Source organism: Armatimonadota bacterium (assembly GCA_031081675.1).
Lineage (GTDB): Bacteria > Sysuimicrobiota > Sysuimicrobiia > Sysuimicrobiales > Kaftiobacteriaceae > Calidihabitans > Calidihabitans tengchongensis.
The window spans coordinates 5001-47006 of record JAVHLZ010000008.1; the positions used below are offsets into that span (position 1 = coordinate 5001).

35 protein-coding genes and 2 rRNA genes are annotated in these 42006 nt (G+C 72.4%); 34 read left to right on the plus strand and 3 right to left on the minus strand.

The genetic code is table 11. The features are described 5' to 3' along the window. Nucleotides 1–48 precede the first annotated feature (48 nt). Together RB150_04390 and rrf are read left to right on the plus strand one after the other, a co-directional pair. A 23S ribosomal RNA gene (locus tag RB150_04390) occupies nucleotides 49–3803 on the plus strand. A gap of 127 nt (nucleotides 3804–3930) precedes the next feature. Continuing rightward, nucleotides 3931–4047: ribosomal RNA gene (rrf, locus tag RB150_04395) — 5S ribosomal RNA — on the plus strand. Nucleotides 4048–4108: 61 nt separating this feature from the next. Here rrf and RB150_04400 read toward each other — a convergent pair. From RB150_04400 to RB150_04410, 3 genes are all read right to left on the minus strand, one after another. Further along, complete coding sequence (locus tag RB150_04400) at nucleotides 4109–4951, minus strand: methyltransferase domain-containing protein (GenBank protein ID MDQ7819775.1); 843 nt, start codon at nucleotides 4949–4951, stop codon at nucleotides 4109–4111. 81 nt (nucleotides 4952–5032) lie between these two features. Beyond that, nucleotides 5033–5437 (minus strand): single-stranded DNA-binding protein, encoded by a 405-nt coding sequence (gene ssb, locus RB150_04405; GenBank protein MDQ7819776.1) that lies wholly within the window; start codon nucleotides 5435–5437, stop codon nucleotides 5033–5035. Nucleotides 5438–5994: 557 nt separating this feature from the next. Beyond that, on the minus strand, nucleotides 5995–6363 hold the full coding sequence (locus tag RB150_04410) for a histidine kinase (GenBank protein ID MDQ7819777.1): 369 nt from the start codon (nucleotides 6361–6363) through the stop codon (nucleotides 5995–5997). A gap of 236 nt (nucleotides 6364–6599) precedes the next feature. Here RB150_04410 and RB150_04415 point away from each other — a divergent pair, with 236 nt between their 5' ends. From RB150_04415 to RB150_04570, 32 genes are all read left to right on the plus strand, one after another. Further along, nucleotides 6600–7580 (plus strand): ornithine cyclodeaminase family protein, encoded by a 981-nt coding sequence (locus RB150_04415; protein ID MDQ7819778.1) that lies wholly within the window; start codon nucleotides 6600–6602, stop codon nucleotides 7578–7580. A gap of 99 nt (nucleotides 7581–7679) precedes the next feature. Further along, nucleotides 7680–8828: an FAD/NAD(P)-binding oxidoreductase gene (locus RB150_04420; GenBank protein ID MDQ7819779.1), complete on the plus strand. Its 1149-nt coding sequence runs from the start codon at nucleotides 7680–7682 to the stop codon at nucleotides 8826–8828. Between the two features lie 217 nt (nucleotides 8829–9045). After that, nucleotides 9046–9468, plus strand: coding sequence for a division/cell wall cluster transcriptional repressor MraZ (mraZ, locus tag RB150_04425; GenBank protein MDQ7819780.1), 423 nt, complete (start codon nucleotides 9046–9048; stop codon nucleotides 9466–9468). A gap of 31 nt (nucleotides 9469–9499) precedes the next feature. Then, on the plus strand, nucleotides 9500–10471 hold the full coding sequence (gene rsmH, locus RB150_04430) for a 16S rRNA (cytosine(1402)-N(4))-methyltransferase RsmH (GenBank protein ID MDQ7819781.1): 972 nt from the start codon (nucleotides 9500–9502) through the stop codon (nucleotides 10469–10471). A gap of 289 nt (nucleotides 10472–10760) precedes the next feature. Further along, a complete protein-coding gene (locus RB150_04435) occupies nucleotides 10761–11222 on the plus strand; it encodes a cell division protein FtsL (protein MDQ7819782.1) in 462 nt (153 codons plus the stop codon). Nucleotides 11223–11297: 75 nt separating this feature from the next. Further along, nucleotides 11298–13025 carry a penicillin-binding protein 2 gene (locus tag RB150_04440; GenBank protein MDQ7819783.1) on the plus strand — a complete coding sequence of 576 codons (1728 nt, stop codon included), beginning with the start codon at nucleotides 11298–11300 and terminating at the stop codon, nucleotides 13023–13025. Nucleotides 13026–13070: 45 nt separating this feature from the next. Then, nucleotides 13071–14558, plus strand: coding sequence for a UDP-N-acetylmuramoyl-L-alanyl-D-glutamate--2,6-diaminopimelate ligase (locus tag RB150_04445; GenBank protein ID MDQ7819784.1), 1488 nt, complete (start codon nucleotides 13071–13073; stop codon nucleotides 14556–14558). Beyond that, nucleotides 14542–15966, plus strand: a complete 1425-nt coding sequence (gene murF, locus RB150_04450) for a UDP-N-acetylmuramoyl-tripeptide--D-alanyl-D-alanine ligase (GenBank protein MDQ7819785.1) — start codon at nucleotides 14542–14544, stop codon at nucleotides 15964–15966. Before RB150_04445 ends, murF begins: the two co-directional genes overlap by 17 nt. A 3-nt stretch (nucleotides 15967–15969) precedes the next feature. Continuing rightward, entirely contained in the window at nucleotides 15970–16923 is a 954-nt protein-coding gene (gene mraY, locus RB150_04455; protein MDQ7819786.1) for a phospho-N-acetylmuramoyl-pentapeptide-transferase, read from the plus strand. A gap of 24 nt (nucleotides 16924–16947) precedes the next feature. Beyond that, entirely contained in the window at nucleotides 16948–18417 is a 1470-nt protein-coding gene (murD, locus tag RB150_04460) for a UDP-N-acetylmuramoyl-L-alanine--D-glutamate ligase (protein MDQ7819787.1), read from the plus strand. Continuing rightward, nucleotides 18414–19568, plus strand: coding sequence for a putative lipid II flippase FtsW (gene ftsW / locus RB150_04465; GenBank protein ID MDQ7819788.1), 1155 nt, complete (start codon nucleotides 18414–18416; stop codon nucleotides 19566–19568). Before murD ends, ftsW begins: the two co-directional genes overlap by 4 nt. Next, nucleotides 19565–20650: an undecaprenyldiphospho-muramoylpentapeptide beta-N-acetylglucosaminyltransferase gene (murG, locus tag RB150_04470; GenBank protein ID MDQ7819789.1), complete on the plus strand. Its 1086-nt coding sequence runs from the start codon at nucleotides 19565–19567 to the stop codon at nucleotides 20648–20650. Before ftsW ends, murG begins: the two co-directional genes overlap by 4 nt. Then, nucleotides 20647–22083, plus strand: coding sequence for a UDP-N-acetylmuramate--L-alanine ligase (murC, locus tag RB150_04475; GenBank protein MDQ7819790.1), 1437 nt, complete (start codon nucleotides 20647–20649; stop codon nucleotides 22081–22083). Before murG ends, murC begins: the two co-directional genes overlap by 4 nt. Beyond that, nucleotides 22080–23015 (plus strand): UDP-N-acetylmuramate dehydrogenase, encoded by a 936-nt coding sequence (murB, locus tag RB150_04480; GenBank protein ID MDQ7819791.1) that lies wholly within the window; start codon nucleotides 22080–22082, stop codon nucleotides 23013–23015. The genes murC and murB overlap by 4 nt, the downstream gene beginning before the upstream one ends. Before the next feature lie 125 nt (nucleotides 23016–23140). Then, complete coding sequence (locus RB150_04485; GenBank protein MDQ7819792.1) at nucleotides 23141–23842, plus strand: FtsQ-type POTRA domain-containing protein; 702 nt, start codon at nucleotides 23141–23143, stop codon at nucleotides 23840–23842. A gap of 119 nt (nucleotides 23843–23961) precedes the next feature. Beyond that, nucleotides 23962–25197, plus strand: a complete 1236-nt coding sequence (gene ftsA / locus RB150_04490) for a cell division protein FtsA (GenBank protein ID MDQ7819793.1) — start codon at nucleotides 23962–23964, stop codon at nucleotides 25195–25197. Nucleotides 25198–25237: 40 nt separating this feature from the next. Next, entirely contained in the window at nucleotides 25238–26296 is a 1059-nt protein-coding gene (ftsZ, locus tag RB150_04495) for a cell division protein FtsZ (GenBank protein ID MDQ7819794.1), read from the plus strand. A gap of 90 nt (nucleotides 26297–26386) precedes the next feature. Then, a complete protein-coding gene (locus RB150_04500) occupies nucleotides 26387–27457 on the plus strand; it encodes a site-2 protease family protein (GenBank protein MDQ7819795.1) in 1071 nt (356 codons plus the stop codon). Continuing rightward, complete coding sequence (locus RB150_04505; GenBank protein MDQ7819796.1) at nucleotides 27454–28614, plus strand: ABC transporter permease subunit; 1161 nt, start codon at nucleotides 27454–27456, stop codon at nucleotides 28612–28614. The genes RB150_04500 and RB150_04505 overlap by 4 nt, the downstream gene beginning before the upstream one ends. A gap of 165 nt (nucleotides 28615–28779) precedes the next feature. After that, complete coding sequence (gene nrdR, locus RB150_04510) at nucleotides 28780–29307, plus strand: transcriptional regulator NrdR (protein MDQ7819797.1); 528 nt, start codon at nucleotides 28780–28782, stop codon at nucleotides 29305–29307. Between the two features lie 82 nt (nucleotides 29308–29389). Continuing rightward, the gene (locus tag RB150_04515) at nucleotides 29390–31777 is read left to right on the plus strand and encodes an adenosylcobalamin-dependent ribonucleoside-diphosphate reductase (protein MDQ7819798.1); all 2388 of its coding nucleotides are present in this window, start codon (nucleotides 29390–29392) and stop codon (nucleotides 31775–31777) included. A gap of 70 nt (nucleotides 31778–31847) precedes the next feature. Continuing rightward, a complete protein-coding gene (locus RB150_04520) occupies nucleotides 31848–32774 on the plus strand; it encodes a VOC family protein (GenBank protein ID MDQ7819799.1) in 927 nt (308 codons plus the stop codon). Nucleotides 32775–32835: 61 nt separating this feature from the next. Continuing rightward, nucleotides 32836–33996, plus strand: a complete 1161-nt coding sequence (locus RB150_04525) for a citrate/2-methylcitrate synthase (GenBank protein MDQ7819800.1) — start codon at nucleotides 32836–32838, stop codon at nucleotides 33994–33996. A 12-nt stretch (nucleotides 33997–34008) separates the two neighbouring features. Continuing rightward, nucleotides 34009–34323, plus strand: a complete 315-nt coding sequence (locus RB150_04530) for a hypothetical protein (protein ID MDQ7819801.1) — start codon at nucleotides 34009–34011, stop codon at nucleotides 34321–34323. Between the two features lie 2 nt (nucleotides 34324–34325). Further along, complete coding sequence (locus RB150_04535; GenBank protein MDQ7819802.1) at nucleotides 34326–35315, plus strand: phosphate/phosphite/phosphonate ABC transporter substrate-binding protein; 990 nt, start codon at nucleotides 34326–34328, stop codon at nucleotides 35313–35315. A gap of 123 nt (nucleotides 35316–35438) precedes the next feature. Continuing rightward, nucleotides 35439–36209 (plus strand): phosphonate ABC transporter ATP-binding protein, encoded by a 771-nt coding sequence (phnC, locus tag RB150_04540; protein ID MDQ7819803.1) that lies wholly within the window; start codon nucleotides 35439–35441, stop codon nucleotides 36207–36209. Beyond that, on the plus strand, nucleotides 36206–37396 hold the full coding sequence (gene phnE, locus RB150_04545) for a phosphonate ABC transporter, permease protein PhnE (protein MDQ7819804.1): 1191 nt from the start codon (nucleotides 36206–36208) through the stop codon (nucleotides 37394–37396). Before phnC ends, phnE begins: the two co-directional genes overlap by 4 nt. Nucleotides 37397–37421: 25 nt before the next feature. Beyond that, nucleotides 37422–38186, plus strand: coding sequence for a peptidoglycan editing factor PgeF (gene pgeF / locus RB150_04550; GenBank protein MDQ7819805.1), 765 nt, complete (start codon nucleotides 37422–37424; stop codon nucleotides 38184–38186). Nucleotides 38187–38298: 112 nt separating this feature from the next. Continuing rightward, the gene (locus tag RB150_04555; GenBank protein MDQ7819806.1) at nucleotides 38299–38985 is read left to right on the plus strand and encodes a YggS family pyridoxal phosphate-dependent enzyme; all 687 of its coding nucleotides are present in this window, start codon (nucleotides 38299–38301) and stop codon (nucleotides 38983–38985) included. 67 nt (nucleotides 38986–39052) lie between these two features. Beyond that, nucleotides 39053–39439 (plus strand): cell division protein SepF, encoded by a 387-nt coding sequence (locus RB150_04560; GenBank protein ID MDQ7819807.1) that lies wholly within the window; start codon nucleotides 39053–39055, stop codon nucleotides 39437–39439. A 19-nt stretch (nucleotides 39440–39458) separates the two neighbouring features. After that, complete coding sequence (gene mtnA, locus RB150_04565; protein MDQ7819808.1) at nucleotides 39459–40508, plus strand: S-methyl-5-thioribose-1-phosphate isomerase; 1050 nt, start codon at nucleotides 39459–39461, stop codon at nucleotides 40506–40508. A 10-nt stretch (nucleotides 40509–40518) separates the two neighbouring features. Further along, a complete protein-coding gene (locus RB150_04570; protein ID MDQ7819809.1) occupies nucleotides 40519–41856 on the plus strand; it encodes a glycosyltransferase family 2 protein in 1338 nt (445 codons plus the stop codon). The last annotated feature ends 150 nt before the right edge of the window (nucleotides 41857–42006 follow it).

The window sequence follows — 42006 nt, forward strand, 5'->3', positions numbered from 1 at the left end:
CAGGCACGAGGGGGCAGTGCAGGCTCTAGACAGCTACTCCTAAAGCGGGTTCCAAGCTAGTACGGGCGCACGGTGGATGCCTTGGCGCCAAGGGCCGATGAAGGACGCTGTCGGCGGCGAAAGGGCCGGGGAGGTGCCGAGCAACCGTCGATCCGGCCGTCTCCGAATGGGGAAACCCCCCGCGGGTCATACCGCGGGACCCACCGCTGAATCCATAGGCGGTGTGGAGGGCACCCCGGGAACTGAAACATCTTAGTACCGGGAGGAAGAGAAATCAACCGAGATTCCCCTAGTAGTGGCGAGCGAACGGGGAACAGCCCAAACCGCGCGGGCGCGGAAGCCCGCAGGCGTTGTCCGCGCGGGGTTGCAGGGCGCCATCGGGCCGGGCTGCGGACCGGCCGGGAAGTGAGCAATCCTCGCCGTAGCCGAACTGTCCTGGAACGGCAGGCGATACAGGGTGACAGCCCCGTAGGCGACACGGCGAGGACTTCCTGGGTGGCGTTCCTGAGTACCACGGGACACGAGGAATCCCGTGGGAAGCCGGGAGGACCACCTTCCAAGGCTAAACACCCTTGGCGACCGATAGTGCACGAGTACCGTGAGGGAAAGGTGAAAAGAACCCCGGGAGGGGAGTGAAATAGAACCTGAAACCGTGTGCCCACAATCAGTCGGAGGGCTATGCCGATCCTTCGGGATCGGAATGCCTGACGGCGTGCCTATTGAAGAATGAGCCGGTGAGTTGTCGCGTGTGGCGAGCCTAAGGCCGGCGACGGCCGGAGGCGGAGGGAAACCGAGTCTGAACAGGGCGCACCCCTGTTGGGGCCCCCGGTCCGCCGCGAGGCGGGCCGGGGTGGAGTCGCACGCGGCAGACCCGAAACCGGGTGAGCTACCCCTGGCCAGGGTGAAGCGGAGTTAACCCTCCGCGGAGGCCCGCACCCGTTGGTGTTGAAAAACCATGGGATGAGCTGGGGGTAGGGGTGATATGCCAACCGAACCCGGAGATAGCTGGTTCTCCCCGAAAGGCATTGAGGTGCCGCCTCGGCGCCGAGCCGCGCGGTGGTAGAGCTCTGGATGGGCTAGGGCGGGAGGACCCGTACCGAACCCAACCAAACTTCGAATGCCGCGCGGTGCTCGCCGGGAGTGAGTCCGTGAGGGATAAGCTTCATGGACGAGAGGGGAACAACCCAGACCGCCAGCTAAGGTCCCCAAATGGTGGCTAAGTGGGAAAGGAAGTGGCACCGCCCAGACAGCCAGGAGGTTGGCTTAGAAGCAGCCATCCTTTAAAGAGTGCGTAACAGCTCACTGGTCGAGTGGTGCTGCGCCGAAAATTCAACGGGGCTCAAGCCGCCTACCGAAGCTGCGGATCCGGTGCGGGTGTCGTCCCGCGCCGGGTGGTAGGGGAGCGTTCCGCGCCAGGGTGAAGGCAGACCGGAAGGACTGCTGGACGAGGCGGAAGTGCGACTGCCGGCATGAGTAGCGAAAAGACAGGTGAGAATCCTGTCCGCCGTAAGGCCAAGGATTCTTACGGAAGGTTCGTCCGCGTAAGGTTAGGCGGGACCTAAGGCGAGGCCGACAGGCGTAGCCGATGGACAGCCGGTCGACATTCCGGCCCCGCTCCGTACCCGTTATCGAGCCACGGGGGGACGCAGGAGGGTAGGCCTACCGGGTGCTGGTCGTCCCGGGTTAAGCGGGTAGGCGGGGGATCTAGGCAAATCCGGATCCCCGTTAACGCCGAGACGCGAACACGAGCCCGAGCGCATGCGAGGGCGAAGTGGCTGAGCCCACACTGACGAGAAAAGCCTCGTGGTGAGGGTGCGGGGCGCCCGTACCGGAAACCGACACAGGTGGCCAGGCACGCAACGTGCCAAGGCGCGCGAGAGAACTCTCGTCAAGGAACTCGGCAAAATGACCCCGTAACCTCGGGAGAAGGGGTGCCCTGGTAGGGTGACCGCGCGCAGCGGGAGCCCGAAGGGGTCGCAGAGAATAGGCTCAGCCGACTGTTTAACAAAAACACAGGTCTCTGCTAAGCCGCAAGGCGACGTATAGGGGCTGACGCCTGCCCAGTGCCGGAAGGTTAAAGGGAGGGGTTAGTCCGGGGGCGACCCCGGGCGACGCCCCAAACTGAAGCCCCGGTGAACGGCGGCCGTAACTATAACGGTAATCCCACGCTACCGGGATGGCCGTTGGAAAATCCGGCTATATGCTGGGACGGCTGTGGATGTCATGGTACCGAGGAGGTGACAACCCATGACTGCAGCCTATCAGCAGGAAAGGCTGTCTGCTACCGAAGCGCAGCGATGGTTCCTCGCCGGTTTCATCGAAGGCGAGGGCTCCGTCACGGTGTCCATCAAGGAGGATCCGACGGCGCAGTTCGGGTATTACGTGGATCCCGAGTTCCTTCTCTACCAGCATCGGGAGTACCCGCAGATGCTCGAGCTGGCGCGGCGGATCTTCGGCACGGGTCGCATCCGTCCCAAGCCCGGCAACGAGCGGGTATGGGAGTTTGCGATCACGAGCCGGCGGAGCCTGGCGGAAAAGGTGGTGCCCTTCCTGCGCAAGTACATGGTGTACTCTCCCCGGCGCGAGATCTACGAGCGATTCTGCGCTATCGTGGAGGCCATGGAACGCAAGGAGCACCGCACGCCGGACGGGTTGGCGCGTATCGTCGAGCAGGCGTACGCGTTGAACCCCGCTGCCAAGGGCACGGCCCGGAAGCGGGCCGTGTCGGCGGTAGTAGGCAGAATCCTCAGAGACTATACGCCGGACCCGCGATCAGGCGGGAAGAGATAGTCCGTCCTGCATGGCGACATGCAGATTAACACCGAGCCTAAGGTAGCGAAATTCCTTGTCGGGTAAGTTCCGACCTGCACGAATGGCGTAACGAGCTGAGCGCTGTCTCGACGAGAGACTCGGCGAAGTTGTGCGGCCTGTGAAGACACAGGCTACCCGCAGCTGGACGGAAAGACCCCGTGAAGCTTTACTGCAGCTTGTCATTGGATTTGGTCTTACCATGCAGAGGATAGGTGGGAGGCTGAGAAGCCGGGGCTCCGGCCTCGGTGGAGCCGCCCTTGGAATACCACCCTTGGCAAGGCTAAGTCCTAACCGGGGACCTCACCGGTTTCCGGGACAGTGGCAGGTGGGCAGTTTGACTGGGGCGGTCGCCTCCTAAACGGTAACGGAGGCGCCCAAAGGTCCCCTCAGCACGGTTGGAAACCGTGCGGCGAGTGTAAGGGCATAAGGGGGCTTGACTGTGAGGCCGACAAGCCGAGCAGGGACGAAAGTCGGGCCTAGTGATCCTACGGCGGCAAGTGGAAGCGCCGTGGCTTAACGGATAAAAGCTACTCCGGGGATAACAGGCTGATCTCCCCCAATAGTCCACATAGACGGGGAGGTTTGGCACCTCGATGTCGGCTCATCGCATCCTGGGGCTGCAGTAGGTCCCAAGGGTTGGGCTGTTCGCCCATTAAAGCGGTACGTGAGCTGGGTTCAGAACGTCGTGAGACAGTTCGGTCCCTATCCACTGCGGGCGCAGGTGGCTTGAGGGGAGCTGCTCCTAGTACGAGAGGACCGGAGTGGACGGACCTCTGGCGTACCGGTTGTCCTGCCAAGGGCACGCGCCGGGTACCTATGTCCGGACGGGATAAGCGCTGAAAGCATCTAAGCGCGAAGCCCACCCCAAGATGAGGCCACCCACCGGGTCAACCGGGTAAGCCCCCAGGAAGACGACCTGGTTGATAGGCCGGAGGTGTAAGCGCCGCAAGGCGTTGAGCTGACCGGTACTAATCGGGCGAGGGCTTGATCACCGCTTTAGGAGTAGCTGTGTGGAGCCTGCACGAGGCGATGTCGAAGGACCACGGTCACGGTCGATGGCCCAGACCCCGGTCGGGGTCGTGCCGGAGCCGTCCCTGACCTTCGACACCGAGACGTCTTCCCGGTGGCCATGCCGGAGGGGCCACACCCGTTCCCATTCCGAACACGGTCGTTAAGCCCTCCAGGGCCGATGGTACTGCACTGGCAACGGTGTGGGAGAGTAGGTCGCTGCCGGGAGTCATCGCGCGGGGACGCGGCGTCATGCCGCGTCCCCGCGTGTTTTTATGCGCGCGGGAGATCAGGGCCGCGGCGCGATCACCTGCAGCCAGTTGCGGGGGACCGCCGACAGGCCCAGCTCGTCAAACGCCTCGTCCACCCCCCGGCGCAGCGCTTCGGCGCCCGCTTCCAGGGGGACGCCCGGGAGGGCGCCCTGGATGAACAGGGAAAACGATCCGATGTCCTTCAGGCTCTGGCGGCTGAGGGGCTGCTGGTGGAGGGTGACCACCGGGTCGCCGAACCCCACGGCCCGCAGCAGGTCCCGGTACTGATCCACGGTAAGCCACTGCATGGCGGTGGCCTTGACGCCGCGGGTGACGGAATACCCCTGCTCGGCCAGCCAGCGCATCGCCCGCAGCACCCACAGGCGGTAAAAGCGCTGGGTGCCGTCGGGATAGGCGCCGTGGAAGAAGGTCGTGTTGAAGCTGAGCAGACCCCCCGATCGCAGGCAGCGGAAGATCTGGTCGAGCACCGCCGCCTTGTCGCCGATCAGGTGGATGGCGTTGGCGAACACCACCCGGTCCACCGGGGGCACCAGGGCCGCCAGGCGCTCCGCGGTGCCCTGGATGAAGCGGACGATCCGGGAGCGAATGCGCTCACGGGCCCGGGCCAGGGCAGACGGTGACGGGTCCACGGCGTAGACGCAGGCGCCGGGCGCGGACTCGTCCATCTCGCGCAGGATCAGTTCGGTGACCGCCCCCGGCCCGCAGGCCAGGTCCACCACCGCGCCGTCCCGGGGGATGCGGCTGTGGGCGACCAGCCAGGCGTTGACCTGTCGGAAAAAGGGGTGCCGGGCGAATCGCTCAAACGAAAAACGCTCGTCGTCCACCGCCGCCGGCCCGGCGGCCGACACGGGTTCCTCCACAGGTCCCCCCTCCCGGGCGCTGCTGCCCCCCATCGCGTGTAGCAGAGGCTTCGGCCGGCGCCGCCGGATTCCTGCCGGGCCTCACTCCTCCGCCGGAGAGGGCCGCGGCGGGGCGTCCAGGAACACCACCTGTTCGGCCACCACCTCCACGGCGGTGCGCCGGCCGCCCTCGGCGTCCATCTGCTCGACCCGCAGGTGTCCGGCGACCCCCACCAGGCGCCCCGCCCGCAGGTGGTCGGCCACCACCGAGGCCAGCCGCCGCCAGGCGATCACCGGGATGAAGTCGGCATCGCGGCGCCCGTCGCGCCCCACGGCCGTCCGGGGAACCGCCAGCACGAACCACGCCCGCTGGACCCCGGTCTCCGTCGTCCGGACATCGGGATCGCGGGCGAGCCGGCCCACCAGAGAGACCACGTTCAGTCCCCGCCCGCCCGCTCTCCGGGCCGGGCCGGAGGGGCTGCCTTCGCGCGCGCCGCCGTCTGCCATCGCTACGCTCCTTTCTGTCCCTCGGCTCCACCCTACCGGGTGGCGGCGCGGGGGGCCATGCCCCGGGCGGGCCATCCACCCCCGGCCCGGGCCGGCCGCCAGGGATGAGGGCGCGCGCGGCGAACACACCGGGGCGTCGGGGAGGCGCACGGGTGGGCGATCCGGCGGGCGGGTGTCTGCTCCTGCACGGGTTTTCGGGGTCTCCCCTGGAGATGACCCCGCTGGCCGAGGCGCTGGCCGGCGCCGGATGGGAGGTGTCGGTCGTCCGGCTGGCCGGCCATGGGACCTCGCCCGACGACCTGGCGCGGGTGAGCTGGGAGGACTGGGTCGCATCCGCCCGGCACGGCTACCGCCTCCTGCGGGCCTGCTGTCCCCGGGTGGGGCTGCCCGCAGGCGCTCCCGCAGGCCGGCCAGCCCCTCGGCACCCTCGGTGGCCACCTCGAATCCCACGCCGTCGTCTTCCATGATGCAGCGGAGACGGCCGTCCGCCGGCTCGACGGTGACCTGCACGTGCCGGACCCGGGCGTGGCGCGCGGCGGTGGTCAGACCCTCCTGGATCATCCGCAGCAGCGCGTGATCGGCAGCCGGCGAGATGCGGGGCAGCGACGGAGGGGGCGGACCACCAGCTCGAGCGGCCACCGGTCGGCGGTGCCGGCCACCAGGGTGCGCAGGGCGGCGGCCAGATCCACCGGCGCCGCCCGCAGCCGGCGGACCAGGTAGCGCATCTCGTCGGCCGCCCGGCGGGCGGTGTCGGTTTCGGCGGCGGCGATGCGCCCCGCCCGCTCGGGCGCCTCCCGGATCAGGCGGGACGCCGGGTCCAGGCGCTGGGCCAGGGTGACCAGCAGGTGCTGGACCTCGTCGTGGATCTCCCGCGCCAGCTCCCTCTGGAAACGGTCCCTCTCCGCGGCCCGTTCAGCGGCGACCACCGTCCGGACGGTCGACGCGACCAGAGGACGGTGCGGACCAGGAGGTCGGCCGTGGCGGGCACGGCGAACCAGGCCACCGCCAAGGGAGCCAGCGCCCACATGTGGGCCAGGATGACCAGGTTCAGCCGGCGCCGCATCGTCCGGAGAATCCCCCGGCGGCGGGGCGGTCTCCTGCCGGACGGTGACGGAGGCTCCCGCGCGCGGATGGCGAACACACCTTCCCGGGGATGGCGGCGATGCTATTGCTGCGGGAAAGCGACGTGCGCGCCCTGCTGCCCATGGCGGACGCCATCGACCTGATGGACCGGGCCCTGCGGGCGTTCTCCACCGGGCAGGTGGTGCAGCCGGTGCGTCTGGCGATGCTGATCGGACCCCACGGGGGCTACCTGGGGCTGATGCCGGCGCACCTGCGCGCGCCCGAGGAGGCCCTGGGCGCCAAGGCGGTCACCTTCTATCCGGGCAACGCGGCCCGGGGGCTGCCCACCCACCTGGCGGTGATTCTGCTGTGGGAGGGCGCCACCGGCCAGCCGCTGGCCCTCCTGGACGGCCGGCTGATCACGGAGGTGCGGACGGCCGCCACCTCCGCCGCGGCGGCCCGGGTTCTGGCGCGGCCGCAGGCCGCGGTCCTGGCGATCCTGGGGGCCGGGGTGCAGGCCCGCAGCCATCTGGAGGCGCTGCGCCTGGTCCGTCCCATCCGGGAGGTGCGGGTGTGGTCGCGCACCTCCGCGCGGGCGGCGGCCCTGGCGGAGGAGGCCCGGGAGAAGCTGGGCGTGGCCGCGCGGGCCTGCGCCACGGCCGAAGAGGCCGTGCGCGGGGCCGATCTGATCGTCACCGCCACCTCCTCGCCCACGCCCGTCCTGGCCGGCGCGTGGGTGGCTCCCGGGGCCCACATCACGTCCGTGGGCGCGGCGCGTCCCGACTGGCGGGAACTGGACACCGAGGCCGTCCGGCGGGCCCGGGTGTTCGTGGACTCGCGCGCAGGAGCCCTGGCGGAGTCGGGGGACCTGCTGATCCCGATGCGCGAAGGCGCGCTGTCGGCCGACCACATCGCGGGCGAGGTCGGGGAGGTCCTGGCGGGCCGCGTGCCCGGGCGGACCGCCGATGAGGAGATCACGCTGTTCAAGTCGCTGGGCATGGCGGTGGAGGATGTGGCCGCCGCGCACCTGGTGTACACCCGCGCCCGCCAGCGGGGCGTGGGAGAGGAGATCTCGCTGTAGGCGCCGCGAGCGGGCAACGTTGAAGGTTGAAGGTGACAGGTTGAAGGTCAAAAGGTGGGAGGCTGGCGAGGACCGCCAGAAGGCGAGGGGAGGGCGACGATGGGCAGGCGCATCGTGATTCTGGGCGGGGGATTTGGCGGCGTCACGGCCGCCCTCAGCCTCCGGGGGGCCCTGGGATCCGAGCACACCATCACCCTGGTGGACCGCCGTGGCGAGTTCATGATGGGCCTGCGCACGCTGTGGGTCCTGGTGGGCCGGGCCACCCGGCAGGAGGGGACACGACCGCTGACGGCCCTGTCGGCCCGCGGCGTGGACGTCCGCCGGACCACGGTGCGGGGCATCGACCTCCGCACCCGCACCGTCGCGACCGACGAGGCCCCGCTGCCCTTCGACTACCTGGTGGTGGCTCTGGGGGCGGACCCCCGGCCTGACCTGATCGCCGGCTGGAGCCCGGCCGCCTGCAACCTGTACGACGCCGAAGACGTGGAGCGGATCGTCCCGCGGATCCGGGGCCTGCGGGAGGGGCGCGTCCACGTGGCCGTGCTGGGCGTGCCCTACAAGTGCCCGCCGGCGCCCTACGAGGCCGCGCTGCTGCTGGACGACCTCTTCCGGCGGCGCGGGCTGCGGGACGGCGTGGAGATCCAGACGTCCACCGTGCAGCCCATGTCGCTGCCCGCGGCCGGGCCGGCGGCCTGCGCCCAGGTGGAGGGCCAGCTGTCGCGGCAGGGAATCGGATTTGCGCCCAACCGCCGCCCCGTGCGGCTGGAGGGAACGACCGTGGTGTACGACTCCGGGCGGGCGGAGGCGGATGTGCTTCTGGCGGTCCCACCGCACCGCCCTCCCGCGGTCGTCGCCGACAGCGGGCTGGCCCTGCGGGGGGAGTGGGTTCAGGTGGACCCGGGGACGCTGCGCACATCCGCGGACGGCGTCTTCGCCGTGGGGGACGTGGTGGACATTCCCCTGCCCACCGGTCTGTCTCTGCCCAAGGCGGGAGTCTTTGCCGAGGCGCAGGCCCGGGTGGTCGCCGGGCAGATCGTCGCCGAGATCACCGGCGCCCGGCCCCCGGCGCCCTTTGACGGGTATGGCTACTGTTTCATCGAGATGGGCGGAGAGCGGGCGGCGATGGTGCGGGGTACCTTCTATGCCTCGCCCGCCCCCCGGCTCGAGGTCGCCCCCCCTTCCGCGGAGGCCTACCGGCAGAAGGTGGAATTCGAACGCGAGCGCCTGGCGCGCTGGTTCGGCTCCTGACCTCCGCGCCCCGCGATCCGGGAAATCCTCACACCGTCTGGAGATTCCGCCCCGGCGGGTTTCCCTCCTACCCGTGGGGGTCTGTGCCTCTCTGCCTCACTGGATCTGGGGTCGTCCGCCCGCCCGGGGGAAATTTTCCCGCCCCGGAGGTCTGACAGAAGGAGATTGGGGGAACTAGTGGAATAGAGGGTCAGAAAGTGGTGAACGGTGGGAACCATTGTTCAGGGGGGAGCACCACTACTCGCTGGACGAGAAGGGGCGGATCGTCCTGCCCCCCAAGTTCCGTGCGGCCCTGGGCAACCGGGTGGTGGTGACCCGCGGGCTGGACGAATGCGTGGCCGTGTACTCCCCCCCGGAGTGGGCGCGCAACGAGCGAAAGCTGCGCGCCCTGTCGGTCAGCCGGCGTGACTTCGTGCGGTTCCTGCTGGCGAGCGCCGAGGACGTGGAGATCGACCGCCAGGGCCGCATGACGATCCCGCCGCACCTGCGGGCGTACGCCAAGATCGAGCGGGACGCGGTGGTGGTCGGGGTCGGCAGCCGGCTGGAGATCTGGAGCCTGCAGAACTGGGAGCGCTACATCGCCCGGGTGCAGGCGGAGGCGACGGCCATCGCCTCCGAACTGAAGGACCTGAGCCTGTAGGATCGGAGAACGGCCCCGCGCGGGGCAGGGCATGGACGAGCCCGCGCACGTTCCGGTCCTGCTGGAGGAGACGATCCGGTGGCTGCAGCCCCGCCCCGGGGGCGTCTACGTGGACGCCACGGTGGGCACCGGCGGCCACGCCGAGGCCATCCTGGAACGCATCGGCCCCGGCGGGCTGCTGGTGGGGATTGACCGGGACGGGGACGCCCTGGAGCTGGCCGCCCGCCGGCTGGCCCGGTTCGGGAGCGCGGTGGTGCTGGTGCAAGAGACCTATGCGGCCATCAAAGAGGTTCTGCGCGCCCAGGGGCTGGAGCGGGTGGATGGGGTGGTGTTCGACCTGGGCGTTTCCTGGCTGCAGCTGAGCCGGGCCGAGCGCGGGTTTTCGTTCGCGCTGCCGGGCCCCCTGGACATGCGCATGGACCGGCGGCAGCGCACTACGGCGGCGGATCTGGTCAACAGCCTGCCCGAACAGGCGCTGGCGGATCTGCTGTGGCGTTACGGCGAGGAGCGGTGGGCGCGGCGGATCGCCCGGGCCGTTGTGCGGGCGCGGCCCCTGCGGACCACCGACGAGCTGGCCCGGGTGGTCCGGCAGGCCATCCCGCGGAAGGCGTGGCCGCGGGCCATCGACCCGGCGACGCGGACGTTTCAGGCGCTGCGCATTGCGGTGAACGACGAGTTGACGCACCTGCAGAAAGCCATTCCCGATGCGGCGGAGGTACTCCGGGAGGCAGGGCGACTCTGCGCCATTACCTTCCACTCCCTGGAGGACCGAACCATCAAACACACCTTCCTGCGCCTCTCCCGTGGGTGCACCTGTCCTCCCGGGGCCTCCGCCTGCACCTGTGGGGGAAAGCGGTGGCTGCGCATTCTCACGCGCCGGCCGGTCACCCCCACCGCCGAGGAGATCGCCCGCAACCCCCGCGCCCGGAGCGCCAAGCTGCGGGTGGCGGAGAGGATCGCCGATGCAAACGCGATGACCGCTGGACGCGAGCGGGAGGGCTGAGAACAGGACGCGCATGCCGATCGGGAACTGACGACAGACGTGGGGCCGGGACGTCGGGGTCGGTCTTCGCACCTCCACACACACCCCGAAGATCCCCTCCGCAGCATCGAGAGCACCTCCGGCAACCGATGCCCGGCGCCCGGCCCCGCTGATGACGGTGAAGGTTGAAGGGGGGGGTGCCCCTTCGACCTTCACCCGTCACCGTTTCACTGTGTTGACGTTTCACCGGTCCGACGTGTTAACGGTGTTCAACGGCTCAACGCAGTCACGGGTGGCCTGTCGAGGACACATGCTGGCGTTGATCCCGCACTCCCGCCTGTACCCGGTGCTGCTGCCCCCGCGGCCGGCGGGCGAGGCCGTCGGGCCGGCCCGCCGGCGGCGGCGCTCCCTGGGGGCTGTGGTCGCCGCCGTGGCGCTGGTCATCGTGCCGGCGGTCGCCCTGGTCGCTCAGCGCACCCACGCGGCCCGCACCGGATACGCCATCCTCGCCCTGCGGGGCGAGGTCGAGGCGTTGCAGGCGGAGCACGCCCGCCTGCTCGCGGATGTGGCCGCGCTGCGCGCGCCGGACCGCATCGAGCGCATCGCCATCGTGCAGCTGGGCATGGTCCCCCCGCGCCCCCACCAGGTGGCGTCCCTGCCCGTGGTCCCGCCCGCCCGGTCGGTGGCCCGGTCCCCCGCGCCGTCCCCCCTGCAGCGGATCGCCGCGTGGCTGATCCGCCCCGAAGCGGCGGCCGCCGAACCGGCGCGCTGACCGGCGGTGCGATCCCGTCGGGTCCGATCCGCCCGCCGGCGCCGGCCCCCGGGGCGGCCTTCGGCGGCGTCGGCGATGCCCCAGCTGGTGGCCGACCACCGCCGCCTGGTCCGGCGGCGGCTGGCGGCCACGCTGTCCGGCCTGCTCCTGTTCCTGGCCGTGCTGGCGGGGCGGCTGGTTCAGTTGCAGGTCGTCCAGGGGAGCCGCCTGCAGGACCTGGCGGCCCGGCAGCAACTGGAGACGATCGTCCTCGGACCCCGCCGGGGCCGCATTCTGGACCGCCGCGGTCGTCCGCTCGCCGTGACCGTGGACGCGCCCTCCCTGTACGCCGTGCCCAGCGCCATCCCCGACCGGGCCGCCTTTGCCCGCCGCGTCGCGCCCCTGGTGGGCCAGCCGCCGGCGGAGATCGAGCGACGGCTGCGGGCCGGCCGGCATTTCGCCTGGCTGGCCCGCAAGGTGGATCCCGAGGTGGTGAGCCGGGTGCGGTCGGCCGTGGGCGCGGAGCAGGTCGGAATCCTCACCGAGCAGCGCCGGTCTTACCCCAACGGGCGGCTGGGGGCGCACGTGCTGGGGTTTGCGGGGATCGACAACCAGGGACTGGCCGGGGTGGAACTGTCGTACGACGCGATCCTGCGCGGGACGGCCGGCCGCGCGGTGGCGGCCCGGGACGGGCTGGGGCGCATCCTGGTGGAAACCCAGAGGGTTCAGGTCGCGCCCCGGGAGGGGCAGGAGGTGCTGCTCACCATCGATCAGGTCCTCCAGCACATCGCCGAGCGCGAGCTGGCCGCCGCCGTCCGGCGGTACGAGTCCCACGGCGGGTGGGTGGTGGTCCTGGACCCGCGCACCGGCGAGGTGCTGGCCCTCGCGTCATCGCCCGGATTCGACCCCAACGCCGGCGCCGACGCCGACCCGGATCGGTGGAGGAACCGGGCGATCTCCGATGCCCACGAGCCGGGGTCCACCTTCAAGATCTTCGTCATCGCCGCCGCCCTGGACGCCGGAGCGGTGACCCCCGGGCAGTCCTTCCTGTGCACCGGCCAGCTGGCGGCCCCGGGAGGGGTGATCCTGCGGGACGCCGGCGGGCAGCGGCACGGGTGGGTCAGCCCTGCCGACATCATCCGGTATTCGTGCAACATCGGCGCCGCCCAGGTGGGCACCCTCCTGGGCAGGGAGCGCCTGTACCACTATATACGCGCGTTCGGGTTCGGCCGACCCGTGGGCATCGACCTGCCGGGCGAGTCGGGTGGCATCGTCCCTCCACCCGAGCGGTGGCTGGGCCCGGGGCTGCAGACCATCTCCTTCGGCCAGGGCCTCTCGGTGACCGCGATGCAGCTGGCCGCCGCCGCGACGGCGCTGGCCAACGAGGGGGTCATGCTCAGGCCGTTCGTGGCGCGGGCCATCCGGGAGGTGGACGGTCGGCTGGTGCGGGTGGTCGGCCGGCACCCCGTGCGGCGCGTCGTCCGGCCGGAGGTGGCCGCCCAGGTGCTGCGGATGATGGTGGGCACCACCGAGTCCGGCACCGGCACCGAGGCCCGGATCCCCGGCTACCAGGTGGCCGGCAAGACGGCGACAGCCCAGAAGGCGGCCGCGGGGGGCGGGTACGATCCCGCGCGGGTCGTCGCCTCCTTCCTGGGCCTGGTGCCGGCATCCCGGCCGCGCCTGCTGATCCTGGTGGGCCTCGACGAACCGCGCCGGGCGTCGTCGGGGGGCGAGGCGGCGGCGCCGGTGTTCCGGGAGATCGCCTCCCAGGCGCTGTGGTACCTGCGGATCCCCCCCACCGAGCCGCCGCCTGACGGTCCCTGAGCGGCGGGGCGGGGGGACCGCTATAATGGCCTGGGGCTGCCGTCTGTGACCACCGCGCTGCGCCTCCTGCTCCAGCAGATCTCGCCGGTGACCGTCCGGGGCGCCGTGGACCGGCCGGTGGAGGCGGTGGTGTCCCACTCCGACGACGCCGTCCCCGGATCCCTCTTCGTGGCCGTGCGGGGCCGGATGCACGACGGTCATACGTTTGTCGGTCAGGCGGTGGCCCGCGGCGCGACGGTGGTGGTGGTGGAGCGCCCCGTGCCGGTTCCCGACCATGTCACCCAGGTGGTGGTCGAGGACAGCCGCCGGGCCCTGGCCGAGCTGAGCGCGGCCTGGTACGGCCACCCCTCGCGGGACCTGACCGTGGTGGGCATCACCGGGACCAACGGCAAAGGGACCACCGCCCACCTGCTGGAGGCCGCCCTGACCCGCGCCGGCTACCGGACAGCCGTCATCGGCACGCTGGGAGTCACGGTCGGGGCGGTGACCACGCCGCTGCAGCGCACCACCCCTGAGGCCCCGGAGCTGCAGGGCCTGCTGCGCCGGCTGGCCGACGGGGGCGTGCAGGTGGTCGCCATGGAGGTGGCCTCCCATGGTCTGGTCCTGCACCGGGTGACGGCCACGCGCTTTCGGGGAGCGGTGTTCACCAACCTCACTCAGGACCACCTGGACTTTCACGGCACCCTGGACGCCTACCGGGAGGCGAAGGCGCGCCTGTTCCGGATGGTCGAGCCCTCCGGGTTCGCCGTGGTCAACGCCGACGACCCCTCGGCCGAGGCGATGGCCCGCGCCAGCCGCGCGCCCGTGACCACCTACGGGGTGCGGGCGCCGGCTGATGTCCGGGCCACCGACGTGCAGGTGGGGCTGGACGGCGTGCGCTTTGTCGCCGTGACCGGCGACGGGCGCTGCCCGGTGCGGCTGCGGTTGCGGGGCCGGTTCAACGTCAGCAACGCCCTGGCCGCCCTGGCGGCGGCGCGGGCCCTGGGCGTGGCCCTGGAGGCGGCGGCCGCCGGCCTGGAAGACGTGGCGGGCGTGCCGGGGCGGTTTGAGGCGGTGGACGCCGGCCAGCCCTTTGCGGTGATCGTGGACTACGCCCACACCCCCGACGGGCTGCGGCGGGCGCTGGAGGCGGCGCGGGACCTGGCCTCCGGGCGGGTGGTGGTCGTCTTCGGGTGCGGGGGCGACCGGGATCGCACCAAGCGGCCGGTGATGGGCCGCATCGCGTGCGAGCTGGCCGACCGCGTGATCGTCACGTCCGACAATCCCCGCAGCGAGGACCCGATGGCCATCATCGAGGAGATTCTCGCCGGCACCCGGGGCGCGGCGGATCGGGTGGACGTGGAGCCCGACCGGCGGGCGGCCATCTACCGCGCGGTGGCCCTGGCCCGGCCGGGAGACGTGGTCCTGATCGCCGGCAAGGGGCATGAGCCCTATCAGGAGATCGCCGGCGTCCGGCATCCCTTCGACGACCGCCGGGTGGCCGCCGAGGCCCTGCGCGCCGCCGGCGCTGCTGTCCATGACGATGACCGGTGAGGAGATCCTGCGGGCCACCGGGGGCGTGGTCCTCTCGGGGACGCCGGCGGGATGCGTGGTCACCGGGGTGAGCACCGACAGCCGCACCCTGCGTCCGGGAGAGCTCTTTGTCCCGTTGCGGGGCCCGCGGGCCGACGGCCACGACTTCATCGCCGACGCCGTCCGGCGGGGTGCGGCCGCGGCGCTGTGCGCGCGCCCGGTGCCCGACATCCCTCCGGGAGTCCTGCTGGTGCGGGTGGACGACCCGCTGCAGGCGCTGGGACACCTGGCCCGCGCCTGGCGGCGGCGCCTGTCCGTGCAGGTGGTGGGCGTGACCGGCAGCGTGGGCAAGACCTCCACCACCCAGATGTGCGCGGCGGTGCTGGCGCGCCGCTACCGGGTGGCGGCCACGCGGGAGGAGTGGAACGCCGAGATCGGCGTGCCCCTCCTGCTCCTGGGCCTGCGGGCGCACCACCAGGTCGCCGTGGTGGAGATGGCGATGCGCGGACCGGGCCAGATTTCCGCCCTGGTGGAGATGGCCGCTCCCTCGGTGGGCGTGGTGACCGCCGTCGGGGAAGCGCACCTGGAGTTTCTGGGCAGCGTGGAGGCCATCGCCCGGGCCAAGGGTGAACTCGTTGCGGGCCTGCCGCCCGAGGGCGTGGCGGTGCTCAACCGCGACGACCCCCTGGCCTGGGGACTGCGCACTCTGTGCCGCGGGCGGGTGGTGGGGTACGGCCTGTCGGCCGGAGCGGAGGTCACCGCCTCCGACATCCGCCTGGATGACGGGGGCACCACCTTCCGCCTGCATGCCGCCGGGTGGACCCGACAGGTGCGTCTGTCAGCCTGGGGCCGCCACACCGTCAGCAACGCCCTGGCCGCCGCGGCCGTGGGCCTGGTGTGGGGGGTGAGTCCGGACGACATCGTCGCGGGCCTGGACGCCTGGCGGCCACCGCCCATGCGCCTGCAGCCGGTGCGGGCGGGCGATGTCCTGGTGATCAACGACGCGTACAACAGCAGTCCCCGGTCGGCGCGGGCAGCGCTGGAGGTGCTGGCGGAGGTGGGCCGCGGGAGGCGGCGGGTGGCGGTTCTGGGCGAGATGCGCGAACTGGGCCCGCGCTCGGCGGACCTGCACCGGGAGGTGGGCGCGCTGGCCGCCCGCCACGCGGACGTGGTGGTGGCGGTGGGCGGCGGCGCCGGCGCCCTGGCCGAGGGAGCGGTGCAGGCGGGCGGGCGGGCCGTCGAGTACGCCCCGACGGTGGAGGAGGCAGCGCGCCTGGCGCAGGCGCTCGTGCGGCCGGGCGATGTGATCCTGGTCAAAGGATCCCGCGCGCTGCGCATGGAGCGGGTAGTGGACGCGCTGGCCGCGCGGGGAGAACACCCGGGGTCGGGGGACTGCGGTCTCAGCCCCGGAACGGGCGCGGGAGGCTGAGCCGTGGACCGGCCGCTGCTCGCCGCCGCCGCTGCCGCCGCCCTGACCCTGATCCTGGGGCGGTGGGCGATCCCCCGCCTGGGCGCGCTCCAGGTGCGCCAGCGCATCCGGGAGGACGCGCCGGCCCGCCACCGGCAGAAGGCTGGCACCCCGACCATGGGAGGGCTGTTCGTGCTCGCCGCTGCCGGAGCGGTGGCCCTGGCGCTCGCGCCCCGCACCCCCCAGGTGGTCTGGATCCTGGGCCTGATGGCGGCGTTCGGAGCCGTGGGGGCCGCAGACGACGTGCTGGCCCTGCGCCGCGGGCGCAACCTGGGCCTGCGCGCGCGGGAGCGGCTGGCCCTGCAGGGGCTGGTGGCCGTCGCGGCGGCAGTGGCCCTGAGCCGGTGGGCGCTCGCGGGCGCCGCGGTGCAGATCCCCCGGGTGGGCGCCGTGGCCCTGGGACCGCTGTATGCAGCCTTCGTGGTGGTGTACCTGATGGGCGTGACCAACGCGGTCAACCTCTCCGACGGGCTGGACGGGCTGGCCGCAGGGCTGGTCGCGATGGCCGCGGGGGTATACGCTGTCCTGGCCGCGCGCGCCGGCCGGACCGACGTGGCGGTCGTGGCGGCGGCGGTGGCGGGCGCATCTGCTGCCTTCGTGTGGTTCAACGCCCACCCGGCGACAGTCTTCATGGGGGACGTCGGATCCAACGGGCTGGGAGGGGCCCTCGGCGGGATCGCCATCGCCGCCCGCGAGGAGATCCTGTTGCTGGTGGTGGGACTGGTGTTCGTCCTGGAGGCCGCCTCCGTCCTGGCCCAGGTGCTCTACTTCAAGGCCACCGGAGGCCGCCGGATCCTGCGCATGAGCCCCCTGCACCATCACTTCGAGCTGGTGGGGTGGAGCGAGACCCAGATCGTCACCCGCCTGTGGCTGGTGGGGCTGGCCGCCGCCCTGGCCGGGCTGGCGCTGGGCGCGTAGGGATCGGGCAGGGACGGCAGAACCATGGAGCACGCGAGGGTGGACGCGGTGATCCGCCGGCTGCGGGGACAGGCCATTCACGTGGTGGGGCCGGCCGGAACCGAGGGCGCCGCCGTGGTGGACTTCCTGGTCGGTCGGGGCATCACCACCCTGACCGTTCACGAACTCCGCCGTCCGGAGGAGTTTGAGGCGGAGTTCGCCCGCACCCACGCCTGGATGGAGCCGGAGCAGCGGGCGCGCGCCGCGCGGCGTCTGCAGGCATACCCCATCCAGTGGCGATGGGCGGACCGGTACTTGGAGGGGGTCGAGGACGCCGACGTGGTCTTCGTCCCCCAGTCCTGGTTCCGCCACCCGGCCAACGCCCCGCTGCACCGCCTGCGGGATCGGGGCGCCCTGCACTCCCTGACGCGCCTGGTCTTCGAGATCTGCCCCTGCCCCGTCATCGGCGTCACCGGAACCAACGGCAAGTACACCGTGGCCCACCTCGTCCACCAGATGCTCCTGGCCAGCGGCCTGCGGGCCCACGTCTCCGGCAACGACCGCACCCACGTGCCGGCGGTGTACTTCCTGGATGCGATCCGTCCCGAAGACTGGCTGGTGCTGGAACTGTCCAACCGGCAGCTGGTGGACCTGCCCTACAGTCCCCACATCGCCGTCCTGACCAACCTGGCGCCCCACCACCTGGACGACCACGGGTCGCTGGAGGCCTACCTGGAAGTCAAGCGCACCATCGTCCGCCACCAGGGTCCCGGCGACCTGGCGGTGCTGAACGCCGACAACCCGTATACCGCGGCCACCGCGGCGGCCTGCCCCCAGCCCTACCTGTTCAGCCGCATCCGGCGGCTCGGCGCCGGGGCGTGGGTGGACGGTGCCGACTTCGTCATCCGCCACGATCGCGCCGAGCAGAGGGTCCCCCGCCGCGCCCTGCGCCTGCCGGGCACCCACCAGGTGGAGAACGCGCTGGCGGCCTGCCTGGCGGCCTCCCTGGCCGGCGCGACGGCGGAGGCGATGGCCCGGGTCCTGGAGGAGTTCACGGGCCTGCCCTACCGCTTCCGCCTGGCCGGGGACGTGGACGGCGTGCGGTACTACGAGGACTCCCTGGCCACCAACCCGGCCGCCGCCGCGGCCGCCATCCGCAGCATGGACCGGCCGTTCGCGCTCATTGCCGGCGGGATCCGTCCCGGGGCCACCCCCGATCAGTTCGCGCCCATGGCGCAGGCGCTCCGGGACTCGCCGGTGAAGGTCGTCGTCCTGCTGGGCGCCGCCGCCCCGGTCCTGGCCCAGGCCCTGCGGGGGCTGCCGGTCCGCCTGGCCGCCACCCTGGAGGAGGCCGTGGAGGCCGCCGCCGCGGCGGTGGGGCCCGGGGAGGCGGTGGTGCTGTCCCCGGGGTGCGAGAGCTTTGACCAGTTCACCGACTACCGCGAGCGCGGCGACCGCTTCCTGGCCCTGGTCCGCCGGCGGGCCGGCGGCGGCCCATCCGGGGGACGACCGTGACGGGTCCTCCGCGGCGGGCTCCGGACCCGTGGGTGCTGGTTCCGGTGGTGATCCTGACCGGGGTGGGGGTGGTCATGGTGTACAGCGCCAGCGCCATCGTGGCCCACGAGTGGTACGGGGACAGCGCATTCTTCCTCAAGCGACAGGCCACCTGGGCGGTCCTGGGGCTGGTGGCCCTGGCTCTGGCCCAGCGCGTGCACTACCTCCGCCTGCGCCCCCTGGCCCCGGCGCTGCTGGCGATCGGCGCGGTCGCCCTGGTCCTGGTCCTCGTGCCGGGAATCGGCCGGACGGCCGGCGGGGCGCGGCGGTGGCTGCCGGTGGGCGGGCCCGTGTCGGTGCAGCCCTCGGAGGGGATGAAGCTGGCGCTGGTCCTGTTCCTGGCCGATGCGCTGGACCGCCGGGGTTCCCGGATCGGCGAGCTGCGGGCGATCGCGGGGCCCGTGGCCGTCACCGCCGCCGTGTTCGGCCTCATCCTCGCCCAGCCCGACATGGGCACGGCGCTGCTGACCGCGCTTGTGGCCGGAGGGATGCTGTTCGCGGCGGGGGCGCGACTGCGGCACCTGGTGGGGATGGGTCTGGCGGGGCTTCCCGTGGTGGCTGTCGCCGCCCTGGGGGAAGAGTACCGCCGCCAGAGGCTGCTGGCGTTCGTGAACCCGTGGGCCGATCCCCAGGGAGCCGGCTTTCACATCATCCAGTCGCTGCTGGCCCTGGGCTCGGGGGGCCTGCGGGGCGTCGGGTTGGGGCAGAGCCGCCAGAAGTTCTATTACCTGCCCGAGCGGCACACCGACTTCATCTTCAGCATCCTGGGCGAGGAGCTGGGGCTGGTGGGCGGGCTCAGCATCCTGGCCCTGTACGGCGTCCTGGCGGTGCGGGGAATGCGCATCGCCCGGACGGCGCCCGACCGGTTCGGCAGCCTCCTGGCGGCCGGTCTCACGGTGACCATCGTGGCGCAGGCTGTCATCAACATCGGGGTCACCACCGGCGTGCTGCCCATCACCGGGGTGCCGCTGCCGCTGGTCAGCTTCGGGGGATCCTCCCTGCTGTTCACCATGATCGCCGCCGGCATCCTGCTGAACATCTCCCAGCACGCCGGGAGCGACCCCTCCGTCCGGTCCAGTCCCGGCGCCCGGGTGGGGCGGTGGCCGACATGAGGGTGGTCATCGCGGGCGGCGGCACCGGGGGGCACGTCTATCCCGGCCTGGCCGTGGCCGAAGCGCTGGCGTCCCTGGCTCCGGAGGCGGAGATCGTCTTTGCCGGCGGGGACGGCCTGGAGCGCCGGGTGGTTCCTCGGGCCGGCTGGCCGTTCCGCCGCATCCTCTCCCGCCCGTGGACCCGCTCGGGCCTGAGGAGGATCCCCGGAGCGGCCCTCACCGCCGCCGGCCTGGCGCAGTCGGTGGTGTGGCTGAGCCGCTGGCGGCCCCGGGTGGTCCTGGCGACGGGCGGCTACGCGGCGCTCCCCGTCGGTCTGGCAGCCGTGCTGCTGGGCATTCCCCTGGTGGTGCAGGAGCAGAACGTCGTCCCCGGCGCCGCCAACCGCCTGCTCGCCCGCTGGGCGCGGGCGGTGAGCGTGCCGCACGGGGCGGCCGGCCTGGGTCCCCGCACGGTGGTCACCGGCGTGCCGGTGCGCTCGGCGGCCCTGGACGGAGACCGGGATCGCGGCCGCCGGCGCTTTCGCCTGGAGGAGGGGCGCACCACGGTGCTGATTCTGGGAGGCAGCCAGGGAGCCCGCAGCCTGAACGCCGCGGCCGTCCGGATGGCCCCCGCGCTTGCCGGCAGCCCCGTGCAGATCCTCCACCAGACGGGCGAAGCCCACTACGCCTGGGTGCAGCGCGAGCGGGATGGGCTGGAGGCCTCGCCGCCGTACACGTGCGTCCCCTACATCGAGCACGTCGCGGACAGCTACGCCTGCGCCGACCTGGTGGTCTGCCGCGCCGGGGCGGGAACCCTGGCCGAGGCGACCGCCCACGGGCTGCCGGTGGTGGCGGTGCCGTATCCGCACGCTGCCTCCGCCCACCAGGAGGCCAACGCCCGCGTTCTGGAGGAGGCCGGGGCGGCCGTGGTGATCGCCGACCGGGACCTGTCGCCCCGGCGCCTGGCCGACACCGTGGCGGATCTGTGCGCCCGTCCCCAGGTCCTCCAGGCGATGGCGCGCGCCAGCCGGTCGCTGGGCCGACCGGATGCCGCCCGGGAGGTGGCAGGCCTGGTCCTGCAGGCCGCCGGAGGACGGCCATGATCCCGCCGGCCTCCCGCGTGCACTTCGTGGGCATCGGGGGGGCGGGCATGAGCGCCCTCGCCCGCGTCCTGCTGGAGCGCGGCTACCGGGTCAGCGGATGCGACCTGCGCGCGTCGGAGACCACCCGGCGCCTGGCCGCGGCCGGGATCGCGGTGAGCCTCGGCCACGACCCGTCCCACCTGGACGCGGCGGACACGGTGGTGGCCTCGCGGGCGGTGCCCGAGCAGTCGCCGGAGATCGTGGCGGCCCGGTCCCGCGGAATGCCCGTCTACCACCGGGCGCAGCTGCTGGCCCAGGTCCTGGCCGAGGGATGCGGGATCGCGGTGGTGGGGACCCACGGCAAGACCACCACCGCGGCCATGATCACCCACGTCCTCGCTGCCGGCGGGCGGGACCCCACGGCCCTGATCGGGGCCGACGTGGACGGCCTGGACGGCAACGTGCGCCTGGGCCGCGGCCCGTGGGTGGTGGCCGAGGTGGACGAGTCCGACGGCTCGCTGCTGTACGTCCGCCCCCACGCCGCCGTCGTCACCAGCCTGGACACCACCGACCACCGCGACTACTACCGCACGGCGGAGCGCCTGGTGGAGACCTTCGCGCGGTTCGTCGCCCAGCTGCCGGACGACGGCTTCGCGGTCCTGTGCACCGACTTCCCCTACGTCCGCGACCTGCGCCCGCGGGTGCGGGCTCGCGTCCTGACCTGCGGCCTGTCCGGACGCCCGGACCTGCGGGCCGAGATCCAGGCGCTGGCGGGGGGGCGCACCCGGTGCGTGTTCATCCGGGAGGGGCGCCGCCTGGGGCCGGTGACGCTGGCGGTGCCCGGCCGGTACAACGTCCGCAACGCCCTGGCCGCCGCCGCCGTGGGCCTGGCCGCGGGGGTGGAGTTTGACCGCATCGCCCAGGCCCTGCAGGCGTTCGGGGGGGTGAGCCGGAGGTTTGCGGTACGCGGCGACGTGGGCGGGGTGATGGTGGTGGATGACTATGCCCACAATCCCGTGAAGGTGGCGGCGGTCCTGCGGGCTGCCCGGGAGTCCTGGCCGGATCGGCGGGTGATCGCCGTCTTCCAGCCCCACCGCTACACCCGCACCCGCACCACATACCGCCGGTTCGCCACCGCCTTCGCGGACGCCGATGAGCTGATCATCACCGAACTGTATCCCGCCGACGAGCCTCCCATTCCCGGCGTGAGCGCCTCCCTGATCGTCAACGCCATCCGCCCGCACCGGCCGGTGACCTTCCTGCCCGATCCCGCGGGTGTGGTGGAGCACCTGCTGGAGGTGGTGCGGCCGGGCGACCTGGTCCTCACCCTGGGGGCGGGCGACATCGGACGGGTCGCCGACGCCCTGGTGGCCGCCCTGCGCGCCGGCCGGGCCTCCGCCGGCGGCGCCTCCTCCGGGCGCGGGGGCCCCGGCGGCCGGGAGGGAGAGCGGTGAGCGCCCTGCCGTCGCGGGTCGAGGTGGCCCGCCGCCTGCGGGCGCTGTGCCGGGACGTGCGGGAGAACGAGCCCCTGGCCCGCCACGTCTCCTTCCGGATCGGCGGGCCGGCGGACGTCCTGGCGGTACCGCGGTCGGTGCGGGAGCTGCGGGCGGTGGTCCGCTGGCTGTTCGACGCGGGGCTGCCGTTTGTCGTGCTGGGCCAGGGCTCCAACGTGCTGATCGCCGACGCCGGCATCCGCGCGGTGGTCCTCAAGATCGGGAAGGGACTGGACGGCGTCGCCTTCGACGGCGGTCGGGTGACGGCCCAGGCGGGCGCCGGCCTGCCGTTTCTCGCCCGCGCCGCCGCGGCCCGGGGACTGGCGGGCCTGGAGTTCGCCGCGGGCATTCCGGCCTCGGTCGGCGGGGCGGTGGTGATGAACGCCGGAGCCCACGGCCACGCCATGGCCGAGGTGGTGCGCTCGGTGCGGGTCCTGCAGCCCGACGGCGAGCGGGTGCTGGCGGCGGCTGAGCTGGCGTACGGCTACCGCACCAGCGCCCTGCAGCGCCAGGTGGGGGTGGTGGTGGAGGCCACGCTGCAGCTCCGCCAGGGCGATCCCGCCGCCGTCCGCGAGCTCACCGACCGCTGGCTGGCCCAGCGGGCGGCCACCCAGCCCCTGGGTCCGCCCAGCTCGGGCTGCGTCTTCCGCAACCCCCCCGGGGACCACGCTGGCCGCCTGATCGACCTCGCGGGGGGGAAGGGGCTGCAGGTGGGGGGCGCCCGGGTGTCCGAGGTCCACGCCAACTACATCCTCAACACCGGGGCGGCCACCGCGGCGGACGTCCTGGCCCTGATGCGACAGGTATCTGGGCTGGTTATGGAGAAATTCGGGGTAAGGTTGGAGCCGGAAATCAAGCTTGTGGGGGAGTTCGATCCGGATCAGCTGACCTGACATCCTGACGCCAGTCGCACCCGTCGCCGACGCACTCGCCGCACCTGCCGATGAGCCGTCTTCCCGCTCCCTTGCCCGTCGCGCCCGGGGCCGATCCCCCGGCTCTGGGATCCCTGGACCTGTTGATGCGATTTGGCGCGGCCCTGGCCGCGTTTGCCGCCTTCGCGTCGGTTGGCACGTCTTCCCTGCTGGTGGTCACCCGGATCCAGGTGGAAGGCACCCGAGTCCTGTCTCCGGCGACGGTGGAGGCGGCGGCGGGCGTGCGCGTGGGTCAGCGGCTGGCCGAGGTCGATCCGGTACGGGTTACTGCCCGCCTGCGGCTGCTGCCGCGGATCGCCCGGGCGTCGGTGGAGGTGGCGCCCACCGGGCGCGTGGTCCTGCGGGTGGTGGAGCGCACTCCCCGGGCCGCCGTCCCCTACCGGGAGGGATACCTGCTGGTGGACCAGGAGGCCGTGGTCGTGGAGCACGCGTCCGATCCCGGCGTGCTGCCGGTGGTGACCGTGGACGGGGCACCTCCGCCATGGGCGCGAGGCGGGGACCGGATTCCGCTGCCGGGCGTGGCGGCGGCGGTGCGGGTCGTCGGCCTCCTGCCCGCATCCGAGACGGAGCGCGGGGTGCGGGTGCGGCTCACCGCCAGCGGGGACGTGGTGGTGATCACCGCCGACGGCCTCACCGTGCTGCTGGGTCCCGGCGCCGCCGCGGACCAGCGGGCGGCCATCCTCCCGGCAGCGCTGGAGGCCGCCCGCCGGAGGGGAAGGTCCGGGACGGTGGTGGACCTGCGGTTTGCCGGCAGCGTCTACCTGCGTGCGGGAGGAGTCCCGCCGTGAACGTGGAATGCCCACACAAGATGTAGGGAAAGCATGCGGCGAGGACCACCAGATCTAGCGATGGCCGCCGGCCCGCGGACACCCAGCGGGGAGGCCTAGGCGCCGTCCGGGGTGCGACGATGTCGCGCAAGCAGCACGTGGTCGGTCTGGACATCGGCACCACCAAAGTGTGCGCGGTGGTGGGCGAGGTGGACGACGACGGCGAGGTACACATCGCCGGAGTGGGCAGCACCCCGTCGTCGGGCATCCGCAAGGGGGTGGTCATCGACCTGGACGCCACCACCCGGGCCATCGAGGAGGCGGTGGAGCGCGCCGAGCGCATGGCCGGGATCACCATCTCCTCCCTGTACGTGGGCGTCTCCGGCGAGCACATCACTTCCACCAACTCCCGCGGCGTGGTCGCCGTGAGCCGCGGCGACCACGAGATCTCCTCGGCCGACGTGGAGCGGGTGATCGAGGCGGCGCGCATGGCCGCCCTCCCGGCCTCGGACAGGGAGATCGTGCACATGCTGCCCCGGGGCTTCGTGGTGGATGGCCACGACGGGGTTCGCAACCCGGTGGGCATGTACGGATCGCGCCTGGAGGTCGAAGCGCACATTGTCACCGGCACCTCCACGGTCCTGGCGAACCTCCTCAAGTGCGTCCAGCGGGCCGGGCTGGAGCTGGAGGAGATCGTCCTGGAGCCCCTGGCCTCGGCGGAGGCCGTGCTGACCCCCGCCGAGCGGGAGCTGGGCGTGGTCCTGGCCGATATCGGCGGCGGCACCACCAGCATCGGCGTGTTCGTCGGCGGCGGCCTGTGCCATACGGCCATCCTCCCGGTGGGAGGGCACCACATCACCAGCGACGTGGCCGTCGGGCTGCGCACGCCGGTGGCCGAAGCCGAGAAACTGAAGATCCGCCACGGGGCGGCGTCCGCCGCCGACGCCCGGGAAGGGGAACTGATCGAGGTGTTCAACGTGGGCGACCGGGAGCCGCGGGTGCTGCCCCGGCGGGTGCTGTGCGAGATCATCGAGCCGCGGTTGCAGGAGATCTGCGGCCTGCTGCGCCTCCAGATCCGCCGCAGCGGCTACGCCCACCTGGTGCCGGCGGGGATCGTCCTGACCGGGGGCACGGCGCTGCTGCGGGGGATCACCCGCTACGTGAGCGAGCACCTGGAACTGCCCGCCCGGGTGGGGGTGCCGGACCAGGTGGGGGGGCTGACCGACGCGGTGGCCAGTCCCATCTACGCCACCGGGGTCGGGCTGGTGCTGTACGGGGTGCGCCACGGCGGGTCTCGCCCCTCCCGGGGCGGCAACGGCACCGGCCTGTGGAGCCGGGTGCGGTCCTGGTGGCGCGAGGTGGTGCACGGAGGATAGGCGGGCCGGCCCGGAGCCGGCTGTCGAGGGGGAACCGAGCATGGGACATCTGGATCGAGACCTGCGCCGGTACGCGGCCATCAAGGTGGTCGGCGTCGGGGGCGGCGGCAGCAACGCGGTCAACCGGATGATCAGCGCCGGCCTGCGGGGCGTGGAGTTCATCGCCATCAACACCGACGCCCAGGCCCTCGCCCTGAGCAGCGCCGACAAGAAGATCCACATCGGCAGCAAGCTCACCAAGGGGCTGGGGGCGGGGGGAGACCCCGAGGTGGGCCGCCAGGCGGCCGAGGAGAGCAAGGAGGACCTCTACGAGGCCCTGGAGGGGGCCGACATGGTGTTCATCACCGCCGGCATGGGCGGCGGCACCGGCACCGGGGGCTCCCCGGTGGTGGCGGAGGTGGCCCGGGAACTGGGGGCGCTGACCATCGGGGTGGTCACCAAGCCCTTCGGCTTCGAGGGCCGGCGGCGGGCGCAGGCGGCCGAGGAAGGCGTCCGGGCGCTCAAGCAGAAGGTCAACACGCTGATCACCATCCCCAACGACCGGCTGCTGCAGATCATCGACCGCACCGCCACCGTGGTGGAGGCATTCCGGGTGGCCGACGATGTCCTGCGGCAGGGGGTGCAGGGGATCGCCGATCTGATCACGGTGCCGGGCCTGATCAACCTGGACTTTGCCGACGTGCGGACCATCATGCACGAGGCGGGGTCGGCCCTGATCGGCATCGGAGTGGCCAGCGGCGAGGACCGCGCCCTGCGGGCCGCCCAGGCGGCCATCAGCAGCCCCCTGCTGGAGACCTCCATGCAGGGCGCCCGGGGCGTGCTGATCAACGTGACCGGCGGGCTGGACCTGGGGCTGCTGGAGGTCAGCGAGGCCGCGCAGATCATCAAGGACGCCGCCGACCCCGACGCCAACATCATCTTCGGGGCGGTCATCGACGACAAGGTCAACGGCGAGGTGCGCATCACCGTCATCGCCACGGGGTTCGACGCCGAGCGCAAGCCCGCCCAGACCGTGGCCGAGGAGCCCGAGGTCACCGACGACGGGGTGCGGGCGCTGATCAACGACCTGGATATCCCCGCCTTCCTGCGGCGGCGCTGACGGCGCCGGGGCGCACCTGCCGGCGGGGCCGCGCCGGAGGCGGGATCCCCTCTTCCGTTCCCCGCCCGGGGGCCGTACCCTAGGGATGTCGTGAGGGATCTGTTCACCGAGCCGGAGCGGCTGTCCGGTCTCGTCTCCAGCCACTTTCCCGTCGCTGGCGTGGTGGAGGACGGGGGGAGGGTGGCTTTTGTCGTCCTCGTGCCCCCCGACGGCCGAGAGCGCTTCCTGGCCCTGCGGCGGCGCCTGGAGCCCCTGGGGCTGCTGCCCATGCTGCGGGAGCGCGACGGCCGCGTGCTGCTGGTCCTGCTGCCCCGCCCGCCGCGGACGCCGTGGCGGTGGGCTCCCAACGCGGCGCTGTTTGCCGCCACCATCCTCACCACCTTTCTGGCCGGCTACCTGATGGCCCGGCCGCTGGTGGAGGCGGGCTATCTGTCCTCGGCGGCCTCCGGGGGCGCCAGCTTCGCGGCGGCGCTGATGGCGATCCTGGTGACCCACGAGATGGGCCACAAAGTGGCGTCCGTCCTGCGGGGGGTGGACAGCAGCCTGCCCTACTTCATTCCCATGTTCCCTCCCCTGGGCACCATGGGGGCGGTCATCATCACCCGCACCCCGGCTCCCAACCGCGACGCTCTCATCGACGTAGGGGCCGCGGGACCCATCGCCGGGTTTGCGGTCGCCGTGCCGGTGCTGATCATCGGCATCACCCATTCGTTCGTGATCCGGCCCACGGACTTCAGCGGGATCACCCTGCCCGATCCCCTGCTGCTGCAGTGGCTGATCCGGTGGCTGCTGCACCCGCCGTCCGACGCGGTGGTCCTGGGCCATCCCATCCTGTTCGCGGGATGGATCGGCCTGCTCGTCACCAGCCTGAACCTGCTGCCGGCGGGCATGCTGGACGGGGGCCACGCGGTCCGGGCCCTGCTGGGCCGCCGAGGCCACCAGGTCCTGTCGTGGGCGGCGGTGGGGGTGGCGGTTCTTCTGGGATACTGGGTGATGGCCGTCCTGATCTTCCTGATGATCCCCCGGGGGCACCCCGGCCCGCTGGACGACGTCTCCCCGGCTCGCCCCAGCCGGTGGGTGATGGGGCTGGCGCTGCTGGCGATCTTCGCGGTGAGCGTCGTGCCCTCCGAGGCCTCCCCCCTCGGGCGGTGGTGGCGGTGAGCTGGTCCGTGGCGGCCGCCGTCTTCCGCAAGGAGACGGTGGAGGCCCTGCGGGATCACCGGACGGTCCTGGTGGCCCTGCTGCTGCCGGCGATCCTGATGCCCACCCTCACCGTGGCTCTTCCCGCCCTGGCCGAGCGCCAGCGCCGCGCCCGCGAGTCCGCGGCGGTGGTGGTGGCGGTGGAGGGAGAGACCGCAGACCTGCTGGAGGCCGCCGGAGGAATCCGGTCTGTCCGGGTCCCCGACCCCGAAGCCGCCCTGGAGGCGGGCACGGTGGACGCCGTCCTCCGGGCCGAGCCGGTCGGGGGCGGGATCCGCCGCGTCGTCGTGCTGTACGACCGCACGCGCCCGGGCTCGGTGGTGGCGCGGGCGCGGGTGCAGCAGGCGCTGGCGGCCGCCACTCAGGCTCACGTCCGGCGGCGACTGGCGGAGGCAGGGCTGGCGGAGGCGGCCCTGGTGGCGCTGGCCGTCAGCGAGCGCGATGTGGCCGGACGCGCCCGGTCGGGCCAGCTGCTCCTGGCCGGCGTGCTGCCCTTCGTCGTGGTCCTGTGGGCCGTGCTGGGCGGCCAGCACGCCGCCCTGGACACCGGCGCCGGAGAGGCCGAGCGCCAGACCCTGGAGCTGCTTCTGGCCACCCCCGCGCCCCGGGCGGCGATCGCGGCGGGAAAGTTTCTGGCGGTCTGGACCACGGCACTGGCCGCCGTCGCCATGGTGGTGGCCAGCACTGTGGCCGGCCTGTGGGCGGGAGCCCGCCTGCCGCTGGGGCTGCCCCCCGTGTCCCTTGCCGTCCCTCCGGCCGCCGCGGCGGCCCTGGTCCTCCTGGCCGTGACGGTGGTGGCTTTCCTGTCCGCCGTCCAGCTCGCCCTCAGCCTGCTGGCCCGCAGCGTGCGCCAGGCCCAGCAGTATTTCACGCCGGTCTACCTGCTGGTGAGCCTGCCCGCCCTGGCCGCGCCTGTCCTGGACGGGTGGGAGAAGGCCGCCTGGGCCTACCTGGTGCCTGGCCTGGGAACCGTGTTCGCCTCCCGAGGGCTGCTCCTGGGCACGCTGCCGCCTGCCTGGCTGGCCCTGGCCGTCCTGTCTCCCGCGGCCGGTGCCCTGGTCGGCCTGGCCGCCTCCGCCCGCCTGTTGGGCCGCGAGGAAGCGCTTTTTCGAGCCTGAGCCCGCCCGGGAAGCTTCTGCGGGGCTCTCCCGACCCGTGCGCCCCGCCATGGCCGTGCCGGGCGGCAGGGCGGCCCCGGGATTTCGGCGGAATTGGGACGTTGACACACAACATGTGGGGTCCTAGAATCGGGGGTGCCCCAGGATGTTGTGGGGCCCCGCATCATGCGCTGCCCGTACTGCTCTCACGATGACACCAGGGTCCTCGACTCCCGGCCGGTGGATGAGGGTGCGGCCATCCGCAGGCGCAGGGAGTGCCCCCGCTGCAGCCGCCGCTTCACCACCTACGAGAGGATGGACCATGTGCCCGTGATGGTGGTCAAGCGGGACGGGCGCCGGGAGCCCTTCGACCGCTCCAAGGTCCTGCGGGGGCTGATGCTGGCCTGCGGCAAACGCCCCGTCAGCATGGACGACCTGGAGAAGATCGTGGACGAGGTGGAGCGGGAGGTGACCGGGCGCGGCGACCGGGAGGTCAGCTCGCTGCAGATCGGCGCGCTGGTGATGGAGCGGTTGCGACGGCTGGATGATGTGGCCTACGTGCGGTTTGCCTCCGAGCACCGGCGGTTCCGGGACCTGGACATGCTCGTGGAGGAAGCCGAGACCCTCAAGGAGCGCAAGAGGCGGGAAGAGGCCCTGCGCGCCCAGGTCCCCTTGCTGTCCGTCGAAGGCGGTCCGACCAAGACACCCTCGTAACCGCAGGGACCCGCGCCCGGCCGGCCGGATGCGCGGGCCCGCCGTTCGGGAAGGGGTGAGCCCCGTGGATGCCGATGTTCCCGTGACGACGTCCTCTCCGGCGACCGACCTGCCGCGCGAGACCCTGGAGTATTTCGGTGGCGACGAGCTGCGGGCCCGGGTGTTCTTCGACAAGTACGCCCTCCGGGATCCCGGCGGACGGCCCCTGGAAACCCTCCCCCCGCAGATGTGGCGGCGGATCGCCCGGGAGCTGGCGTCGGTGGAGGCCACCCCCCAGGCCCGGCGGGAGTGGGAGGAGAAGTTCTACTGGCTGCTGGAGGACTTCCGGTTCATCCCGGGCGGGCGCATCATGCACGGGGCCGGCAACCCCAAGCGGGTCACCCTGCTGAACTGTTACGTCATCCCCATCCGGGACGACTCCATTGAGGCGATCTTCGACTGGATGAAGGAGGCGGCCCGTACCTACTCCCTGGGCGGCGGCGTGGGGACGGACATCAGCATCCTCCGCCCCCGGGGGGCCCCGGTGAACAACGCGGCCCGCTCCAGCACCGGCGCGGTCTCCTTCATGGAGCTCATGTCCCTGACCACCGGCACCATCGGCCAGAGCGGCCGGCGGGGAGCGCTGATGATCACCATCGCCGACTCGCACCCCGACGTGCTGGACTTCGTGCGGGTCAAGCGCAACCTCACCCGGGTTCGCTATGCCAACATCAGCGTGCGGGTGAGCGATGCCTTCATGCGGGCCGTGGAGGCCGACGGCACCTGGGACCTGGTGTTCCACAACGAGAAGGCCTCGGTACGGCGGACGGTGCGGGCGCGGGAACTGTGGGCCGAACTGATCCGGGGCGCCCGGGACTACGCCGAGCCGGGGGTCATCTTCTGGGACCAGGTGGTCCGCTGGTCCACCTCCGAGTACGACGGCATGGAGGTCATCACCACCAATCCCTGCTCCGAGATCCCCCTGGAGCCGTATGGCAACTGCTGCCTGGGCAACGTGAACCTGGCGCGCTTTGTCGCGGACCCGTTCACATCCCAGGCCCGGGTGGACTGGGACCAGCTGGAGCCGGCGCTGCGCTACGCCACCCGGTTTCTGGACAACGTGCTGGACTACAACGCCGACAAGCACCCCCTGCCCCAGCAGCGCGAGGCCAGCCTGCGGTCCCGCCGCATCGGCGTGGGGTTCACGGGGCTGGGCGACATGCTGATCCAGCTGGGCCTGCGCTACGACTCCGAGGAGGCCATCGCGTTCGTGGACCGGCTGTTCGACCGCATCAAGAACGTGGTCTATGACGCCAGCGCCTCCCTGGCCGCCGAGAAGGGCGTCTTTCCCGCCTACGACCCCGAGCGCCACCTCCGCGGCCCGTTCCTGGCCACCCTGCAGCCGGCTGTCTTGGAGCGCATCCGCCGCCACGGCCTGCGCAACGTGGCCCTGCTCACGGTGCCCCCGGTGGGCAGCGGGGCCGCCCTGGCGGGCGTCACCAGCGGCATCGAGCCTGTGTTCGCCCTGTCCTACATCCGGCGGTCCGAGTCCCTGTCCCAGGAGACGTTCACCGTCTACCACCCGCTGGTGCGCGAGTACATGGCCCGCTTCGGGATCGAGCGGGAGGCCGACCTCCCTCCGTACTTCGTCACCGCCCACCAGATCAAGCCCGAGATGCGGGTCCGGATGCAGGCGGCGATCCAGAAGCACATCGACCACTCCATCAGCAGCACCGTCAACCTGCCGCGGGACACGCCGCCGGAAGAGGTGGAGCGGATCTACTTCCTGGCCTGGAAGCTGGGGTGCAAGGGGATCACCGTGTACCGGGAGGGCAGCCGGGAGGGCATCCTGCTGACCGAGGAGCAGGCGGCCGAGCAGGCGGCCCCGACCGCCGCGGCTCCGGCGGGACCCGCCCGCGCCGCCCCCCGCCCCCGGCCCAAGGTCACCGCCGGCCGCACCGAGCGGGTGGAGACTCCCCGCGGGCGGGTGTACGTGGTCGTCAACGAGGACGAGTGGGGGGTCTGCGAGGTCTTCGTCCACTCCCTGGACGCGGAGGCGGAGGCCATCGGGCGGCTAGCGTCGCTGGCCCTGCGCGGCGGCCTCGACCCCCGGCAGGTCATCGAGCAGCTGTGGCGGGTCCAGAGCAAGGAGGTGGCGTTCGACCGCTCGGCCAGCGGGACGGTGGTGCGGGTGTCCACCATCGCCCAGGCCGTGGCCCTGGCCCTGGGCCGGGCGCTGTACGGAGACGACTTCCGCCCCGACAAGGAGTTCCCGCGGGCCGACGTGCTGCCCGAGCCGCGGGTCCGCGCCCGCCAGCAGCCGCTGCGGTTCGCCGCGGGATCCCCGGTCCCGGCGGCGGAAGCCGCCGAAGGGAACGGCGAGCGGGCCGTCCACCTGGAGTTCATCGGCATCTGCCCCGACTGCGGCAGCCAGCTGGTGCACGAGAACGGGTGCGCCCACTGTCCGTCGTGCGGCTACTCCCGGTGCTGACCGGGGGGCCGGGGAGGATCGGGAAGACCGGGGGCCGGCAGGGCCGTGTGCCTGTTCGGATGGCCCGGCGATGACCACTCTGCCCGACCCTGACCGGTACCTGCCCGACGGCACCACGGTGGGCTACGTCCACCTCGGCGCCTCCGACCCCCGGGGGCTGGCCGCCTTTTACCGGGAACGCCTGGGCTTTCGCCTGATCGCGGAGGCGTCCGGCACCTGGGTGCTCTCCGCCGACGGGCGCCCGCCGCTGCACCTGGCCATCTCGCCGGCGTCGGCGCCCCGCCGCCGGACCGCCGGCCTGTACCACCTGGCCGTGCTGTATCCCACCCGCCAGGTGCTGGCCGGGGTTCTGGCGCGCCTGCTGGCCTCGGGCTGGCCCCTGCAGGGGGCCGCCGACCACGGCGTCAGCGAGGCCATCTATCTGGCCGACCCGGAGGGGAACGGCGTCGAGATCTATGCCGACAGGGACCCCGACGTCTGGCCGCGCCGCGGCGGTGCCCTGGCCATGGTGACGCGGCCGCTGGACCTGGACGGCCTTCTCCGGCTGGCCGCGCCGGACCGGGAGGCGGCGGGCGGGCGGATCGGCCACGTCCACCTGCACGTCACGGATCTGGACCGGGCCGATGGGTTCTACGCCGACGCCCTGGGGTTCGTGGTCACCCAGCGCAGTTATCCCGGGGCGCGGTTCTACGCCGCGGGGGATTACCACCACCACGTGGGGGTGAACATCTGGGCCGGCACCGACCTGCCCTCACCTCAGGCGGACGCCCCGGGCCTGCGCGAGTTCTCGGTCCGCCTGCCGTCGGCCGCGGCGTGGCCGGCGGTGCGGGCCCGCCTGGGCCGTCACCGGGTGGCGGTGGAGGACGTTCGGGACAGAGGGGAGCACCTGGCCGTGCGGGTGCGGGACCCCGACGGCATCGCGGTGGTCGTGGAGGTGCCCGCGGGAGGGCCGCTGTCCTGGCCGGGTCGTCCGGCCGAGCTGCCAGCGGACGGGTGACGCCGGCCGGACGCCCGCGCGACCTGCTAGAATGGGTCCGGCGGTCCGCGGAGGCAGATCCATGGGGGTGGAGTTCCGGGCAGGACTGAAGGACGTGGTGGCGGTCACCTCCGCCATCTCGACCGTGGATGGGGAGGCGGGGCGCCTTTTGTACCGCGGCTACGATATCCGCGACCTGGCCCTGCACACCACGTACGAAGAGGTGGTCCACCTCCTGTGGGAGGGCGAGCTGCCCACCCGGGCGCAGGCGGCGGCGCTGACCGCCAGCCTGGCCGACGCCCGGGCGCTGCCCGAGCCCGTCCTGTCCTCCCTGCGCTCGTGTCCTCCCGCCGCCCACCCCCTGGATGTCCTGCGGACGGCGGTATCGGTGGCGGGCCTGGTCGATCCCGACGGCCGGGCCACCGACGACGCCGCGGTCCGCCGCAAGGCGGTGCGCCTGACCGCCCAGATCCCGGCGATGGTGGCGGCCTGGCATAACCTGCGCCGCAGCCGCCCGGTGGTCCCGGCGCATCCGCAGGGAGGGACGGCTGCCCACTTTCTGTACGCGCTGACCGGCCGCCCGCCCAGCCCGGTGGCGGCGCGGACCATGGACATGATCTTTGTGCTCCACGCCGAGCACGAGATCAACGCCAGCACGTTCGCAGTCCGGGTGGCGGCCGCCACCCACACCGACCTGCATTCGGCCGTGGTGGCCGCCATCGGCACCCTCAAAGGTCCCCGTCACGGTGGGGCCAACGAGGATGTGCTGGCCATGCTGCTGGAGATCGGGGAGCCTGAGCGCGCGGAGGGATACATCCAGCGCCGGCTGGCCGAGCGCGCCCGCATGTCCAAAGAGGAGCGCGCCCGCCCCGAAAACCGGATTCCGGGGTTCGGCCACGCCGTCTACCGGGTGGATGATCCGCGGGCCGGAGTCCTGCGGGAGATGGCCCGCCAGCTCAGCGAGGAGGCCGGTACGGCGCGGGTGTACGAGACCGCGGTCCGGGTGTACGAGACCATGCGCCGGGAGACGGACCTGCCGGTCAACGTGGACTTCTTCTCGGCGGTGGTGTACCACGCCCTGGGCATCCCCGCCGACCTGTGCACGTCGATCTTCGCCTGCGCCCGGGTCAGCGGGTGGTGCGCCCACGCCCGGGAGCAGTACCACGACCGGCTCATCCGGCCCCGGGCCCGGTATACGGGCCCGCCGCCGCGGCCTCTGGTGCCTCTGGAGCGGCGAGGCTAGGGGGGCCTGCGGATGCCCACCGTCATCGTCTACTGCGTCCCCCACTGCGGGCACGCGCGGACGGTGTTGGGCGAACTGCGCCGCTGCGGGATTCCCTTCGAGCAGCGCTCCCTCAGCCCGGAGGCGGCGGAGGAGATCGTCGCCGCTTACCACCTCTACGGCAGCCCCATCCTGGTGGTGGACGGCGAGGTGGTGTGCGGGCTCGACCGCATCCGGGCGCGGGTGCGCGAGCTGGCGGCGGAGGCCCGGACGGGCGGCGGAGGAGGGGTTTCCTTCAGTCCCGAACTGCAGCGCAGGAGCATCAGAGAGGAGGAGGGACACGCGTGACGATGCAGCGCAGGGTAGGCCTGCTGGGTGTGGCGCTGGCCCTGGCGGTGACGCTGGTCGGCCTCCCGGCCGGGACCGCCGTCGGCCAGAGCAAACTGGTGATGGTGTTCGTCCCCTCCCGGGAGACCGACGTCATTCTCACCAGCGGTCAGATCCTGGGACGGATGCTCAGCGTGTCGCTGGGGATTCCGGTCGAGGCCGTGGTCTCCACCAGCTACACGGCCGCCGTGGAGGCCATGTGCGCCGGGCGGGCGGACATCGGGGCCCTCAACCCGTTCAGCTACGTCCTGGCGCACCAGAAGTGCGGCGTGGAGGTGGCGGCCATCTCGGTCCGGTTCGGGCTGCCCTACTACCGGGCGCAGATCAGCGTCCGCGCCGACAGCGGCATCACCCGGATCGAGCAACTGCGGGGCAAGCGGTTCGCCTTCGTGGATCCCGCCTCCACCTCCGGATACCTGTTCCCGGCGGCCATGCTCAAGAAGATGGGCTACGACCCCGACACCTTCTTCTCCCAGACCGTCTTCGCCGGCTCCCACCCCAACGTCATCCTGGCCATCTACCGGGGGCAGGTGGACGGCGGAGCCACCTTTGAGGACGCCCGGACCACCGTGCAGGCCCAGTTCCCCGACGTGATGGAAAAGGTGAAGCCCATCGCCTACACCAACCCCATTCCCAACGACACCTGGAGCCTGAGCGTGCGGCTGAGCCCGGAGATGCGGGCGCGCATCAAGGACCGCCTGCTCCGCATCGCCACCACCACCGAGGGCAAGGAGGCGCTGCGGAACCTGTACAGCATCGAAGGCCTGACCGACGTGGTGGAGCTCACCGACGAGCAGGTCCGCCAGCTGGGCATCCGCTTCCCCCCGAGCATCGCCGAGCGGATCGTGCGCCGGGGCGGGCGGGTCGTGATCCCCATCGGGGACTGGTACTTCCAGCCCATCCGGGATGCGGCAACCTATCTGGGCCTGGATCTGCAGAAGCTGGCCCGCTAGCAGCCGTGGGCGGGACGTCCCGAGGGCGGACGGCGGGGCGCTGTTAGGGCGGCGTCCCGGAGGCGTGAGGGACGGGTGGGGAGGAGGGCGGCCGCCCTCCTCCCCGGCTGTCGGGAGGCCGCCGTGAAGGGATCGTCTCTGCGGGTAGAGGGTCTGACCAAGATCTATCCCGACGGCACGGTGGCGCTGCGGGACGTCACCTTCAGCGTCGAGCCGGGGGAGTTTGTGGTCATCATCGGGCTGTCGGGATCGGGCAAGTCCACCCTGATGCGGTGCATCAACCGGCTGATCGAGCCCACCGCCGGGAAGATTTACATCGACGGCGTGGACATCACCAGCCTGTCCCCGGCGGAGCTGCGGCGGGTCCGCCGGCACATCGGCATGATCTTCCAGCAGTTCAACCTCGTGCGGCGCATGCCGGTGCTCACCAACGTGCTGACGGGGCGGCTGGGGTATCTGCCGCCGGGGTGGGCGCTGCTGAATTACTTCCCCCGGGAGGAGGTCGCCCGGGCGCTGCACAACCTGCAGCGGGTCGGCATCGCCGACAAGGCGTACAGCCGCGCCGACCAGCTCAGCGGAGGCCAGCAGCAGCGGGTGGGCATCGCCCGGGCCCTGATGCAGGAACCGACCCTGATCCTGGCCGACGAGCCCGTGGCCAGCCTCGACCCCGCCACCTCCCACTCGGTCCTGAAGTACGTGGAGGAGCTGAACAAGAAGGACGGGATCACCGTCCTGTGCGCCCTCCACTTCCTCAGCCTCGCCCGGCGGTACGGCACCCGCATCCTGGCCCTGAAGGCCGGGCGCATCATCTTCGACGGCCTGCCCACGGACATCGACGCCCGGCGCTTTCGGGAGATTTACGGTGAGGAGGCCGTGGAGGTGGAGATCACGTGAGCCAGGAGGTCGTGCCGGCACCGGCTCCGGTGACCCGGCCGCGGCCGTGGTTCCAGAGCGCCAAGTTCCTGGGGCTGCTGCTGGTCCTGGTGGTGGTGTACTCCTACGGGTGGCGGGTCACCCAGATCGACCTGCCCGAGCTGGTCTCGGGGGCCCGCTTCGTCCGCCCCTTCGTGGTGGACCTGTTCCGCCCCGACGTCCTCTCCCGCCCGGTCCAGACCCAGGAGGTCCAGCTGGGCATGTCCGTCGACCCGTCGGTGCCGCCCGAGGATGTCGCCCCGCCCCCCGGGGGCCCGCAGCTGCTGGTTCCCACCCGCGTCACGGCCGTGGGGGAGTCCCTGACCGTGCGGGGTCGCGGGTTCCGGCCCCACAGCGCGGGCACGCTGTTCTGGGTCAACCCCATCGGCAACCCCCAGCCGGTGGCAACCTTCCGCACCGACGCCCAGGGGGCGTTTGAGGTCACCATCACCGTCCCCGAGGCCTTCCGGGGCCCGGAGGCCGGCCCCCGGGGCGCCCAGCAGCGCCTGGCCGCCCGGGTCACCTGGGAGAGCGGCCCGCTGCGGCCCAGCAAAACGCTGGTGCTGGTCGCGCAGAAGATCGTGGAGACGGTCTTTCTGGCCCTGATGGGCACCACCATCGCGGTGGTGGTCGCCGTCCCCCTGTCGTTCCTGGGCGCCAAGAACCTGATGGCCAAGAACCCTCTGGGCACCACCGTGTACTTCCTCACCCGGTCCTTCTTCAACATCATGCGGTCCATCGAGCCGCTCATCCTGGCCATCATCTTCACCGTGTGGGTGGGCCTGGGGCCGTTCGCCGGCGTGCTGGCCCTGGCCCTGCACTCGGTGGCCGCCCTGGGGAAGCTGTACTCGGAGCAGATCGAGTCCATCGATCCCGGCCCCATCGAGGCCATCACCGCCACCGGGGCCAGCCCGCTGCAGGTGGTGCGCTACGCGGTGGTTCCGCAGATCGTGCCCCCGTTCATCGCCTTCACCATCTACCGGTGGGACACCAACGTGCGCATGTCCACCGTCATCGGGTTCGTGGGCGGGGGAGGGATCGGGTTCATCCTCCAGCAGTACATCAACCTGCTGCAGTACCGCCAGGCCGCCACCGCCGTGTGGGCCATCACTCTGGTGGTGGCCGTGCTGGACTACCTCAGCGCCGCCATCCGGGAGCGGGTGGTCTGAGCCCTCCGCCCCGGCGCCACCGCCCGTGGAGCCGCTGCTGTTGACGTCTCACCACCTGCGGGCGCTGGGCGTGGTGCACGCCTTCACCACCCGCACCGGGGGCGCCAGCACCGGCCCCTGGGCCTGGCTGAATCTGGGGCGGGGGTCTTCCGACGACCCGCGGACCGTGGCGGCCAACCGCGCGCGGGTTCTGGAGGCCCTGGGCGCCGGGGGATGGGCCCACGTGGAGACGGCCCAGGTCCACGGAGACGTGGTGGCGGTGGTGGGACGCGCCGACGACGGCCAGGTCATCCCCGGGGCCGACGGCCTCGCCACCGCCGAGCCGGGGGTGGTCCTGGCCGTGCACGCGGCCGACTGCGTGCCGGTGCTGCTGGCCGATCCCCGGGCGCGGGTGGTGGCGGCGGTGCATGCCGGGTGGCGGGGGATCGCCGCCGGGGTGGCCGTGCAGGCGGTCCTGGTGCTGGCCGACCGGTTCGGCTCCCGCCCGGAGGACCTGCGGGCGGCGCTGGGTCCGGCCATCTTGGCCTGTCACTACGAGGTGGACGAGCCGGTGGTCGCCCGCCTGCGCCGGTGGCCGTGGTGGGAAGACGTACTGACCCCGAGCCGGCCGGGCCACTGGCGGATGGATCTGCACGGGGCGGTGCGCCGGCAGCTGGTCGACGCGGGCGTCCCCCCCGCGCAGGTGGAGACCCTGGCGTGGTGCACCTACGAGCACCCCGACCTGTTCTACTCGTACCGGCGGGATGGGACCACCGGCCGCCAGGCGGCGCTCATCGCCCTGCCACCCTGACGCCCCGCACCCGGCGCGAGATCCCCTGCGGTTCCGGCAGGGGCGGTCCCGCCTCTGGCCCGCCGCCGGGGTCAGCGGCGGAGGGAACCCCCGGTGGGGGGAGAATACGGTGATGGTGTCCGAGCTCGCCGCCCGGATCGCCCGGGTCCGGGAACGGATCGCCCGCGCGGCCCTCCGGAGCGGGCGGCAGCCCGAGGATGTCACGCTGGTGGCGGTGACCAAGGGGGTGGATCCGGCGCGGATCCTCGAGGCCGCCGCCTGCGGGATCACCGACGTCGGCGAGAACCGTGTGCAGGAGGCCGCCGCCAAGATCCAGGCCCTGGGCGAGGTGGCGGCCCGGCTGCGGTGGCACCTGGTGGGCCACCTGCAGCGCAACAAGGCCCGGCAGGCCGCCCAGCTGTTTGCGCTCATCCACTCGGTGGACCGGCTGGCCCTGGGGGAGGAGCTGAGCCGCCGGACACGCCGCCCCCTGGAGGTGCTGGTCCAGGTGAACGTGGCGGGCGAGCCGCAGAAGTTCGGGGTGGCGCCGGCGGACGCCGCAGAGCTGGTGCGGGCCCTGTCCCGGCTGCCGGGGCTGCGGGTCGTGGGCCTGATGACCATCGCGCCCGTGGCCGACGACCCGGAGGCCGTCCGGCCGGTCTTCGCCCGGCTGCGGGAGCTGCGGGACGACCTGGCGCGGCGGGGCGTGGCTGATCTGCCTCATCTGTCCATGGGCATGAGCCAGGACTTCGACGTGGCCGTAGAAGAAGGCGCCACCATGGTCCGGATCGGCCGGGCCCTCTTCGGCCCGGCCCCCTGACCGGCAACGCCAGGGCGACGGGAGAGGAGACGCAACGCCGGGGAGGGGAGACGATCGGGAGGATCCCGTGAGCGCACTGCAGCGCCTGATGATGTTTTTGGGGTTTGCCGACGGCGAGGGGGAGGACGCCGGCGACGGCCGGCGGCCCGGGACGGTGGTGGACCTGGCGTCCCGGACGCCGCAGGAAATCGTGGTCCTGCACCCGCGGACGTTCGACGACGCCCGGGCGGCCGCCGACTATCTCAAGATGCGCCGTCCGGTGGTGGTGAATCTCCGGGGAACCTCCGGGGACCTGGCCCGGCGGATTGTGGACTTCACCAGCGGCGTGACCTACGCCCTGGACGGGCATCTGCACCGGGTGGCGGAGGAGATTTTCCTGTTCGCGCCCAGCCACGTGGTCATCACCGCCGACCCGGGGGTGGACGATGTCCGCTCCGCGTTCCCCCTGGAGTGATCCGGTCCGCGAGGGGAAGATGCTGCGCAGCCTGCGGTGGGACGGAGACGCCCTGGTCGTACTGGACCAGACCGCCTTGCCGGCCGAGGAGCGGTATCTGCGCTGCCGGACCGCCGCCGATGTCGCCGACGCCATCCGCTCGCTGAAGGTCCGGGGGGCGCCGGCCATCGGCGCCGCCGCAGCGTACGGTCTGGCGCTGGCGGCGCGGTCGGCGGCGGCGGACGGGGCCGCCGCCCAGCGGTCGGCTCTGCGTCGCGCCGCCCAGGATCTGCTGGCCACCCGCCCCACGGCGGTGAACCTGCGCTGGGCCGTGGAGAGGGTGCTGGCGGTCGCCGACGGCCTGTCCGACGCACCCCCCGACGTCCTGGCCGACCGGCTCCTGGCCGAGGCCCAGGCGCTGGCCGCGGCCGATGCGGCCAGCAACCGCGCCCTGGCCGCCCACGGGGCGGCCCTGATCCGCCCCGGCGAGCGCATCCTCACCTACTGCAACACCGGCAGCCTGGCCACGGTGGACTACGGGACGGCCCTGGGGATCCTGCGGGCGGCCCACGAGCAGGGGAAGGGCATTCACGTCTACGTGTGCGAGACCCGCCCGGTCCTGCAGGGGGCGCGCCTGACGGCGGTGGAGGTGCTGCGGGATGGCATCCCGGCCACCCTCATCACCGACAACGCCGCCGGGTGGCTCATGCGCACCGGACGCATCGACCGGGTGGTGGTGGGCGCCGACCGCATCGCCCGCAATGGCGACACCGCCAACAAGATCGGCACCTACACTCTGGCGGTCCTGGCGCGGGCCCACGAGATCCCTTTCATCGTGGCCGCCCCCCTGTCCACCGTCGACTTCCGGACCGCCACGGGTGACGCCATTCCAGTGGAAGAGCGCCGCCCCGAGGAGATCACCCACATCGCCGGCGTGCCGGTGGCTCCGCCCGGCATGCCCGCGATGAACATCGCCTTTGACATCACGCCGCACCACCTGATCAGCGCCATCGTCACCGACGTCGGCGTGGCCACGCCGCCCTACACCCGGTCGTTGCAGGAACTGGCCTCCTCGCGCCCAAGACAATAACCGAGGCCGCATGCGCTCCCGATCCGGATCCCTGGTTCTGGTGGCCCTCGCCGTGCTGTGGGTGGCGGGGGTGGCCCACAGCCTGCGCTATCGCGACCTGGCATGGCTGCGCGTGGTCTTCGTGGACGTCACCTGGCTGCAGGGGCTGGTCCTGGCCGTGGGGGGATTCGGGGCGCTCATGGTCCTGGTCGGTGCCCTCAGCCCGCGGCCGCGCCGTCCGGCACCGCCTGACCGCCTGCCCTTTGTCAGCATCGTGGTGCCAGCCAAGAACGAGGAGGCGGTGATCGAGGGGACCGTGCGCAGCCTGTGCGCCCTGGACTATGCCGAGGGCGGGCGCCGGCGGTTTGAGGTCATCGTGGTGGACGACCAGTCCACCGACCGCACCGGCGTCCTCCTGGACCGGCTGGCCGCGGAGCTCCCGGTGCGGGTGGTGCGCACCCCGCCGGGGAGCGTGGGCAAGGCGGCGGCCCTGAACTTCGGCATCGCCCGCGCCCGCGGCGAGGTGGTGGCCGTCTTCGACGCCGACGCGCGGGTCCGCCCGGACTTCCTGCGGACGATGGTCGCCCTGCTGGACGACCCGCGGGTGGGCGGGGTGCAGGCCCAGCGGCAGCTGTACAACGCCGGGCAGAACCTCCTGACCCGCGTCCAGGACGACGAGTACCGGCTGTTCTACCACCCGCTGCAGCGGGCGCGCCGCTGGCTGGGGGGAATGGTCAGTTTCTCCGGCAACGGCCTGCTGGTGCGCCGCGACGTCCTGGACGAGGTGGGGGGATGGCGCGAGGAGGCGCTCACCGAGGACATCGACCTGACCATCCGGCTGCACCTGGCCGGATGGGAGATCCGCTACTGCGAGGAGGCCGTGGTGTGGGAGGAGGCCCCTCCGCACCTGCGGGATCTCCTGCGCCAGCGCGTGCGGTGGTTTGAGGGAGCCCTGCGGTGCCTGGGCGAGCACCTGCCCGCCATCCTCTTCGGCCGGATGTCGCTGTTCAAGAAGCTGGACATGGTCGTCTTCCTCAGCGGCGGGCTGCTGGTGACCCTGAGCCTGCTGACCTCCTATCTGTATGCCGCGCTGGACGCCGCCGGCGCCGTGGTCCTGTACCTGCAGCTGCCCCGCCCCCTGACCACGGCGGCCTCGGCGGCGTTGACGGTAGCCGTACTGACGGCGCTGGGGCTGCAGCTGCAGGGGCGGGTGTGGGCGCTCATGCCGGTGGTGGTCCGTTCGGGGATCTTCTCCCTCCACCGGCTCCTGGTGGTGCCCCTGGCTGTACACCGCTTCGTGCGCAGCGCCGTCACCGGCCACACCACCTGGGAGAAGACCGCCCACGGCCTGTCCCTGCCCCGGCGGTAAAGAAGGGAAGAAGGAAGAGGGAAGAGGGAAGAAGGCCATGCCAGAGCAGGGTCTTCCCTCTTCCTTCTTCCCTCTTCCCTAGTGAAGCAAGTTCTGATAGATCGCCCGCAGGCGCTGGCCGACCTGTTCCAGGGAGTGGGCCCGGGCGTA

Bases quoted from the DNA above. Each gene is read 5' to 3' on its own strand.
- ftsZ (MDQ7819794.1), top strand. From the start codon at position 25,238: ATGGGACATCTGGATCGAGACCTGCGCCGGTACGCGGCCATCAAGGTG.
- RB150_04535 (MDQ7819802.1), top strand. From the start codon at position 34,326: ATGCAGCGCAGGGTAGGCCTGCTGGGTGTGGCGCTGGCCCTGGCGGTG.
- RB150_04555 (MDQ7819806.1), top strand. From the start codon at position 38,299: ATGGTGTCCGAGCTCGCCGCCCGGATCGCCCGGGTCCGGGAACGGATC.
- RB150_04520 (MDQ7819799.1), top strand. From the start codon at position 31,848: ATGACCACTCTGCCCGACCCTGACCGGTACCTGCCCGACGGCACCACG.
- RB150_04485 (MDQ7819792.1), top strand. From the start codon at position 23,141: ATGCGATTTGGCGCGGCCCTGGCCGCGTTTGCCGCCTTCGCGTCGGTT.
- murD (MDQ7819787.1), top strand. From the start codon at position 16,948: ATGGAGCACGCGAGGGTGGACGCGGTGATCCGCCGGCTGCGGGGACAG.
- ftsA (MDQ7819793.1), top strand. From the start codon at position 23,962: ATGTCGCGCAAGCAGCACGTGGTCGGTCTGGACATCGGCACCACCAAA.
- RB150_04415 (MDQ7819778.1), top strand. From the start codon at position 6,600: ATGCTATTGCTGCGGGAAAGCGACGTGCGCGCCCTGCTGCCCATGGCG.
- RB150_04440 (MDQ7819783.1), top strand. From the start codon at position 11,298: ATGCCCCAGCTGGTGGCCGACCACCGCCGCCTGGTCCGGCGGCGGCTG.
- ssb (MDQ7819776.1), bottom strand. From the start codon at position 5,437: ATGGCAGACGGCGGCGCGCGCGAAGGCAGCCCCTCCGGCCCGGCCCGG.
- RB150_04435 (MDQ7819782.1), top strand. From the start codon at position 10,761: ATGCTGGCGTTGATCCCGCACTCCCGCCTGTACCCGGTGCTGCTGCCC.
- RB150_04530 (MDQ7819801.1), top strand. From the start codon at position 34,009: ATGCCCACCGTCATCGTCTACTGCGTCCCCCACTGCGGGCACGCGCGG.
- RB150_04420 (MDQ7819779.1), top strand. From the start codon at position 7,680: ATGGGCAGGCGCATCGTGATTCTGGGCGGGGGATTTGGCGGCGTCACG.
- RB150_04570 (MDQ7819809.1), top strand. From the start codon at position 40,519: ATGCGCTCCCGATCCGGATCCCTGGTTCTGGTGGCCCTCGCCGTGCTG.
- mtnA (MDQ7819808.1), top strand. From the start codon at position 39,459: ATGCTGCGCAGCCTGCGGTGGGACGGAGACGCCCTGGTCGTACTGGAC.
- murG (MDQ7819789.1), top strand. From the start codon at position 19,565: ATGAGGGTGGTCATCGCGGGCGGCGGCACCGGGGGGCACGTCTATCCC.
- RB150_04525 (MDQ7819800.1), top strand. From the start codon at position 32,836: ATGGGGGTGGAGTTCCGGGCAGGACTGAAGGACGTGGTGGCGGTCACC.
- rsmH (MDQ7819781.1), top strand. From the start codon at position 9,500: ATGGACGAGCCCGCGCACGTTCCGGTCCTGCTGGAGGAGACGATCCGG.
- murF (MDQ7819785.1), top strand. From the start codon at position 14,542: ATGACGATGACCGGTGAGGAGATCCTGCGGGCCACCGGGGGCGTGGTC.
- murC (MDQ7819790.1), top strand. From the start codon at position 20,647: ATGATCCCGCCGGCCTCCCGCGTGCACTTCGTGGGCATCGGGGGGGCG.
- nrdR (MDQ7819797.1), top strand. From the start codon at position 28,780: ATGCGCTGCCCGTACTGCTCTCACGATGACACCAGGGTCCTCGACTCC.